The sequence below is a fragment of the Hyunsoonleella sp. 2307UL5-6 genome (genome assembly GCF_047345485.1).
GTDB lineage: Bacteria > Bacteroidota > Bacteroidia > Flavobacteriales > Flavobacteriaceae > Jejuia.
In genome coordinates this window covers 1-57,671 of sequence record NZ_JBLFEN010000005.1, presented here as the reverse complement: position 1 = coordinate 57,671, position 57,671 = coordinate 1, and the positions used below count along the sequence as shown (strand labels likewise).

Annotated in this window: 48 protein-coding genes and 1 tRNA gene (1 of these 49 running past the window's edge); 24 read left to right on the top strand and 25 right to left on the bottom strand. The window is 32.9% G+C overall.

The features are described 5' to 3' along the window. Together ACKGJY_RS10300 and ACKGJY_RS10295 are read right to left on the bottom strand one after the other, a co-directional pair. A protein-coding gene (locus ACKGJY_RS10300) for a YceI family protein (protein ID WP_413973806.1) crosses the window boundary here: on the bottom strand, positions 1 to 195 show its beginning. Its footprint begins 333 nt before the window's first position; the window shows 195 of its 528 coding nt (coding positions 1-195); the start codon lies at positions 193 to 195; the stop codon falls past the left edge of the window. A 48-nt stretch (positions 196 to 243) separates the two neighbouring features. Then, a complete protein-coding gene (locus tag ACKGJY_RS10295; protein WP_413973805.1) occupies positions 244 to 693 on the bottom strand; it encodes a 3-oxoacyl-ACP synthase in 450 nt (149 codons plus the stop codon). A gap of 233 nt (positions 694 to 926) precedes the next feature. Here ACKGJY_RS10295 and ACKGJY_RS10290 point away from each other — a divergent pair, with 233 nt between their 5' ends. Beyond that, on the top strand, positions 927 to 1,322 hold the full coding sequence (locus ACKGJY_RS10290) for a hypothetical protein (RefSeq protein ID WP_411768938.1): 396 nt from the start codon (positions 927 to 929) through the stop codon (positions 1,320 to 1,322). 433 nt (positions 1,323 to 1,755) lie between these two features. On the opposite strand, the gene accC is transcribed toward ACKGJY_RS10290, so the two are convergent. The 6 genes from accC to pdxA form a co-directional block, all read right to left on the bottom strand. Continuing rightward, on the bottom strand, positions 1,756 to 3,099 hold the full coding sequence (gene accC / locus ACKGJY_RS10285; RefSeq protein ID WP_413973804.1) for an acetyl-CoA carboxylase biotin carboxylase subunit: 1,344 nt from the start codon (positions 3,097 to 3,099) through the stop codon (positions 1,756 to 1,758). Positions 3,100 to 3,181: 82 nt separating this feature from the next. After that, the gene (accB, locus tag ACKGJY_RS10280) at positions 3,182 to 3,673 is read right to left on the bottom strand and encodes an acetyl-CoA carboxylase biotin carboxyl carrier protein (RefSeq protein ID WP_413973803.1); all 492 of its coding nucleotides are present in this window, start codon (positions 3,671 to 3,673) and stop codon (positions 3,182 to 3,184) included. A 24-nt stretch (positions 3,674 to 3,697) separates the two neighbouring features. Further along, entirely contained in the window at positions 3,698 to 4,702 is a 1,005-nt protein-coding gene (locus ACKGJY_RS10275) for a beta-ketoacyl-ACP synthase III (protein ID WP_413973802.1), read from the bottom strand. Positions 4,703 to 4,882: 180 nt separating this feature from the next. Further along, on the bottom strand, positions 4,883 to 5,086 hold the full coding sequence (rpmF, locus tag ACKGJY_RS10270; RefSeq protein WP_413973801.1) for a 50S ribosomal protein L32: 204 nt from the start codon (positions 5,084 to 5,086) through the stop codon (positions 4,883 to 4,885). A gap of 8 nt (positions 5,087 to 5,094) precedes the next feature. After that, on the bottom strand, positions 5,095 to 5,631 hold the full coding sequence (locus ACKGJY_RS10265; protein WP_413973800.1) for a YceD family protein: 537 nt from the start codon (positions 5,629 to 5,631) through the stop codon (positions 5,095 to 5,097). 63 nt (positions 5,632 to 5,694) lie between these two features. Further along, a complete protein-coding gene (pdxA, locus tag ACKGJY_RS10260; protein ID WP_413973799.1) occupies positions 5,695 to 6,753 on the bottom strand; it encodes a 4-hydroxythreonine-4-phosphate dehydrogenase PdxA in 1,059 nt (352 codons plus the stop codon). Between the two features lie 189 nt (positions 6,754 to 6,942). Between pdxA and ACKGJY_RS10255 the strand changes: the two genes are divergently transcribed. Next, positions 6,943 to 7,530 carry a riboflavin synthase gene (locus ACKGJY_RS10255; RefSeq protein ID WP_413973798.1) on the top strand — a complete coding sequence of 196 codons (588 nt, stop codon included), beginning with the start codon at positions 6,943 to 6,945 and terminating at the stop codon, positions 7,528 to 7,530. A 16-nt stretch (positions 7,531 to 7,546) separates the two neighbouring features. On the opposite strand, the gene ACKGJY_RS10250 is transcribed toward ACKGJY_RS10255, so the two are convergent. Beyond that, positions 7,547 to 7,744, bottom strand: coding sequence for a PID-CTERM protein-sorting domain-containing protein (locus tag ACKGJY_RS10250; RefSeq protein ID WP_413973797.1), 198 nt, complete (start codon positions 7,742 to 7,744; stop codon positions 7,547 to 7,549). Between the two features lie 282 nt (positions 7,745 to 8,026). Beyond that, positions 8,027 to 9,412, bottom strand: coding sequence for a tetratricopeptide repeat protein (locus ACKGJY_RS10245; RefSeq protein WP_413973796.1), 1,386 nt, complete (start codon positions 9,410 to 9,412; stop codon positions 8,027 to 8,029). A 312-nt stretch (positions 9,413 to 9,724) separates the two neighbouring features. Here ACKGJY_RS10245 and ACKGJY_RS10240 point away from each other — a divergent pair, with 312 nt between their 5' ends. The 3 genes from ACKGJY_RS10240 (at position 9,725) to ACKGJY_RS10230 (ending at position 18,015) form a co-directional block, all read left to right on the top strand. Continuing rightward, entirely contained in the window at positions 9,725 to 10,465 is a 741-nt protein-coding gene (locus ACKGJY_RS10240) for a hypothetical protein (protein WP_413973795.1), read from the top strand. Between the two features lie 31 nt (positions 10,466 to 10,496). Next, complete coding sequence (locus tag ACKGJY_RS10235; protein WP_413973794.1) at positions 10,497 to 12,563, top strand: flotillin family protein; 2,067 nt, start codon at positions 10,497 to 10,499, stop codon at positions 12,561 to 12,563. A gap of 559 nt (positions 12,564 to 13,122) precedes the next feature. Then, positions 13,123 to 18,015, top strand: coding sequence for a DNA repair ATPase (locus ACKGJY_RS10230; RefSeq protein ID WP_413973793.1), 4,893 nt, complete (start codon positions 13,123 to 13,125; stop codon positions 18,013 to 18,015). A gap of 113 nt (positions 18,016 to 18,128) precedes the next feature. On the opposite strand, the gene ACKGJY_RS10225 is transcribed toward ACKGJY_RS10230, so the two are convergent. The 6 genes from ACKGJY_RS10225 to mce form a co-directional block, all read right to left on the bottom strand. Beyond that, positions 18,129 to 18,572: a hypothetical protein gene (locus ACKGJY_RS10225; RefSeq protein ID WP_413973792.1), complete on the bottom strand. Its 444-nt coding sequence runs from the start codon at positions 18,570 to 18,572 to the stop codon at positions 18,129 to 18,131. Positions 18,573 to 18,906: 334 nt separating this feature from the next. Beyond that, positions 18,907 to 19,629, bottom strand: a complete 723-nt coding sequence (locus ACKGJY_RS10220; protein ID WP_413973791.1) for a DNA/RNA non-specific endonuclease — start codon at positions 19,627 to 19,629, stop codon at positions 18,907 to 18,909. Positions 19,630 to 19,872: 243 nt separating this feature from the next. Then, a complete protein-coding gene (locus tag ACKGJY_RS10215; RefSeq protein WP_413973790.1) occupies positions 19,873 to 20,298 on the bottom strand; it encodes a hypothetical protein in 426 nt (141 codons plus the stop codon). Between the two features lie 76 nt (positions 20,299 to 20,374). Next, positions 20,375 to 20,448, bottom strand: a tRNA-Ile gene (locus ACKGJY_RS10210). Beyond that, complete coding sequence (locus ACKGJY_RS10205; RefSeq protein ID WP_413973789.1) at positions 20,426 to 20,683, bottom strand: GIY-YIG nuclease family protein; 258 nt, start codon at positions 20,681 to 20,683, stop codon at positions 20,426 to 20,428. Before ACKGJY_RS10205 ends, ACKGJY_RS10210 begins: the two co-directional genes overlap by 23 nt. A gap of 208 nt (positions 20,684 to 20,891) precedes the next feature. Beyond that, positions 20,892 to 21,305: a methylmalonyl-CoA epimerase gene (mce, locus tag ACKGJY_RS10200; protein WP_413973788.1), complete on the bottom strand. Its 414-nt coding sequence runs from the start codon at positions 21,303 to 21,305 to the stop codon at positions 20,892 to 20,894. A 62-nt stretch (positions 21,306 to 21,367) separates the two neighbouring features. Between mce and rbfA the strand changes: the two genes are divergently transcribed. The 5 genes from rbfA (at position 21,368) to ACKGJY_RS10175 (ending at position 26,934) form a co-directional block, all read left to right on the top strand. Beyond that, the gene (gene rbfA, locus ACKGJY_RS10195; RefSeq protein WP_413973787.1) at positions 21,368 to 21,772 is read left to right on the top strand and encodes a 30S ribosome-binding factor RbfA; all 405 of its coding nucleotides are present in this window, start codon (positions 21,368 to 21,370) and stop codon (positions 21,770 to 21,772) included. Then, on the top strand, positions 21,773 to 22,978 hold the full coding sequence (locus ACKGJY_RS10190) for an ABC transporter permease (RefSeq protein WP_413973786.1): 1,206 nt from the start codon (positions 21,773 to 21,775) through the stop codon (positions 22,976 to 22,978). It begins immediately after the preceding gene. Positions 22,979 to 23,181: 203 nt separating this feature from the next. Beyond that, on the top strand, positions 23,182 to 25,905 hold the full coding sequence (locus tag ACKGJY_RS10185) for a DNA methyltransferase (protein WP_413973785.1): 2,724 nt from the start codon (positions 23,182 to 23,184) through the stop codon (positions 25,903 to 25,905). Between the two features lie 32 nt (positions 25,906 to 25,937). Further along, positions 25,938 to 26,324: a DUF6915 family protein gene (locus ACKGJY_RS10180; RefSeq protein ID WP_413973784.1), complete on the top strand. Its 387-nt coding sequence runs from the start codon at positions 25,938 to 25,940 to the stop codon at positions 26,322 to 26,324. Continuing rightward, positions 26,317 to 26,934 (top strand): hypothetical protein, encoded by a 618-nt coding sequence (locus tag ACKGJY_RS10175; RefSeq protein WP_413973783.1) that lies wholly within the window; start codon positions 26,317 to 26,319, stop codon positions 26,932 to 26,934. The genes ACKGJY_RS10180 and ACKGJY_RS10175 overlap by 8 nt, the downstream gene beginning before the upstream one ends. A 530-nt stretch (positions 26,935 to 27,464) precedes the next feature. Here ACKGJY_RS10175 and ACKGJY_RS10170 read toward each other — a convergent pair. The 4 genes from ACKGJY_RS10170 to ACKGJY_RS10155 all read right to left on the bottom strand — a co-directional run bounded on the left by ACKGJY_RS10170 (position 27,465) and on the right by ACKGJY_RS10155 (position 30,907). Then, entirely contained in the window at positions 27,465 to 27,743 is a 279-nt protein-coding gene (locus tag ACKGJY_RS10170; RefSeq protein ID WP_413973782.1) for a SelT/SelW/SelH family protein, read from the bottom strand. Positions 27,744 to 27,758: 15 nt separating this feature from the next. Next, positions 27,759 to 28,754 carry a tRNA dihydrouridine synthase DusB gene (gene dusB, locus ACKGJY_RS10165; RefSeq protein WP_413973781.1) on the bottom strand — a complete coding sequence of 332 codons (996 nt, stop codon included), beginning with the start codon at positions 28,752 to 28,754 and terminating at the stop codon, positions 27,759 to 27,761. Between the two features lie 274 nt (positions 28,755 to 29,028). Continuing rightward, positions 29,029 to 29,679: a hypothetical protein gene (locus ACKGJY_RS10160; protein WP_413973780.1), complete on the bottom strand. Its 651-nt coding sequence runs from the start codon at positions 29,677 to 29,679 to the stop codon at positions 29,029 to 29,031. 94 nt (positions 29,680 to 29,773) lie between these two features. Continuing rightward, a complete protein-coding gene (locus ACKGJY_RS10155) occupies positions 29,774 to 30,907 on the bottom strand; it encodes a T9SS type A sorting domain-containing protein (RefSeq protein WP_413973779.1) in 1,134 nt (377 codons plus the stop codon). Between the two features lie 194 nt (positions 30,908 to 31,101). On the opposite strand from ACKGJY_RS10155, the gene ACKGJY_RS10150 reads away from it, so the two are divergent. The 4 genes from ACKGJY_RS10150 (at position 31,102) to ACKGJY_RS10135 (ending at position 34,067) form a co-directional block, all read left to right on the top strand. Then, on the top strand, positions 31,102 to 31,842 hold the full coding sequence (locus ACKGJY_RS10150) for a prolipoprotein diacylglyceryl transferase (RefSeq protein ID WP_413973778.1): 741 nt from the start codon (positions 31,102 to 31,104) through the stop codon (positions 31,840 to 31,842). 70 nt (positions 31,843 to 31,912) lie between these two features. Beyond that, entirely contained in the window at positions 31,913 to 33,304 is a 1,392-nt protein-coding gene (locus ACKGJY_RS10145; protein WP_413973777.1) for a radical SAM protein, read from the top strand. A gap of 30 nt (positions 33,305 to 33,334) precedes the next feature. Beyond that, entirely contained in the window at positions 33,335 to 33,586 is a 252-nt protein-coding gene (locus ACKGJY_RS10140) for a hypothetical protein (protein WP_413973776.1), read from the top strand. 277 nt (positions 33,587 to 33,863) lie between these two features. Next, entirely contained in the window at positions 33,864 to 34,067 is a 204-nt protein-coding gene (locus ACKGJY_RS10135) for a hypothetical protein (protein ID WP_413973775.1), read from the top strand. Here the strand turns inward: ACKGJY_RS10135 and ACKGJY_RS10130 are convergent. The 3 genes from ACKGJY_RS10130 to ACKGJY_RS10120 all read right to left on the bottom strand — a co-directional run bounded on the left by ACKGJY_RS10130 (position 34,038) and on the right by ACKGJY_RS10120 (position 37,267). Then, complete coding sequence (locus ACKGJY_RS10130; protein ID WP_413973774.1) at positions 34,038 to 34,439, bottom strand: DUF4345 domain-containing protein; 402 nt, start codon at positions 34,437 to 34,439, stop codon at positions 34,038 to 34,040. The two genes, ACKGJY_RS10135 and ACKGJY_RS10130, sit on opposite strands and share 30 nt — an antisense overlap. Before the next feature lie 202 nt (positions 34,440 to 34,641). After that, complete coding sequence (locus ACKGJY_RS10125; protein WP_413973773.1) at positions 34,642 to 35,403, bottom strand: LytR/AlgR family response regulator transcription factor; 762 nt, start codon at positions 35,401 to 35,403, stop codon at positions 34,642 to 34,644. Between the two features lies 1 nt (position 35,404). Further along, positions 35,405 to 37,267 carry a sensor histidine kinase gene (locus tag ACKGJY_RS10120; protein WP_413973772.1) on the bottom strand — a complete coding sequence of 621 codons (1,863 nt, stop codon included), beginning with the start codon at positions 37,265 to 37,267 and terminating at the stop codon, positions 35,405 to 35,407. Positions 37,268 to 37,449: 182 nt separating this feature from the next. Here ACKGJY_RS10120 and lepA point away from each other — a divergent pair, with 182 nt between their 5' ends. The 6 genes from lepA to ACKGJY_RS10090 all read left to right on the top strand — a co-directional run bounded on the left by lepA (position 37,450) and on the right by ACKGJY_RS10090 (position 48,987). Beyond that, complete coding sequence (lepA, locus tag ACKGJY_RS10115) at positions 37,450 to 39,246, top strand: translation elongation factor 4 (RefSeq protein WP_413973771.1); 1,797 nt, start codon at positions 37,450 to 37,452, stop codon at positions 39,244 to 39,246. A 625-nt stretch (positions 39,247 to 39,871) separates the two neighbouring features. Continuing rightward, positions 39,872 to 41,074, top strand: a complete 1,203-nt coding sequence (gene glgA, locus ACKGJY_RS10110; RefSeq protein WP_413973770.1) for a glycogen synthase — start codon at positions 39,872 to 39,874, stop codon at positions 41,072 to 41,074. Positions 41,075 to 41,100: 26 nt separating this feature from the next. Continuing rightward, positions 41,101 to 42,366: a glucose-1-phosphate adenylyltransferase gene (locus ACKGJY_RS10105; protein WP_413973769.1), complete on the top strand. Its 1,266-nt coding sequence runs from the start codon at positions 41,101 to 41,103 to the stop codon at positions 42,364 to 42,366. Between the two features lie 32 nt (positions 42,367 to 42,398). After that, complete coding sequence (locus ACKGJY_RS10100; protein WP_413973768.1) at positions 42,399 to 44,339, top strand: alpha-1,4-glucan--maltose-1-phosphate maltosyltransferase; 1,941 nt, start codon at positions 42,399 to 42,401, stop codon at positions 44,337 to 44,339. A 63-nt stretch (positions 44,340 to 44,402) separates the two neighbouring features. After that, on the top strand, positions 44,403 to 46,310 hold the full coding sequence (gene glgB / locus ACKGJY_RS10095) for a 1,4-alpha-glucan branching protein GlgB (RefSeq protein WP_413973767.1): 1,908 nt from the start codon (positions 44,403 to 44,405) through the stop codon (positions 46,308 to 46,310). A gap of 274 nt (positions 46,311 to 46,584) precedes the next feature. Continuing rightward, on the top strand, positions 46,585 to 48,987 hold the full coding sequence (locus tag ACKGJY_RS10090) for a glycoside hydrolase family 31 protein (protein WP_413973766.1): 2,403 nt from the start codon (positions 46,585 to 46,587) through the stop codon (positions 48,985 to 48,987). A gap of 264 nt (positions 48,988 to 49,251) precedes the next feature. Here the strand turns inward: ACKGJY_RS10090 and dinB are convergent, their stop codons facing one another. After that, a complete protein-coding gene (gene dinB / locus ACKGJY_RS10085) occupies positions 49,252 to 50,352 on the bottom strand; it encodes a DNA polymerase IV (protein ID WP_413973765.1) in 1,101 nt (366 codons plus the stop codon). 79 nt (positions 50,353 to 50,431) lie between these two features. On the opposite strand from dinB, the gene ACKGJY_RS10080 reads away from it, so the two are divergent. The 4 genes from ACKGJY_RS10080 to ACKGJY_RS10065 all read left to right on the top strand — a co-directional run bounded on the left by ACKGJY_RS10080 (position 50,432) and on the right by ACKGJY_RS10065 (position 54,239). Next, positions 50,432 to 50,905, top strand: a complete 474-nt coding sequence (locus ACKGJY_RS10080) for a CYTH domain-containing protein (protein ID WP_413973764.1) — start codon at positions 50,432 to 50,434, stop codon at positions 50,903 to 50,905. Continuing rightward, positions 50,902 to 51,468: a YciI family protein gene (locus ACKGJY_RS10075; protein WP_413973763.1), complete on the top strand. Its 567-nt coding sequence runs from the start codon at positions 50,902 to 50,904 to the stop codon at positions 51,466 to 51,468. The genes ACKGJY_RS10080 and ACKGJY_RS10075 overlap by 4 nt, the downstream gene beginning before the upstream one ends. 236 nt (positions 51,469 to 51,704) lie before the next feature. Then, positions 51,705 to 52,334, top strand: coding sequence for an endonuclease/exonuclease/phosphatase family protein (locus ACKGJY_RS10070; RefSeq protein ID WP_413973762.1), 630 nt, complete (start codon positions 51,705 to 51,707; stop codon positions 52,332 to 52,334). 180 nt (positions 52,335 to 52,514) lie between these two features. Beyond that, on the top strand, positions 52,515 to 54,239 hold the full coding sequence (locus tag ACKGJY_RS10065) for a T9SS type B sorting domain-containing protein (protein ID WP_413973761.1): 1,725 nt from the start codon (positions 52,515 to 52,517) through the stop codon (positions 54,237 to 54,239). Here the strand turns inward: ACKGJY_RS10065 and pbpC are convergent. Beyond that, on the bottom strand, positions 54,236 to 56,587 hold the full coding sequence (gene pbpC / locus ACKGJY_RS10060) for a penicillin-binding protein 1C (RefSeq protein ID WP_413973760.1): 2,352 nt from the start codon (positions 56,585 to 56,587) through the stop codon (positions 54,236 to 54,238). The genes ACKGJY_RS10065 and pbpC overlap by 4 nt on opposite strands. Between the last annotated feature and the right edge of the window lie 1,084 nt (positions 56,588 to 57,671).

Below are 57,671 nucleotides of genomic sequence, written 5' to 3'. Positions count from 1 at the left end.
TTTTACTGTTACATTACCGCTTATATCTATTAATTTATTTGCTGTATCAAATTTTGAAGAAACATTAAATGCATTAAAATATCCATCTACACTTATCCCTACGTTTTTAATCACAAAATCGATACTAGATGTTTGTTGCGCCATAACAAATGGCATACAACATACCATAATGACAAGAAAAATGTAGTACTTCATGTTTTTGTGGTTTAAGTTACACAAAAAGTATCAAGTAATTCTACTTTTTTATTCAATTTCTAGAATTGTGAAGTTTTGCGACCTAAAGGTAATAGTGTCGCCTATGCGTTTAGACAAAAGGAGTTTGCCGATAGGTGTTGCTGCCGAAATTCCATAAAACGATTGATTATTTGCTTTAATTTCTCCAACACTAACGGAGATAAAATAGTTGGATACAGAGGTTTTTACAACACTTCCCAGTGCTACATTTTGATGCGATTGTTCTGGGTTTACTTTTTGTAAAATTTTTATTTGAGTTTGTAATTCAGCTAATTGTTGTCCTGCCTTTTCGCGTTCTAGTTGTAACATAGCACGACCCGTTTCATGCTTATCGCCAGCACTACTTTTAGTTTCAGACAATAATGAATGTTGAATATCTGCAATGGTGTGCTGTATGGTTTTTAAACGTTGGTTTAAAATAGCTTCGCATTGTTGGTATAACTCTTGTTTTACAGACATCTACTTTTTTAGGATTGTTACATCATTAATTAATGCTGATTATTCTTTAAAATATATAGCTAAATAACTGATTTATTTTGAGATTAGGTGTAACTATATATTTTTGTGTGATTTTAGTGAAAGTATAGTTATTACTTGACTTTGTCAGAAAAAAAATATAACTTCGTTTAACTTCAGATATAAGTCATTGAAACGGACGTATATCCGATAAACCGTTGTGTGTAATTTGAGGAATGAGACAAACGATAACCAAAAGTGATAAAAATTTAAGGATTCTGAACAAGTTAATTGTGAACGGATTCTATAATGGATATATCGGAACTGAAAAGTTTGAATTAATGCGGAATCGATTCCCGAACAATCACAGACTAATCGGAATTGTGAATGACACAGGTAATTATGATTTGAAATTTGACTTTAAGTCACCAATGAACATTTTAGCGAAAGTTTTACTCGGACTCGGAATTCTGATTTCAATAATTTCCCTGATTAAAGGAAATTGGATTTTGCCGATTGTGTTTGTTGTTTTCGGACTGATTATGTTTGCGGATTTTAAACTAAAAGAGAAAAAAGAAATAAATATTTTCACGGATAAACTATTGGAATTCCACAAAACGGAATTTGACTAAAATAAAAAACTACACACAACACAGTGTATAAAAAATTGCTGTTTTGTGCTTAATCAATGTTAGTTGCTTTGTTTGCTAGCTTCTGATTTTCCTTCGGAAAATCCTCGCACTCAAACACGCAACTTTCCATATACATAAACGTTAAACGAAACTCTCCAAAAATAAAGTCACTTAGATTTCAAACCGATAATCTAGCAGATAATTGTGTTAGGGATTGCAGCGGCATCTTTTTTGCGAAGCTTTAAATATCAGAATTTTATGTTTAAGGATAATTGTTAATGACTTACTGAGATCCCGAAACAAGTTCGAGACTGCTTCGTAAAAAGATATAGCGGAAAGCCCGACCCTTGGGTAACCTGCCTGCTATACCGCAGGTAGGCAGGCGCCAAAAAAAACTCCGAAAAAAATTTCCGGAGTTTATAATTTATGCGTTTTATGCTTTTGGCATTTCGAAATCTTCCATAAATTTGGTGGTATAATTTCCAGCAATATAATCTGGATGATCCATTAATGCTCTATGGAACGGTATGGTTGTTTTTATACCTTCGATAACGAACTCATCTAAAGCGCGTTTCATCTTATTTATAGCTTCTTCTCTTGTTTGCGCTGTGGTTATTAACTTTGCAATCATAGAGTCGTAATTTGGTGGTATGGTATAACCTGCGTATACGTGGGTATCTAAACGTACACCATGGCCACCTGGAGCATGTAATGTGGTGATTTTTCCTGGTGATGGTCTAAACCCATTATAAGGGTCTTCAGCATTGATACGACATTCTATAGAGTGTAATTTTGGATCGTAATTTTTACCTGAAATTGGTACACCTGCTGCTACTAGAATTTGTTCTCTAATTAAATCGAAATCAATAACTTGTTCTGTAATTGGGTGCTCTACTTGGATACGTGTATTCATCTCCATGAAGTAGAAATTACGGTGTTTATCTACCAAAAATTCTACGGTGCCTGCACCTTCGTATTTTATAAATTCTGCAGCTTTAACTGCTGCTTTTCCCATTTTTTTGCGCAACTGAGGCGTCATGAATGGCGATGGCACCTCTTCGGTTAATTTTTGATGACGACGTTGCACTGAGCAATCTCTTTCTGATAAATGACATGCTTTACCGTTAGAATCGCCAACTACTTGTATTTCAATATGTCTTGGCTCTTCTATGAGTTTTTCCATATACATATCGTCGTTACCAAAGGCTGCTTTACTTTCTTGTCTGGCAGAATCCCAAGCATCTTTTAAGTCTTCTTCTTTAAAAACACCTCGCATACCTTTTCCGCCACCACCAGCACTGGCTTTAAGCATTACTGGGTAGCCAGCTTTTTTAGCTAATTTTTCACATTCTTCAAAGGTTTCAATGATACCTTCGCTTCCTGGTACACATGGTACACCGGCAGCTTTCATGGTAGCCTTAGCATTTGCTTTATCTCCCATGCGCTCAATCATTTCAGCTGAAGCACCAATAAATTTTATGCCATGTTCTTCACAAATTTCTGAAAATTTAGCATTTTCTGATAGGAAACCATATCCTGGGTGAATAGCATCGGCATTAGTAATTTCTGCTGCAGATATCACGTTAGACATTTTTAAATAAGATTCGCTACTTGGTGCTGGACCAATACATACCGCTTCATCAGCAAACTTAACGTGTAGACTATCTGCATCAGCAGTAGAATATACCGCTACCGTTTTAATGCCCATTTCTTTACAGGTTCTAATAACGCGTAGCGCGATCTCTCCTCTATTGGCAATCAATATTTTTTTAAACATAAACTCTTAAAATTTTCAAAATTCAAAAGAACAAAACCAAAAAAATATTTGGAGTTAGAAATTTGAAGATTGTGATTTTACATTAAGACGGATCTACTAAAAATAATGGTTGATCGAACTCTACTGGAGATGCATCATCAACTAAAACTTTAACTATTTTTCCAGAAACTTCAGACTCTATTTCATTGAAAAGCTTCATAGCTTCAATGACACATAGTACATCGCCTTCGGCAATGGTTTGTCCTACCTCAACAAACAATGGTTTGTCTGGTGATGGCTTTCTGTAAAATGTTCCTATAATAGGTGATTTAATTGTAATGTATTTTGAAGTATCATCTGCTGCTGCAGGAGTTTCTGCTTTAGCAGGTTCTGCCGCGGCAGGTGTTTCTGCAACTGGAGCTACAGGTGCTTGTGCCATTTGTGGAGCAGCAATCGGTGCATATTGTACAGCTGGTGCATCGTTATCTGATCCTGTTCTGATGGTGATTTTTACATCATCCATTTCTAATTTAACCTCGCTTGCTCCAGATTTAGCAACAAACTTGATTAAGTTTTGAATCTCTTTTAAATCCATAAATTCAGCTATTGGTTTTAATGGTTAGTTTTTATTAGAATTATAGGCCCATTTTAAATAAATGGCACCCCAATTAAAGCCACCACCAAAGGCAGCAAATATAATGTTATCGCCTTTTTTAAGTTGCGATTCGTAATCGTTTATAAGTAACGGTAAAGTAGCTGATGTTGTATTTCCATATTTATGAATATTTATCATCACTTTACTTTCGTCTAAATCTATGCGTTGCGCAGTAGCATCAATAATACGTTTATTAGCTTGATGTGCTGCTAACCAATCTACAGAGTCTTTATCAAGGTTATTTCTTTCTAAAACTTTAGCAGCTGCATCTGCCATATTAAATACGGCATTTTTAAATACGGTTCTACCTTCTTGAAATGCGTAATGCCCACCTTTATCTAAAACTTCAGGTGTTAAGGCAAATGAAGAACCACCATACGTAGCTTGTAAAAAATCACGACCAGTACCATCGCTTCTTAAATATTCGTCTTTAAGACCTAAATCTTCAGTAGTAGGCTCGAACAAAACAGCACCAGCACCATCTCCAAAAATAATGCATGTGGCTCTATCTTTATAGTTGATGATAGACGACATTTTATCTGCTCCTATTAATAGTACATTTTTATAACGGCCAGATTCTATATAAGTTGATGCTACAGACATGCCATATAAAAAGCTAGAACATGCAGCATCCATATCAAAAGAAAATGCATTTGTTGCACCAATCTCAGAAGCTGTATAAGATGCTGTAGAAGCGGCTTTCATATCTGGTGTTGCGGTAGCTACAATTACAAGTTCTATATCCTTTGGGTCTAGTCCGTTTTTTTCAATAAGATTTTGTGCAGCTTTTATAGCAAGGTACGATGTGCCTTTACCGTCTTCTTTGAGAATGCGACGTTCTTTTATGCCAGTACGTGATGTAATCCATTCATCATTAGTATCAACCATAGTTTCAAGAATTTGATTGGTTAATACGTATTCTGGAACATAAGCTCCCACTGCGGTGATTGCTGCTGAGATTTTACTCATACTTTTTTAACAAATTTGAACGAAAAACGCTCTTATTGAATCAATAATTGACCAATTTTGGTGAAAAATAGGGAATTTTGAACAAATACAGAGCAAATTAAGGCTTTTTTGCAATTTATAAATGCATATCACAAAAAAAACGCCCACAAGGGAGCGTTTTGTTATATGCATGCATAATACTTATGCTAAGTTTTCAGCTTCTTCAGAGTTGTCTACAAGCACCTGACCTCTGTAGTATAATTTTCCTTCATGCCAATGTGCTCTGTGGTATAAATGCGCTTCTCCTGTAGTAGGGCATGTAGCAATCTGTGGCGCAGTTGCTTTGTAATGTGTTCTTCTTTTATCTCTTCTTGTTTTAGAGATTTTTCTTTTAGGATGTGCCATTTTTTATATTATTTATCCGTTAATAATTTCTTTAATGTATTCCAACGCGGATCTATATCCTTGTCTGTTTTTTCTTTTTTTTCTTTAGGACTTAATTCTTCAAGTTTTTCAAGTATTTCAGAATTTAATGTGCCATCTTCAACGCCTGGATGAATACGTTTAGCAGGAATTGCAAGCACAATAAGCTCGTAAATATATTGCTGGATATTAACTTCATACTCTCCATGTGGTAGGATGAGAATATCTATATTTTCGTCGTTATATTCTTGTCCAAATTTTACCACTAAATCAAAACTATTTTCGAGGTTTTGATTGTAAGGCTCATTTGTTACATCGCAATTAATGTTTACGTGTCCAGTAATTTCAAAATGTAATTCAAGTAATGTTGCTTTTTTATTCAAAAGAACATCAACTTTGATAGCTACATTATTAAAATCTTCATACTCAAAATAATCAAAGAACGTTTGGTCTATCTTATACTCAAAATTGTGATTTCCAACCTTTAACCCCACGAATGAGATAGCATATTCTTTCATTGGCTTCATGATCACATCTATTTTGAGCCTGCAAATATATAAATTTTTTAGCTTAGGGCAACAGTGATAATATTATTTTTTCACTCCTACTTTTCTAGGTTGTTTTTTTAAAGGGTTTGCTGTAAGTTCTTCAAAATCAATTCGGTTTCTATAAATTTGAATTCCCGTAAATAAGGCTTCTTTAAAGGATCCTGCATCTGCTACTCCTTTTCCTGCTATTTCAAAAGCTGTACCATGGTCTGGAGATGTTCTAACTCGTGTTAATCCTGCTGTAAAATTAACGCCTTGACCAAAGGATAATGTTTTAAATGGAATTAAACCTTGGTCATGATATGTGGCAATTATCGCATCAAAATTTTTATAATTATTAGATCCAAAAAAACTATCTGCAGCATATGGGCCATAAACTAACTTGCCGGCTTCTTTTATTTTTTTTAAAGTTGGTCGCATTATAGCATCATCTTCGCTACCAATAACTCCGTTATCTCCTGTGTGTGGATTGATCCCTAAAACGGCAATTTTAGGCTTTATAATTTTAAAATCCTTTTTTAGAGTATTGTATACGGTATTTATTTTTTCTGTAATAAGCGCTTCTGTTATATGTTGTGTTACTTCTTTAACAGGAACATGATCTGTTAAAAGCCCAACTTTTAAAGTATCTGTTACCATAAACATTAAACTATTACCACCCAACTCTTTTGCTAAATAATCTGTATGCCCAGGAAATGTAAATGCCTCAGACTGTATATTGTGTTTATTAATTGGCGCTGTCACCAAAACATCAATTTGTTCTTGTTTTAGAGCGCTTGTAGCAGCTTCTAAAGATTTTAAAGCATATTCGCCTATTTTAGTGTCTTCTTTACCAAAGGTAATAGTTACAGGCTCTTTCCAACAATTAAGCACATTTACTTTACCTTCTTTTATACTTTTTATATCGTGAATGCTATTAAAGTCTATAGATGATTTAAAGTGATTTTTAAAAAAACTCATCACCTTAATTGATGCAAAAATTACTGGCGTACACAATTCTAAAATTCTAGAATCTTCAAAGGTTTTTAAAATAATTTCTCCGCTTATACCATTTAAATCTCCAACTGATATTCCTACTACAATTTTTTCTTGATGCTTCATCAATAGTCTAACTTTTGTTTGTAATTTTATTGTACTGACAGTAAATTTTTTCATTTAAGAATAGCATACTTCACCATTCACTTTTTTAACGAATATTATTTATTTCATTTCATATTTTAAAAATATAAAAATGAAAAAATTTCATGTACTTTTGGTTGTGCAAATTTAACCAAATAAACACATAATACTATGTTTACGGGAATTATTGAGTCTCTTGCGACTGTAACGCATTTAGAAAAAGAACAAGATAATCTTCATATATCTATAAAAAGCAATATTACAAGCGAATTAAAAATAGACCAAAGTGTTGCGCATAATGGGGTTTGTTTAACCGTGGTAAAGATAAATGGTGATGAGTATACTGTTACGGCGATTAACGAAACCTTGGCTAAAACGAGTTTAAACACACTACAGGTTGGAGATGAAGTAAATATAGAACGCGCCATGAAGTTAGGCGATAGACTAGATGGACATATTGTACAGGGGCATGTGGACCAAACGGCTATATGTACAGATATTAAAAATGCTGAAGGCAGTTGGTATTTTTCTTTTGAATATGATGCTAGTTTAAACAACCTAACTATAGAGAAAGGTTCTATTACTGTAAATGGTACAAGTTTAACAGTAATTAATTCTGGAAAAAATACTTTTAGTGTAGCAATAATACCTTATACATATGAAAATACTAACTTTAAAAACTTTAAAAAAGGAACAAAAGTTAATTTAGAGTTTGATGTTTTAGGTAAGTATGTTGCTAAATTGATGCAAAAGGATTAAAAACTCTATAAAGGATTTATTTTTTCATCAATTTTTTTCCACCATAAAATACTGCAACTAAAAGGCCAATAAAAATACCACCATCTATGGGTAAACCTACTGGAGGCGGAGGTTGTGGAGGCGGAGGTATATTTCCACCACCTTGGGCAATACACACAAAACTTATTAATATGAATAAGATTGAGGCTAATGTTCTTTTATTTTGTATCATCATTGGGACGCAAATGTATAAAAAAAAGGGAGTTAGCAAAAGAATTAACAGAAAAAACATCTATAAAGCGACATAAAACATCGACAAAATGCATATTTGTTTTATAAATCCTTTACTTTTTAACGTCATGAGAGTTCAAAAAGTATAGTAATGTACTAAAATTAATCCCTTAAAAATACATATTATATTTACAAATATATAAAACATTTAAAGATTTGTGTGTAGCCTTTTGTTAGTTATTAACAAATGTTAAGTTAATAACTACTAAACAGTAAAATATAGTAGTTACAGTTTGGGAACTGTAATTTTGTCGTTAATCCAGCAACCTATAGTGATAATTTTACCAGAACACGCACATTTAAAAATATCTTGTTTTGATGGTGCTAAAGCCATATATCTAGATACATATTTACTCACTTCTTCTTTTATAGACGGATTAATTTTTAACGCTTTTCTTGCTTCTTTAGCAGCTAACCAATATACTGCTCTTTTATTAAAATTACTCTCGCCACAATTTTTAGCACTAGCTGCATACATAGATGCTATAGCTATATGTGGTTTACCGTTTGAAGGATTATGTTGTAACGATTTTTTAAAATATTGGCGTGCCTTAGAGTAGTTGTTTAATGTTTTAAGTATTAAACCAATACTGTAAGCTCTTTTAGATTTTTTAAAGCTGTCCGTTTCTAAATCATATGATGCTTTTAAATATTTTTCTGCTTCTTTAAGTTTTTCTTTTTTTATTAATATGGTGGCTACAAAATATTTGGTATCTGCTGAGGGTGCCACTGCGTCGTAAGCTTTTACAAGTTTTTCGTATAACGGTGCTTCTGTACACTTTTTTTGATACATTCTATTTACAGCACGCTTTAACCAAACAGCATCTTCTTTATAGTTATCAAACTCCTTATGGTATAGTGGAATTAAATTTTTACAATCTGCAATTACACCTAGTTTAGCATCAATATTTTTAGAAATAAGCGTGTAGTTTTTTAAGTAGTTTTGATATACACTTTTAAGTTTTAATTCTTTTTTAGATAATACAATACCAGAATCTTCTCTAGTACTTAAAGTATTTAACTTTTCAGAATAATTTTTTACTTCTTCTTCTATTTTTTCAACAATAATATCATAATTAGTAAATACCTTTTTTATTGTTTTTTTTCCATCATTATATAAATCTACAGTTAACGAAAAATAAGTGTATAAACTTTTAGGATTAGTAAATGTATCATTATCAGTTTTATAGGCTGTATTAAAACATTTAAATAATTCAGTATTCTTTTTTTGAAGTAGCTTTTTTTGATCAAACATTAATTGACAACCTTTGGATCCATATAATCCTCTTGGTGTTTTGCTAGGAAAATATTCAATGCGTTTTTGCCATAAGTTTAGCAATGTATTTATAAACTCTTTCTGTTCAGAATCTTTAGATGTTTTTATTTTATGCTTTAGTATTTTTTCGCCATCACTATAAACTGCAATACTTAATTTAGGGCAATTTTTTGTTACATAATACCAAGATTCGTAGGCTGCATCATAATTTTTTGATTTTACCAACTCATGAAAAATAGATAACTTAGTATTACACGAACTTATATGTTCTTGACTAAAAGAGAAACTAGCAGTAAAATATAAAATGTATATTGATATAAATTGAAAAACTTTCATAGTTATTTAGTTTTAAGAATTAACGTTTAGCTGTTTTTAAAAACCACAAAATATATGCCAGAAAAAACAGTAATCAATTGCTTTTCAATTATATAACACAAAGTGCGATATGTAGTATTATTATATTGTATTATAATTTGTTCCAAATACTTGTAACATTTTAATCTAATACTATACATATAAATGTATTTTGGTGAGTTTAATTTACTAAAATCAAATCAGAAAACACTGATGAGAATTAGAGCAAAATTCCTTATTATTGTTTATGATTATTTCCTTATTACAAAACTCAAAATCTAAAACACATAGTTATTGAATTCAGTTATTGACATTGCATTTTCGTCTGTAAATATTATACTTAGTCTTTTAGTTATTTTACTAATTCTATATTGGATATTTAATATGATATCTGGTATTGATTTTGATTTGGATATAGATGTAGATATTGATGCCGATGTGGATGTAAACGCCACAATAGACAGCAGTACCAACTTACCAGACCTTGCAAATGCTGAAATTAATAAAGAAGATGTAGTTAAAAACCCCAACAAAAAATTAGAATGGTGGCAAATGGTGCTCATCTATTTTAATTTTGTGGGCTTACCATTTATGTTCACGTTTACCTGTTGGATTTTTATTTGGTGGTTGTGTACCGTTATTTCAACAAGTATCACAATGTCTTATAATACTAATTTTGGTTACACATTACTTTTAGCAGGTATTCTGCCGTCTTTAATTTTAACTAAAATTTTTACAACACCATTTAAAGGATTTTTTAAAAACTTGAATCCAGATGGGGATTTGCCAACAGATTTAGCGGGTATGGAAGGCATAATGCTTTCAAAAATTTCAGAACAAAAAATGGGGTCTGCAGAGGTAGTCGCAAATGGTAATCCCATGTCTATTTATGCAAAATCATTTGATGGTCAGCTTATAAATTACAAACAACATATACTAGTTATTAAAAAATCTGACGACGGAAATTTTTATTGGGTACTCCCTTATGAAGATGTGGAGGAAGATGCATTTAATATGAATAACGTCGAATTTTAAAATTTAATCTAAAACCAAAACCAAATTAACAATGGAAAACATTTCACAGTTTATCGGAATAGGTATCGGGCTTATTCTATTCTTAATTATCGTTTATTTTGCAATTATTGCACTGTTTTACAAAAAAGTACCACAAGGGGAAGCTTTAGTTAGAACAGGTTTTAAAGGCACTAAGGTTGCTACAGACAAAGGTTTGTACGTCGTTCCCGTATTTCATAGAGTTGAAATAATGGATATTTCAGTAAAGAAAATTCAAATAGAACGTATTGCAGATAATGGTTTGTTGTGTAAAGATAATATGAGAGCTGATATTAAAGTAGCCTTTTTTGTAAGAGTTAATAATGAAGTAGATTTTATTAAAAAAGTAGCACAAACTGTGGGTTGTGAGAGAGCTTCTGATATTTCAACATTAGAGGAGCTTTTTGAGGCTAAGTTTTCAGAAGCTTTAAAAACTGTAGGTAAAAAATTCAACTTTGTAGAATTATATGAAGCACGTAGAGAGTTTCGTGATGAAATTGTAGACATTATAGGTACTGACCTTAATGGCTATACTTTAGAAGATTGTGCCATAGATTATTTAGAGCAAACCTCAGTACAGTTTTTAAAATCTGATAATATTTTGGATGCCGAGGGTATCAAAAAAATTACAGAGCTTACAGCTGCACAAAATATGAAAGCTAACCTTATTAAGCGTGACGAAGAAAAAGTAATACGCAAGCAAGATGTAGAGGCGCGAGAAGCAATTTTAGAGCTAGATAAACAACTCGCTGAAAAAGAAGAGCAACAAAAGCGTGAAATTGCAAATATAAAAGCACGTGAGGAAGCAGAAACCCTAAAAGTGGCAGAAGAGGAACGTTTAAAATCTGAAAGTGCTAGAATTTCTACACAGGAAAAGGTAAAAGTAGCCGAAGAAAACATGGAACGCCAAATTATAGTGGCAGCCAAAAATAAGCAACGTACAGATGCTGTTGAGACAGAGCGTGTTGAAAAAGACAGAATGTTGGAGGCTACCGAAAGAGAACGCATTGTTACACTTGCTCAAATTGAAAAAGAGAAAGTTGTTGAGGTTGAAAAGAAAAACATTCAAGATGTTATCCGCGATCGTGTAATGCTAGAAAAAGGTGTGGTTGAGGAGCAGGAAAACATGAAAGATATTGAGGCTTTTAAAACTGCTGATAGAGAAAAGCAAGTAAAAATAACTATAGCTGAAGCTAACGCGCAAGAAAGTTTAATTAAAACCATTAAAGCTGCAGAGGCGGAAAAAGAAGCATCTAAACAAAAAGCAGAAGAAATAAATATTGAAGCAGAAGCTAAGAAACAAGCTAGCCAAAAAGAAGCAGAAGCAAGAAAAACCCTAGCGGAAGCAAAAGCTAAAGAAGAGGCAACCATAGGAATGTCTGAAGCGCAAGTAATGCATGCAAAAGCTGATGCTAATGAACGCCAAGGTTTGGTTGAAGCTAATATTATTGAAGAAAAAGCAAAAGCAGAAGCAGCTGGTATTTTAGCAAAAGCAGGTGCTGTTAAAGAAGAGGGTATTGCAGCGGCAGAAGTGATTAAAGAAAAAGCTTTAGCAGAAGCTGTTGGTATTGAAGAAAAAGCCGAAGCTATGAAAAAACTGGACGGTGTTGGTAAAGAACACGAAGAGTTTAAACTACGCTTAGATAAAGAACTTCAAGTTGATTTAGCTGAAATTAATATACAGAAAGAAATTGCAGATGCACAAGCTAATGTAATTGGTGAAGCTTTAAAAGCTGCTAATATTGATATTGTTGGTGGAGAAACTATGTTCTTCGATCAAATTGTCGGTCAAATTACAAAGTCTAAAGGTGTAGATAGATTAATTAATCATTCTGATAATATTACTGAGGTTAAAGATGCTATTTTAGGAAGTGATGATGTAAAGGGTAATCTTTTAGAAAAAGTTAAAGAGTTTGCTACTAAATACGGCATTTCTTCTGAAGATATTAAAAACCTAACCATTGCTAATTTGTTAATAGATTTAAAATCTAAAACAACAGATTCTAGTGAAGCTAGCTTATTTGAAAACCTATCAAATTTGGCTAAAGGTTTAGGTTTATCTAATAAAAAGTTAGGATAGTTAAATTAGAAATAAATATTTGAAATCTTAGACGTTTAGTGACAAAAGTAAAAATTATTTTAATAATAATATTATCTCTAACACTAATATATTTTGTAGATAATAAGTTGTCTCAAGATGAATATATAAGTGGAGTTTTAATAAAAAAAGATTATGTAAATAAAGTCGTTTTTACCGTAGCAAGTAATAATAGCAGAAGAGGGCATAATGTAGTAAATTCACCTAAGTATGATCCTAACGGATATTTATTCTTTATCAGGATAAGATTAACAACGAAATTATTATTAGAAGTAACCACGATAATTACACAATTGCCCATAAAGGTGATTCTATAAAATATCGTTTAACAAAAGGTTTTTTTTCTAATATCACATACAATTCTACTATTATTGAAGTAATCCCTGATATTGAAAATTGAAAAAGGTTTTTTGACTTAAATAAAACGTCTTTTGATAAATTGTTTAAAACCAACAAATAAGCTATAGTTCTACTATTATGAAGAGATAAAAAAAGATTGAAAATTTATTTAATATAATTAGAGCCATAATTGCATAAAACTATGGAACAACCCAACTCAGAAAATAATATACAACTAGACGGTGGCACCTATGAAATTATTCAAGGGCGTTTACAAAAGCAAAAAAGCGAGCTTCTTTCCAGATTATCTCAATTAAACGATGCCCGTAAAACGGTATTTGGTAATGTTGAAACTAAACTTATAGCGAATAATCGTATTAATACAGAGCATAACTGTATTGCTAGAGATATTGTAACCATAGGCGACGTTTGTTTATTTGGGTATAATGTACATTTCGGACTTAGAACTGGTATTACACTTACCGATGTGTTTAGTGTATATACCTATGCTAACAACCATTTTACAATTCAGCCTCTAACGCTTATAGAAAACGATGTTTTTCAGCAGGATTTTACAAATCTTTACAAATACTACAGAAATACCATTTTTTCAAAATTTGCTATAGTTGGTAATTATCTGCATATGGTATTTCAATTAAGTGAGAGTATTACTGATATTAAAACATTTAAATGGTTAATTAATGATGGTAAGCTTGAATATGTGGACAACCGTAGTGAACATGAATTTAAATTTCCAAATCAATACGAATTTAATTGGGTAGAGCCTACTAGAGATCATCATGTATATGGCACACATCCACACATATCTATATTAGATAAAGTATTTGTAGAAACTGTTGGAGGGGATTTAACCATTAAAATTGAAGACAATACAGATGATGGTAAAGGTATTTACGATGAACCTGTAAAACATATAGACCAAACTTTAGACGACGGTCAATACAAATATGCAGATCTAGGTAATTTAATTGCTTTAGAAATCAAACCTTTTCAAGAACCTCCAAGGTATTTTGTATATAATCATAAAATACAAGAGGTAAAAAAGATACCAAGTATTGCTGATGCATGCGTGCTATTACCTGACGATCAGGGAATTATTTTTGCTGATGGTTACTATTTACAATCCGGTGATTTTAAGCTATTCGATAGCGGAATTTCAAATGTTAAGTTTCAAAAGAAAGTAAGTTCACCCAATGGTGAGGATTACCTGTACGTATTTTATGAAAGTGAAAAGGGGCTTTACATTTTAATGTCCTATAACGTTATAGAGCAAGAGGTTAAAACACCTATAGTTTGTAATGGGTATACTATTTTAAACGATGGAGAACTTTGTTATTTTAAAACCGAGGACGAGCAAACCAAACACCATGTTATCCAAATATGGCAAACCCCTTTTGTAAAAGGAGATATTATACCTTCTGAACATACAGATACGCTACTTTATAAAATAGGAAATAAAGATATTGTTAAAGCAATGGCAGAGTGTCAAGCACTTATTACATTGCTTAACAAAGAGGATAATTATGATGGGTTGTATGATGATATTGCCAAAGCCTCAACTGATGTTTTAAACAGTTATTATTGGATAACCGAACCGGATACTTTTTTAATTAATGAACCTTTAACAGCGGTAAATGAAGCTGCTAATGCTGCCATTGATGAGTTTGAAAAAGTGGTACAACTGCGTAAAACAGCAGCTAATATTACCAAAGAAACCCAAAACAAAGCAAATGATGTTTTTGGTAAAATAAAAAGTAGTAGCTTTAAATCTATTGAAGATTTTGTAGCAGTTTTATCGCAATTGCGCACGCTTCGTGGCGAAGTTATTGGTTTAAACGATGTCCGTTATATAGATACTTCTTTTATCACTGCACTAGAGGATGATATTATCGTCTATAACGATAAAATTTCCGAGCGTTGTGTACAATTTTTAATTAACGACAAAGCACTTGTACCTTACCACAATCGTGTTTCGGAAAAAGAAACGGAACTTGATAAGATTAAAAAAGTTATAGAGGCTAAAAAGTTAGAAGAAGAGATTAATCACATTGCTACAGATTTAGAAATGCTAATCGATATTGTATCTAATCTAGAGATTGAAGATGCATCGCATTCCACAAAAATCATTGATAATATTTCCCTGATTTTTGCCACTATTAATCAGTTAAAAGCAGGATTAAAAAACAAACTAAACACCTTAGGCGAAAAAGAGGCGACTGCAGAATTTGCTGCACAACTTAAATTAGTAGATCAAAGTATTATTAATTACTTAGATATTGCTACTACTCCAGAGAAAACAGACGAACTTTTAAATAAAGTTTCTGTTCAGTTAGAAGATTTAGAAGGTAGATTTGCAGATTTTGAGGACTTTATAGCTCAAATTATAGAAAAAAGAGAAGAAGTTTATAATGCGTTTGAAGCAAGAAAAAACGGCCTTGTTGAGGCAAGAAACAGAAAGGCAGTAACCTTAGAAGCTGCTGCTAAACGTATTTTAAAAGGCGTATCTAAAAAAGCACAATCGTTTAAAACTACGGTAGAGATTAACGGTTATTTTGCGTCAGACTTAATGATTACTAAGCTTCGAGATATCGTAAATAATCTAAAAGATTTAGACGATGCTGGAAAAGCCGAAGCTATTGAAACTGGACTAAAAGTAGCCAAGGAAGATGCTGTTAGAAAGCTAAAAGATACTCAGGATTTATATGAAGATGGTGAAAATATTATAAAACTTGGCAAGCATAAATTTGGCGTAAATAAGCAACCTTTGGACTTAACGATTGTTTATAAAGATAATACGCTTAAATACCACCTTACAGGTACCGATTTTTATCAAACTATTGTAAACGAAACGTTAACACAATCTAAAAAGTATTGGAATCAGGAATTAGTATCAGAAAACGATACCGTATACCGTTCCTCGTACTTAGCCTATAAACTATTTATAGATACATCGCTAAACATAGATACTCTCAGTAATACTAAACTATTAGATCTTGTTAAGGCAGAAAGCAGTAAAAACTATTCAGAAGGGTATATTAAGGGTGTTCATGATGAAGATGCTGCTAAAATACTTACGGCATTACGCGATAAGCATCAAGATTTAGGTCTATTACGATATGAACCTATAGTGAGAGCTTACGCGCAGTTTTTTTGGAATGCACTAGATAGTACTACTAAAGCAGATTGGAATCAAAAGATAAAAGCTTCAGGAGAGGTACTAACTGCTTTTCCAGAAAGTAAGGCGCATAATGTACTTATTAAGCAGTTATGTAATGCATTAAAATCAACGGTATTTAAAGCAAGTATAGCTAAATATTATAAAGGTGAAGCAGATAAGCTAGATGTGCAAGCGGCGCATTACTTATTTGATGAATTGCAAAGCGACAATACGTTTTGTGTTAGTAAAACAGCTCAAGATGTTTATGATAGTTTTATAAAAACATTAAAAAGTAAAAAAGTAATTACTGCATTTAAAGCTTCATTAAAAAAAGCACTTGGTGATAACAAAATCTCAATAGATGCTGTACAATTAACAACGCAATGGGTAAGTTCATTTGTAAAATCAGAATTAAAAGAACACAGAGCATATATATACGAAGTTGTTGCACTTATTTTATTTAAAACTGAGGCAAACTCAAATAGTATTCAAGTAAATCCTTCTTTAGTTATATCGAATTTAAAAGGGAGTCATGATACCATTCAAAACGGCAATTTTGAATTTAACTATCATAATTTCATACATCAGTCAGAAGTGTTTTATACCGTTGAAGTGCCTGCATATCTTGCATATCGTAATGCAAAACACTCGGTTACAGAGGCTTTAAAAGACAGTTTAAAACTAGAGGAATTTAAACCGAGAGTACTATCCTCTTTTGTAAGAAATAAATTGATAGACCAAGTGTATTTACCATTATTTGGCGATAATTTATCTAAACAGTTAGGTAGTGTTGGTGATAATAAGCGCACCGATAGAATGGGGATGTTACTATTAATATCGCCTCCTGGTTATGGTAAAACAACATTAATGGAATATATGGCAAACCGTTTAGGGTTAGTATTTATGAAAATAAATGGACCAGCCATTGGGCACGAGGTTACTTCTGTAGACCCATTAACTGCAAATAACGCAGCGGCAAGAGAAGAACTCAAAAAACTGAATTTAGCTTTTGAAATGGGTAACAATGTGATGTTGTATTTAGACGATATACAACATTGCAACCCTGAGTTTTTGCAAAAATTTATATCCCTTGCAGATGGCACACGAAAAATAGAGGGTGTGTATAACGGCAAGCCAAAAACATACGATTTACGAAGTAAAAAGTTTTGTGTTATTATGGCAGGAAACCCTTATACTGAAAGTGGTGAAAAATTTCAAATACCAGATATGCTTGCCAATAGAGCAGATATTTACAATTTAGGAGATGTTATTGGCGATACTGTAGATTTATTCAAACTAAGTTTAATTGAAAACGCACTTACTTCAAATCCTATTTTACACCAATTAAGTAGTAAATATTTTGATGATATTTATCAATTGATAACAGCTGTAGAGACGGGTAGTCGAGATAGTTTAAACTTAACTGGAAACCATACAAAACAAGAAATTCAAGATTATTTAGATGTGTTAGATAAGGTGGTTAGTATAAGAGATACTGTTTTGAAAGTTAATGCTACATATATTACATCTGCAGCTATGGATGATAGCTACCGTACAGAACCGTCATTTAAATTGCAAGGGTCTTATAGAGATATGAATAAGCTAGTTGCTAAAGTAGTACCTATAATGAATGATAAAGAGTTGCAAACACTTTTATTATCACATTATGAAAACGAATCGCAAACATTAACCACTGCAGCTGAAGCCAATTTACTAAAATATAAGGAGCTTACAAATACAATAGATGTGACAGAAAGCAAACGTTGGGAAACTATTAAAACTACATTTATAAAAAACAACAAACTCAAAGGTTTTGGTAATCAAAACGACATGGTACAAGTACTAAACCAAATGATGACTTTTAGTGAGCATTTGGAAGGCATAAAAGAGGTTTTGAAGAAGGGGTTGGATAAATAATAATTCAAAACATATAAGCTGACAAAACTACTAAAGCCTCCACATCTTTTTAATTCATAATCTTTAGATTATTACAATACAAGAGTGGGAGTTCAGTATTATGAATTACCTCTTTATTTTATTTGATACTTTTTATACTTATTTATTAATTTTTTGGCACCAGTTAGCATTATGTTATGAGAACTTGTAGCGAGTCTAGGGATATCATTGTTACGAAATTCTGAACCTCTTTCTTCTACTTTGCCAAAAATTTCAGAAGCAGATAATAATTCTCCATTTTTAAGATTATAGATTGCTAATGAAACTTTAGCCTCGTTAGTGGCATAATGGTTAAAAGGGTCAGAATTAAAGGAAATACCAGCATTTTGAGTTAGTATTTTTCCAGAAATATTTATTAAATAATCGCATCCTGAGTCTTCATGTAATGTAATTAACTCTTTTTTAGACAGATTAAAAGGTATATCAGGAGTAATAATATTTGTAAGTCTAACGTCATCAATTTCTAACAAAGAAGTTCCTATAATTTCTTTGAATTGTTTTAACGATTGATAATACAATTCGGTATCATAAATTTTAGAGTTTGACTGAGATTGATTGAGTAGCCACTTACCTTTATTGAAGTTTACATACTTACCCTCATGAAAAAAATAACTGTACTTTGGCGAATTACAAGAACTGTAAGTGAGGGATAATAATAAAATTATAAAGATTGATCTTAAATAATAAATAGATTTTTTGATGACTTATATAGTTTTAATATTAGAATTAAGTAAATATAATATTTGAAATTATTTTATTGTGATTTATAAACTTTATTATAGGCAAAACCCTCCACTAATAGTAATAATTTTACTAAACACACACATTTAAAAATATCTTGTTTTGATGGAGCTAAAGCCTCCACATCTTTTTAATTCTATTCTTTTTATTCATAATTTTTGTGCCTTTTAATGTATCCCATAAAAACAAACCAGAAATTTTCTCAACTTTAGAGGTTTCTACTAAAAAGTCGTCTAAAGGCGCACTCGTTTTTTTATTAGGAATTATAAAAGACCACATATTAAAAGTGCCAGTATTTCTTTCAGTAAGTACAGATTTAAAAAAAGCATGTGGTATTGGTAAAGACACTTTTATATTAGGATTATCGTCTCCTATCATTACAACATCTTGATCAAAATAAAACAACGGCCCTGAAATAACATAAGTTTCAAATACTTTTTTATCACTGTCTAAATGTCTCACGGCATCTTCTAGTCGTTTCCATATACCACTATTAAATTCTGGAACTTGGGGGCACATATTAGATAATAAAAACGTCTCACTATTCTGTATTTCGGTTTCAATTTGGTTAGCGCTAGCCACAAGATGTCCTCTATTGTACCCAGAATTAGCATACACGTCTTTATCTGCTCTAAACTCTTCAGGTATGCGATAATCTGATCTAAAATAATCTTTCCTTACTACTTGAGTCATATCTGGGTCTACTATTTCAAGTGCCCATTTGGCTTGCCTAAAATAGTAGGAATACCCTAATGCGTAATGCCTGTTGTAAAGAATTTGATCTGCTTCAGGCACACCATATCTAGCTTCTCTATTTAAATTTTGATGCTTCATGTAATAGTTTTAATGTTAATTGTTAAGCTTTTGTAATTTAAATATTTTATCGAGACAATAAAATACGCAACACTACTTATTTTATAATAAGCTGATAAAAGTAAAAAGCTTCAATTAAAAATAATTATGGCTTTACTATAATTAAAATTTGGTAATTATTGGCGAATAAAACGAGTACTGTATCATCAAAATTAGGCTGAGGTAACTGTTAAGTTTATTACTTTAAGGTATTTTTTTTAACTTCTACTGCTGTTTCTTATTAAGCCATTTCTTCAAGACGAAAGAAAAGAAACAAAGTACATTTGCTGAAACCCACATCCAATACCCTAGTAAGTAACCTGTTATTTTACCTACATATCCCGATTCGTCTCTTAGCACCTCCGTTACATTCAAAAAATAAATTGCTAAAATTGAAGCAATACCACTTAATATCAAACCCAAATTCAACTTTTTTGAAAAAACAAATAACAGTAAACTTACTACAAACAAAGGGTTAGCTAACCAAACTAGTGCTACAGTATCAAACTGCATCCATCCTAAAAGCAATGCAAAAACGCCAAACGAACCAATAGAAGAATGACCATCTACCAAATAACATTCTTGTAGTAATGCGCCTAAATATAAGATACAGATTATAATAGTTAAAGTAGTTTTTAGCTTTTTAATCATAACTATAATTAACTTTACTTGTTTTTTGATGTAAGAATTAAAAAACCCCAAACTAAAAAAGTTTAGGGTTTTAAAGTGGGCCCACCTGGGCTCGAACCAGGGACTTTCTGATTATGAGTCAGATACTCTAACCAACTGAGTTATAGGCCCTATTATATTTTTCTTTTATCCATTGTTTTCCATATCCAGTTTTTAAATACTTTTCTCGCTTTCTAGCTTCTTGTCTTGTATCAAAACTTTCAAAGAAAAACAATTTCCAAGGACGATATCCTTTAGTACTTTTTGTTTTTCCAGCATTATGTTCTTTTAACCGCTTTTCAATAGTTGCGGTAATACCAACATAAAACCTTCCATCTTTATCACTTCTAAGAACGTAAACAAACATCTTTATATGTTTCGTCAGATACTCCCTGCCTGCCTAACCGGCAGGTAGGCAGGTAACCAACTGAGTTATAGGCCCTATTACGCGAAATGTAATGCTCTTATAAATAAGAGTGTGCAATATTACTATATTTCTTAAAACTCTACAAGAAATTTTGTTTAAAAGAAACGTCAAAACCCACTGTATTTAACTTTATACTTAAACCGTACTATTATTTTGATGGCAATGGTAATTCTTGGCATAATTCAATTAAAACACCATTTGTAGATTTTGGGTGTAAAAACGCCACCAATTTATTATCTGCGCCTTTTTTTGGAGTTTTATGTATTACCGTAAACCCTTCTTTGGTTAATCGCTCTATTTCAGCCTCTATATCATCAACATCAAAAGCAATATGGTGAATACCTTCTCCCTTCTTTTTAATAAATTTTGCAATAGGGCTATCATCATCGGTTGCCTCTAACAATTCAATTTTAGTGTCTCCAACTTTAAAAAACGAGGTATTCACGCCTTCGCTTTCCACTTCCTCAACTTTATAATTTGGTATGCCAAATAGCTTTTCAAATAAGGTATTAGCATCTTTTAAATGTTTTACCGCAATGCCAATATGTTCTATTTTGTTCATTAAACGTTACTTTTACAGAAAGATACAAAATATCCATTATTTTTGCAGTATAAAACTTAAGAATGAGTAACGTAGAGGAAAGTCAAAGACAAAAAAAAATAGGATCGGTATTACAGCACGATTTGGTTGATGTATTACAAGGTGCAGCCACTCAAGGTGGTATGCGCGGTGTTATCATATCGGTATCTAAAGTAAAAGTGACGGTAGATTTATCGGTTGCAAAAGTATATTTAAGTATTTTTCCAAATAACAAAGCAAAAGCGCTAGTAGAAGGTATTAGGAGCAACACGCCTTTAATTCGTCATGAAATGGCACAACGCACCAAAAACCAACTACGCCGTATGCCTAATTTAGAGTTTTTTATAGACGATTCTTTAGAGTATATAGACCGTATAGAACAGTCTTTAAAAGGAAAAGAAAACCCGCTAGACAATCCAGACTTATTAGAAAAACGAAAGAAATCGTAATTGAATATTTCTTTATATATCGCCAAACGTTACTTACGCTCTAAGAGCAGCAATAATGCTATTAATTTTATTACCATAATTGCTTTAGTTGGCGTAGTTTTAGGTGCTGCATCTCTTTTTGTAGTACTTTCTGGCTTTGCAGGTTTAAAAGATTTTACCCTTCAATTCTCCACCATTGTAGATCCAGATTTAAAAGCCGAAACCGTTATTGGTAAATCTTTTAACATTACAGATACCCAACGAGACGCATTAACAGCTATTGAAGATATCGCATTGTATTCCGAAATTATAGAAGAACGCGTTATTGTATATGCTGATGGTAAAAATTACCTAGCCAGCATAAAAGGTGTAGACGCCAACTACGATAAAGTAAGCAGTATTACATCGGTAATACCCTATGGCAGTTGGTTAGCGCCAAATACCAACCAAATTGTAGCAGGTTGGGGCGTGTCTCAAAACCTGTCTTTTGGTGTTTTAGACTACGGTAAACAGGTAAATATTTATGTGCCAAAACCAGGAAAAGGCCAAATAACATCAACAAAAAATGCATTTAATAGTGTTAAAGCATTAAACGTTGGTATTTTCGATATTAACGAAAAACTAAACGATAACTACGTATACGCGTCTCTTAGTTTAGCTCAACGCTTATTAAATTACAAGCCCAATCAAATTTCTGCAATAGAATTTAAGTTAAACGAAGGTGCAAACGAGGCTGCTGTAACAGCACAAATTCAAACCATTTTAGGGAATACCGTTGCGGTAAAAAACCGCATGCAGTTAAACGATGCACTCTATAAAATGCTAAATAGCGAAAACCTATTGATTTACTTGTTACTCACACTAGTATCGGCACTATTAATTTTTAACGTAATAGGCTCTATTATCATGATGATTTTAGAAAAAAAACCATCACTAAACACACTATTTAATTTAGGAGTTCCCGTAAAGCACATGCGTAACATTTTCTTTATACAAGGGTCTGTAATCACGCTTGTAGGTTGCATTGTAGGGTTGCTTTTAGGCATATTAGTCGTGGTATTTCAACAAACATTTGGTTTAGTGCCAATAACGCCAACATTAGCGTATCCCGTAAGTATAAAGCTAGAAAATTTAGCGCTTGTTTTCATTACCATTTCGGTTTTAGGCATTGTATCTTCCAAAATAAGTGCCACACGCGTTACCGAAAAACTAGTAACGGACAATTAATTTTTCTTTTGGGCGAGTTGCCATAAAAAATGGCAAACAGGCTTTCACTACTCAATCCCTCCTGCGTCGGGGATTTCAAACATGCCGTTCAATCCTTCTCGCGGGGCGTGCTTGCTAACGTTGGTAATCAATATAATAGTCAGTTTTATATCTTACAGTAATCACTTACATTTGTGTAAATACAACATAACTCCCTTTTTTATATGGCATTAAGCTGGAACGAGATTAAAGACAGAGCCTTAAAATTCTCTAACGAATGGGCAGACGAAACCAGAGAACGTGCCGAAAAAGATAGCTTCTGGAACGACTTTTTTAACGTGTTTGGCATTTCCAGAAGGCGCGTTGCAACGTTTGAAGCACCAGTAAAAAAATTAAGCGGTCATCAAGGATTTATAGATTTATTCTGGAAAGGCACGCTGCTAGTAGAACACAAATCGAAAGATAAAGATTTAGAAAAAGCATACACACAAGCCACCGATTATTTTCCCGGACTTAAAGAGCACGAATTACCAAAATATATTTTAGTATCAGATTTTGCCAGATTAAAACTATACAATTTAGACGACGCCACAGAACACGAGTTTCCAGTAGCCGAACTCTACAAAAACGTCAAACTATTTGGTTTTATAGCAGGCTACCAAAAACGCACGTTTCAAGAAGAAGACCCTGTAAATATAAAAGCTGCCGAATTAATGGGTAAGTTGCACGACCAACTCGAAACCTTTGGCTACCAAGGGCATCATCTAGAAGTATATTTAGTGCGTTTATTATTTATACTTTTTGCCGATGATACTAGTATTTTTGAGCGCAACACCTTTAAAGAATTTGTAGAACTTAAAACCAACGAAGATGGTAGCGATTTAGGCGCACTCATGGCGCAATTTTTTCAAGTACTAAACACGCCAAAAGACACCCGACTTACAAACTTAGATGAACACCTCAACCAATTTCCGTATGTAAATGGCAAACTGTTTGAAGAGCCATTACCCATTGCAGCCTTTAATGCAAATATGCGTAGTATTTTGCTAGAAGCCTCGGCACTGGATTGGGGAAAAATATCACCAGCCATTTTCGGCTCCTTGTTTCAAAGTGTGATGAATCCTGAGGAACGCCGCAATTTAGGCGCCCATTACACCTCAGAGAAAAATATTTTTAAACTTATAAAACCGTTGTTTCTGGACGAATTGCGGGCAGAATTCGAGAAAATAAAATCGAACACCAAAAAACTAAAGGAATTTCATTATAAACTTTCCACCTTAAAATTTTTAGATCCTGCCTGTGGTAGCGGTAATTTTTTAATTATTACCTACCGCGAATTGCGCCTTTTAGAAATTGATATTTTACGCGAACTGTTTAAAAGCCAAATAGCCACAAATATTGAAAGCATTTTATGGCTAGACGTAGACCAATTTTATGGCATTGAGTACGACGAGTTTGCCAGCAAAATAGCCGAAGTAGCCATGTGGTTGATAGACCACCAAATGAATATGCGCGTAAGTGAAGAGTTTGGGCAATATTTTGCGCGTTTACCGCTTAAAAAAGCTGCTAAAATTGTACACGGAAATTCCTTAAGAATAGATTGGGAAACCGTAGTGGCTAAAAACGAACTGTCTTATATTATTGGGAATCCGCCGTTTATAGGGGCTGCGATGAAGACCAAAACACAAGTTGAAGATATGAATATGGCTTTTGATGAGAATATTAATCATGGCAAACTTGATTACGTAGCAGCTTGGTATTATTTAGCAGCTAAATTCATGATGAAAACCAAAATTGATACAGCTTTTGTTTCTACAAACTCGATAAGTCAAGGAGAACAAGTGTCAATTTTATGGTCTCAAATCATAAACAAAATGGGCTTAAAAATTAATTTTGCCCATAGAACATTTAATTGGACAAATGATGCAAAAGGTAAAGCTGCGGTTCATTGTGTGATTATTGGTTTTTCCACAATAAATAAAGAAAAAAGATTATATGATTATCAAGACATAAATGGAGAGCCATTTGAAATTAAGGCAAAAAATATTAATCCTTATCTCGTCAATGGAAAAAACATCTTTATTGAAAAGACTAGAAATCCGATTTGTCAAACCCAAAAAATGATAAGAGGAAATATACCTTATGATGACGGAAATTTACTTTTAAGTCTAGACGAGAAAAAGAATCTATTAAAAAATGAACCTGAATTAAAAAATTACATCAAAAAATATGGTGGATCTTACGAAATGCTAAATAACAAATGGAGATATTGCTTTTGGCTCTTAAATGTTAGCCCTAAGATCATTAGGGAATCACCATATTTAATAGAAAGAATTAACCGTTGTAAACAATTTCGTGAAAATGCTAAAAGCAAATCAGTAAATTCTAAATCTAAAACACCATACTTATTTGGAGATTTAAGACAACCTACAAGTAATTATCTTTTAATACCAAGGGTTTCATCACATAAAAGAAATTATCTTCCAATAGGTTATATTTCTAAAGAAACTATTCTAGCAGATAGTGCTTATGGTTTGCCAGATGCAACAAAATATCAATTTGGAATTCTGCAATCACTGATGCATAATAATTGGATACGAACTGTTGCAGGTAAACTTAAAAGTGATTTTAGATATTCAAACAATCTAGTTTACAACAACTACCCATGGCCCAAAGACCCAAGCGACAAAAACAAGAAAAACGTAGCAACCAAAGCGCAACAGGTTTTAGATGTGCGTTTAGAGTTTCCTGAGAGTAGTTTGGCAGATTTGTACCATCCGCTCACTATGCCACCAAAACTGGTAAAAGCGCACCAAGCACTAGATAAAGCTGTAGATTTATGCTACCGCCCACAAGCTTTTACTAACGAAAATACCAGAATTGAATTTTTGTTTGAGTTGTATAACCAATACACCGCACCGTTATTGAACAGTAAAAAGAAAACGTAACATTTAATACCGAAAAAACCATGTCCAAACCCATGATTCACGCCTTTAGTAGCGTTAAAACCTTTGGCGGCATTTTTGAAGATTATATAGACATCCATAACTTTCTAGACGATAGCAAATCTGTTTTTGCCGATAACCGTCACAGAGCCTTAACCCACAACAGTTGGTTTGTAAACCATGTTATAGAGCGCGTTTTTGGTGTTTTTATTATTAATGCCGATGGCAAAAAAGTATCGACAAAAGCCATTGCAGAACAGCATATTCTAGAAGATTTTGGCGGAAAATTTATTCCTACCGCACAAGATTATCTTCAGGAAATAGACTATAAATCCTGGATGAATGGCAACGGTTTTCCGGCATCTCGATTAAAAATTGAGGAAAAAACAAATTCTAAATTTATCCCTTTTAACAATGACTGAAAGCGCTTATGATGTGGCTTGTAAAAGTAACGACCCACAACAAATTCTTGAAGATTTAAAAGCTTATTATTATCATTTTGGTGGTTATGGCGACCAACACCAAGAATTGGAATTTATAAAACGGTTTTTCCAGCAAGTGTTTAAAAATTATCCGCAATTAGAGGCTTTAGAATGGCATCAATACCAAGATTATAACGATAATTACATGTGTTTTGATTTACATTCTTTTTTGGTAAACAAAAAGTTTTACTTTATGCTTGGTGGCCTAGATTGGTTTGATATTGAAGACTGGAAGTTTTCTTTTATGGGCCTACAAGAAGATAATCATAAATTTTGGGAAGGTAAAGATAACACCTCTGTTAAAGATTGGGAAACATGGAAGGAAAAGGAGGCTGCCATACAACTAAAATGCACGCCTTTAATTGAGCCTTTAAACTTAATCATTGCCTTTTTAAAATCGCTTTACGATTTTTATAAGCCTTACTATTTTATTTACGTTTTTGGACGACGCGCCAAAGTAGAAATAACCAAAAAAGGTATACGTATTGACACTGAAAATATTTATTATGAAGATGATAAATCCACCGATTTTCGTATTAAACCACTTTAATTACTGCAACATTATAGGTGTTAAACACCGATTTTAAAACTGTTTTACAAAAATATAAAAGAGACCTCACAGGTTTTAGAAACCTGTGAGGTCTTTAGTTTTTGTAATATGTTATTCTCATTCAACTATATGTCTTAAATTATAAACCTTCGCAGGAAAACACAATTATATAATGGGCAATTTTTTAATTGTCTAAATGAAAACAGCTATCCAAGTAAAACAAGGCTTACAGGCATAAAACAAAACTAGCAGACACCCGCTAAAGCGATAGTAGCGGCATCCTTTTTAGAAAAAATTGGCACTATTTAATATGCTAGACACTACTTGGAGTAGATAGCCACGTTATTCGCACTGGCTATGACGTTCTAAAAAGATACAGCGGATAGCGCGGTGGCTTGCCATTTGCCCAAATAAAAATCTAGTACATGTTTTTTAAGAATTAAGCTAGCGTAGTCTGTAATGTGCTAAAACTGTTAGGTATGAGTTTCCCCTCTAAAAAGAGGGGAGTAAGGGGTGTGTGTCACAAAAAATTATTTTTTCCGATCTATATGACCTAAATCTCTCTCTGGAGCTATTACATCTCTAACGCGTTTTTTCAATTCGGTAATTTCAGGAAAGCCTTTCATTTCTTTTCGTGACCAAATTTGCTTATCATTTGCATAAATTTCAAAAATCCCGCCTGTACTAGGAACTAAGGTAAGTTCATCAACCTCATCATTAAATGTAGTTAATACTTCTTGAGACATCCAAGTGGCTCTTAGTAGCCATCTGCATTGAGTACAGTACACAATTTTAATGTGGTTGTTCATAAAAATATTGTTGTTTTAAACGATAAACTGATACCCAGAAAACTTCTCTAACACCTCATCAAAAGCTGCAAATACATCTTCAGAATGGTCTGATGTTACCATTTTCATGCGGTATTCTTTAAAATGCGGAATGCCTTTAAAGTAATTGGTATAATGGCGTCGGGTTTCAAAAACACCTAAAATTTCGCCTTTCCAATCTATAGACATTTGTAAGTGGCGGCGTGCAGCTTCTACACGTTCTTCTAAAGAAATAGGCGGTAAGTGTTCGCCTGTTTTAAAGTAGTGTTTTACCTGTTTGAAAAACCAAGGGTTACCAATACTGGCACGCCCAATCATAGCGCCATCTAATCCAAATTCATCACGCATTAATACTGCTTTTTCGGGTGTATTTACATCGCCATTTCCAAATACAGGAATGTGCATGCGTGGGTTATTTTTTACGGCAGCAATAGGTTTCCAATCGGCTTCACCCTTATACATTTGGGCGCGTGTACGTCCATGTATGGCAATGGCTTTACAGCCTACGTCCTGTAAACGTTCGGCCACCTCAACAATTTTTATAGAATCGTGATCCCAACCTAAACGCGTTTTTACGGTAATAGGTAAGTTGGTGCGTTTAACCATTTCTGCAGTGAGTTTTTCCATCATGCAGATGTCTTTTAAAATACCTGCACCTGCACCTTTACTTACTACTTTTTTTACGGGACATCCAAAATTAATATCGATGATATCTGGTTTAGATTTTTCAACAATATCAATGGTTTGCAGCATACTATCTAAGTTTGCTCCAAATATTTGAATGCCAACTGGTCGTTCTTTTTCGTAAATATCCAACTTCATCACGCTTTTAGCAGCGTTACGGATTAAACCTTCGCTAGATACAAATTCGGTGTACACCACATCGGCACCTTGCTCCTTACATAAGGCTCGAAATGGTGGATCGCTCACGTCTTCCATAGGTGCCAAAAGTAACGGAAATTCGCCAAGTTCTATGTTGTCTATTTTAACCAAAAAAAATATTTTGATGCAAAAATAAAATAATTTCTTGAAACGCACTATCCTCGAGGCAGAGCCATAGAGGTATTTCGCTCGTTTTATTTTTACTTTTTGGTCAAAAAACCGAAATTATGTTATTTAGATCCCGAAACAAGTTCGGGATGACAATTTCAATGGAAACCTCGACGCAGAGCGTCGAGGAATTCTTTTCGATTAAGTTTTTTAAAATAAAAAAGACCTCACAGGTTTTTAAAACCTGTGAGGTCTGTAAATTATTATAGAGTTATGTTTACTCTCCTAACTCTGTAATTTTTTTCTCGTAAAGTTTTTTGCTTTCTACAACGGCAACATTAAGTTCTGCCATAATACCATCAACGCGGTCTTCTATACTTTGCATTTGTCCGTTTATAGCATCAAACGAGTTTAAGGCAGCAGCAACTTCTAGCGCCTTCACCACTTCTACGGCATCACCATGTAATAATCTAAGTTTATCAATAGCTTGCGAGGTATTGGCCAATGTAGCATTGTACTTTGTTTTTGCCTTACTAATAGCACGAAGTAAGGTAGATTTACTTTTTTCATCACTTAAACTATTGGTTTGCGTTTCCATAGCTTTAAATAAATTTGTAGCCTTCGTTTTTAAATCTTCGTATTCTTTATTTAAGTTATTTACACGTTTGTTTACCTTTTCCCAATCGCCATAAACTTTTGCAAATTCCTTATCTTCATTTTTTGCATCTTCTAAAGCCGATTTTAAAGCACCTAAAGATGTTAATCCCTTACTTACAAACTTATTTGCAGATTCTTTTTTATTTTCAAACGTGGAGACTTGAGATTTAAATTTATCCTTTAACCGAATTAAATCTTCTGGACTTTTATCTTTCCAACAAGAGCTTAATACTAAACTTAGTATTACTAGCGAGATTATTTTTTTGAACATAAACGTTTAATTTGGCTGCAAATATACAAGGAAGAATATAAATATCAGGATTTTTAGATTAAAGTATAATCGGCTATTTAAAAGGTGTTTAGAGTTAAAGTTTTATTACTTTTTTTAAAGTATATGAGCCATCACTAAAATTTATTTTTACTATATAAATGCCAGAACTATACAAAGACATATCTATAGTTTTACCTGTATTTTTATAAAGTGGTGCAGATTGCATATTTAATAGTTGCACATAAGTTATATGATTACCTTTAATATGTAATAATTGCGAAACTGGATTTGGATATAATGAGATATTTTTGGAATTAGTTGGCGCAGTCTTTAAAGACAACGTCGTATCTGATGTTGAAAACGACACTAATTTTGCAGTATCTGAAAACGTAAAACCACCTACATTTCTATTAAAACGTTCTGAGGTGAGTAAATAATCCTTTTCGCTTGTATAGGTTATCGCTTCAGTTTGTTCTAATTGTAATGATGATAACATAGTTTGGGTATTATTACCAGAAAAAATATCAGTGCCAGAAAAATTATCGCTACTCCATATAAATGGCTGTAAAACGGTTGTATACCCTACCAAATATATTTTTCCACTTAGTGTATTAAAGGTTGCGCCAGTAATTAAACCGCCACTATTTAAGGTTGAAGATAGTGGAGCTAAACTGTAAGTACCAGGAGTTTTAGAAATAATGTATGCGCTAGATATACCGTTAACCCAATTTTTACTTATTAGTACCAAGTCTGTGGTGTTTAATGAGAGTATCGCCTCAGCATCCCAAGGCGTGTTTTGTGGATTTGATGTAAAATCAGATTGATTTGCATAACTAAAATTAATAATTTCGGCAGTTACTGATGTACTAATTAAGTAGTCAGTTTTCAAAATTTTATAAATTTTTAAATCGGTTCTATCACCATTATTGTTGCCAAAATCTCCAATATAAATATGGGTGTCGTCTTGCGTAATATCTTCCCAATCTATATGAGTTGCGTTTGTAATAGTTACTGTTCTTGTTACCGTTTGGGTATTTAAATCTAACTCATACAGTTCGTTTTGTCCGCCAGAATCGTTGTGGGTAATTAGTTTACCATTAATCATTATAGCTCCAGATGATTCACTTAAACTGGCAGGTAAAGGAAACTCTTCTTGTACGTTAGATATTTGTGCATTGGAGTTAACTATTCCAAAAAGAAAAAAAGTTAGCGTAAATAATCGTTTCATTATAGTATTTTTGGTGGTTGTACAGCAAAATTAGTATAAAATTTTAATAATAAGCCTGTTACGCATTTTAAATACATACTGTTAGAAGATGTCAATTAGAGTAATGCTTGAGGTATGAGATGTTATATTGATACTCTTTTTTAAAGACTAATTTTGTTAAAATACAACGCGTTAATCAACACCTTTATAATTTAGTGCAAATACCTTTTGAGCCAGAACTTTTTGGATACCCTGTAAATATTCATTTAATATTAGAGTATTTGGCATTTTTTGTGGGATTTCGGTATTATGTGATGTTAAGGCGAAAACAGAAAGATGTTATCTCCTTAAATAATCGCTTATCCATAATTTTGGGTGCTGCTTTGGGAGCGCTTATTGGCTCCAGATTGATAGGCTTTCTGGAAAACCCGATGATTGAATTTTCGCAAGATAACCTTATTAAATTATTAAACACCAAAACCATTATGGGCGGTTTATTTGGAGGTTTATTGGGGGTTGAGTTTGCTAAAAAACGCATTGGTGAAACCAAATCTTCGGGCGATTTGTTTGTATTCCCAATTATCTTAGGCATTTTTATTGGGCGTATCGGTTGCTTTTTATCTGGAATAAAAGAGTTTACCTACGGAAAAGAAACGTCGTTTTTTATGGGAATAGATTTGGGAGACGGTGTATTACGACATCCAACATCTTTATACGAATTGGTGTTTTTAATTCTACTTTTTTTTAGTTTGAAACAGCTACAAAAGCATCATGATTTAAAAAATGGCGATCTGTTTAAATGGTTTATGATTTTATATTTCGGGTTTCGCTTTTGTATAGAATTTTTAAAACCAAATGTTTTTTATATGTTTGGGTTAAGTACGATTCAAATATTGTGCATAGTTTGTTGGGTGTATTATAAGTCCCTACTAACCTCCCCGAAGAGAAGAAAATAATAACCAAATAATACCCAATTTGACTTTCCTCTTTTAGAGGGATTAAAGGAATCTTTAAAATAAAAAATTTATGCCAGTTAGAAAATACACCTATTACGATTTTACATTAAGTCTCTGCCACGAGTGTTTAAAGCGTGTAGATGCCAAAATTGTTTTTGAAAATGGCAATGTGTACATGCTGAAACGTTGCAACGAGCACGGAAACTCAAAGGTGTTAATTGCGGATGATATTGAGTATTACAAAAATATTAGAAACTACAACAAACCAAGTGAAACGCCATATAAATTTAACACGCAAACCCATTATGGTTGTCCTTATGATTGCGGATTGTGCCCCGACCATGAGCAGCATTCTTGTTTAACGGTTGTGGAGGTTACAGACCGTTGTAATTTAACCTGCCCAACCTGTTACGCGGGCTCATCGCCAACCTATGGCAGGCACCGCACTTTAGACGAGGTAAAAGCAATGTTAGACACAATTGTTAGGAACGAAAAAGAGCCTGATGTGGTACAAATTTCGGGTGGCGAACCCACCATTCATCCGCAGTTTTGGGAGATTATGGATTATGCAAAATCGCTCCCAATTAGGCATTTAATGTTGAACACCAACGGCATTAAAATTGCAAAGGATAGCGCTTTCGCGGAACGACTAAAAACCTACGCGCCAGATTTTGAAATTTATTTGCAGTTTGACTCGTTTGAAAATAGCGTGTTGCGCGAACTTCGTGGTGCGGATTTGAATGATATTCGTGAGCAAGCCATTGCTAATTTGAATGCTGTAAACCTATCAACGACGTTGGTGGTAACGCTTCAAAAAGGTTTGAACGACCATGAAATAGGGAAAATTATTGATTATGCTTTAAAACAAAAATGTTTGCGTGGTGTAACGCTGCAACCTACGCAAATTGCGGGTCGTTTAGAGCATTTTAATCCTGAAACCGATAGAATGACACTTACCGAAGTGCGCCGAAAAATAATGGAACAAACCGATATTTTTAATCCAGATGATTTACTACCCGTACCTTGCAATCCTGATGCCTTGGTGATGGGTTATGCTTTGAAATTGGATGATGAGGTGTTCCCTTTAACGCGTTATATTAACCCAAATGATTTGCTAGATAATAGTAAAAATACCATTATTTACGAACAAGACTCACAATTACAGGACAAAATGATTGAGTTATTTAGCACAGGAAATTCGGTTGAGGTTGCCGAAGAAAATCTGAAAAGCATTATGTGCTGCTTGCCAAATATTGATGCGCCAAACTTGGGTTACGATAATTTATTTCGTATCATTATTATGCAATTTATTGATGCTTATAACTTTGATGTACGCGCCATAAAAAAATCCTGTGTGCATATTGTGGATAAAGACAATAAAATTATCCCTTTTGAAACCATGAATTTGTTTTATCGAGATGATAAAAAAACACGTTTGGAGGAACTTAGAAATGAGATATAATAGATTTCAAGACTTTTAAAAATAACTAATATGAGCAATTTAGCAGAAATTAAAGCAGCTATTGAAACGTATGCAAATGATTCTAACTTATCAGCCTTAGAAATTGTTGAGAAATTAGAAAAACACTTTTTTAATAAAAAAGTAAACGAGAATTTAAAACTCTATAAAAAAGGAAAGAAAAAAGTAAGTGATATTACCAAAGACTTAAAAATATCACCACGAAAATTTTATGCTATTTTAGCCAAAAAGAAGATAGCACATAAAACATACAATAAAGCTTAATTTGTAATTAAGCCTTCTTATATGGTACTATTTTTAAATATTTGAATATGGGGATGATGAATTACTTATTGATTGATGGGCCAAATAATAATTATTTTTTCTTGATATTGCTATATATTTTTATAGCCTTTGGAGTGCCCATTTTATTGTTAATCATTGGAATTGCAGTCCGTTCTAAAAATAAAAAATTATCCAATATATTACTCATTATAACAGTTGTTTACGCTATTGTTGGTTTGGGCTTATGTGGCGTATTAATGTATTAAAATAGAAAATTATGACAGCGCTTTTAAATCCAAATATGAATTTAGATGGTTTGGTGTATTTTTTTGCAGCCATTATGTTAGGGCCAGCAATCCTACTTGCAATAATAGGAGCGTTATTATTAAAGAAAAACAAAAAAGCAGCAAAAGTCTTCTTTATTTTAGCTGCAGTATATCTTATAGTAAGTTTAGGAATTTGTGGTGCTTTGTTGGCTTAATTTTAATATCCAAATACCATAAAACCCTAGCACTAATTCGCCAATAGTACCAAATATATATCCAGACGTGGGCGTACCATCTATAGCTAAACTAAGTATGCGTCCAAAACCCAATCCTAGCATAAAAATCATGTTGCTTAGTAATGCAAGTTTTAAGTAACTTGCTTTAAAAATTCCTAAAACCCAAAGTGTAGAAAAGCCTAAATACAAACCCATAATGGCTTTAAAAAAGTTATGCTCATCAATGGTATTTAAATGAATATCAAATTGTGAATCGGGATCAAAACCATATACGAAAGATACTGGCACCACAATTAAAACCGAAATTATTAAGTGTATTTTATTGATGATGTCTTGTTTGGTTTTTAACATTTTATATAACTGCTGTTAGTCAAAAATAATAAAGTTCTAGCCAAGAACTGAAAAGACCTCATAGGTTTTTAAAACCTGTGAGGTTTGAATATCATATTTTTAAGCGAGATTTATTTTAAAGTATTGCATAACTCAGTTCCTTTAAATAATAATATATACATCTCAAAACTTTATAAGTTCAAACAATTAAGATAGTATGAGACTAATCACGTATCCATTTTTTTATAACCTCATTATAACTTCTACCCGAAGTAACTTGGTTTTCCTTTTTGTTATTCAATGAAATTATAAATCGACTATTAAAATATTTTTGAATATTATTTACGTAATCTTTATTAATAATGATCCCACGGTGAATCCTCAAAAAATTATCAGGTAGTTTTTGGTCTAAAGCAGAAATAGATTCTGTACTTAGGTAGTTTTCAGCGTCGCAGTGTATGGTGGTATAATTATTATCGGCTTCAAAAAAAGCGATGTCTTCTAGTTTTATAAAAATGAGTTTGTCGTTTTTCTTTACGGTTATCGAGGTCATTTTTTTAACCGCTTTTTTATTCGAAATATCCTTTAAAATAGATAGAATTTCTTCTGAAGATTTACTCTTAGTAAAGGTTTTTAATTTTTCTACTGTTTTTTGCAGACGCTCTACCTTTACAGGTTTTACTAAATAATCGATACTATTAGTTTCAAAAGCTTCTAAAGCATATTGATTATAAGCGGTACAAAACACCACAATAGGTATTGTTTTTAATTGTGCTAATAAATCAAACCCCGTTTGCGCGGGCATTTCAATATCTAAAAAAATAATATCTGGGTTTAAGCGTTCTATTTTTTCTTTGGCTTCGGTTACATTTTGGGCTGTATCAATAACCTGAAACGTTTCAGGGAATGCTTTAAGCAAGTTTTCTAAACCCAATCTTGCTGGCGCTTCATCGTCTATAATTATGGTTGTATAGGTCGTAGTCATATTAAACGGTATCAGGTATGGTGATACTAATTACTTTTTCTGGGATATTCGTCCAGTTTATAGCGGCTTTATCGCCGTAACTTAAACGTAATAAATCATAAACGGTTTGTAAGCCATGACCGCTGACTAAACCTTCTGGAAAATCGGGTCCATTATCGCTTACAGAAATGACTAACTGATTTGCTTCTTTTTCAATATTTAAACTAATGTTACCCTCGCCTTCATTTTGAGACACACCATGTTTTACGGCGTTTTCTACTAAGGGCTGAATTAAAAATAAAGGGATTTCATGATTTAAGAGCGTTTCATCAACGTTGATATTAAACTGTAAACGGTTTCCAAAACGTATTTTTTCAATATTTAAATACGATGTTACCATCTCTATTTCATCTTTAACCGTACTCATTTCTTTGCCTTTTCGGTTTATGGAATACTTAAACAAATCGGATAAAGAATGTGCCATTTTTTGGGTTTTAACAGCATCTATTGGCGCTAAACTTGCAATAGAATTTAAAGAGTTGTATAGGAAATGTGGGTTTATTTGGGATTGTAAAGATTTTAATTCTGCTTTAGATTTTAGCTCTCTTAGTTTTGAGAGTTTGGTTTCGTTTTCTACGATTAAATTTCGTTCTTTGAAGATGAAATAACTTATTAAGGCTCTCAATGAAGCGACAACCATTCCAACTAAAAAAATATATGATAAAATAGTGTAATCTTCCTGATCACTTTGAATTTCTTTCTTTGCCAAAATGATAAAGACTAAACCTGAAATCAGTAGAAACGGTAAAAATCCTGTGGATAAAAAGATCCATCCCGTTTTTAAAAGGATGTTTTGTGAAGATTCCCTTATTTTTAGTTCCATAAATCTGAAAAAAATTAGATAGCTAAACAAAGTTAACATTGCCACTAATGTAAATTGTATAGTTTCCCCTCTTACATAAGGTACTTTAGAATAATCATTTGGAATTGTTAAATAACCAAATAATGAAATCGCGAAGATCATCAATATTCCTAAAAAAAAGAAACTTATAAAAGCTATTATAAAGAGTTTTAAAAAAGGTGTTTTAATGATTGAAGTTATGAGATTATTTATTTTTATAGTTATGATTAAAAAAAATAAGCCTAAAATTAAAGCTGGTAAAAAGATAACGGCTATTGGATTTTTTACCCACCATAACGACCTGTCTCTTATCCTAATTTTATTATTTTCTATATCATCTATAATATACGAAAATTGCAGATTTGCTTGCTGCAAACGTTTTTTAAAACCCTCTTTATAGACCTCTTTTATGATAGACATATCTCCAGAGTTTAAAGCTCCTGTTTTTAAAGAACTTGGCGTGATGGGATTAAAAATACTTTCTCTTTTCTTTATTCGAGATGGATAAACAAGATATCCTTCAACCAACATTCCTGCAATTTTATTTTCTAGTTCATTTTTAATTTCTAAATCTGTCTTTTCTATGATGTAGATGTAAAGTTCAGCTCTATAAATTTCTCTGTTTGCGTTGTACCAATTTTTTGAATGGGTAGTGCTGATAGGGTTATATTTATCTTTAATATAGGTATCTAAAAACTTAATTTTTAAATTAGATTTATTCATGTTTGTCAACTGAATACTTGCAGTTTTAGTTATACTATCTAGTTTTTTAACTATTTTAGATATTAACAAAGAATCTGAAGTTTTATAAAGCCCCTCGATGCCTACATGAATACTATCTCCCCATTTACGGATTGGATTTTTTTTATTTGAATTCATTTCAACCAACCTCTCCCAAGGTTGCGCTGGTAATACCTCAATATCTTGGGCATAACAATAAACTCCTAAAAACAGAAATACTAATAAATAAGATACTATCTTCATCCGTGGTAAATTTAAAAATTCCTACCACAAAAAAACACCCATAAAATTCTTTTTAAAACCACTTTCTTGTAAACTGCAAATTTGGAGTGCCAACTGCAAGAATTAAGATGCTTTTAGTTATTCCATACACAAACATATTTAACTATCTTTGCAATCGCTGTTTAAACGGCAATATTTTGACTATGAAGAACATCAGGAATTTTTGCATTATTGCACATATTGATCACGGAAAAAGTACACTTGCAGACCGTTTGTTGGATTACACAGGTTCGGTAACCGCCAGAGAGCAACAAGCGCAACTGTTAGATAGTATGGATTTGGAGCGCGAACGTGGTATTACCATCAAGTCGCACGCCATCCAGATGGATTACGAGTTTGAAGGTGAAAAGTATGTTTTAAACTTAATTGATACACCAGGACACGTAGATTTCTCTTATGAAGTATCCCGTTCTATTGCGGCTTGTGAAGGGGCGCTGTTGATTGTAGATGCTGCACAAAGTATACAAGCGCAAACGATTTCAAACTTATATTTAGCTTTAGAAAACGATTTGGAAATAATTCCTGTATTGAATAAAGTAGATTTACCAAGTGCCAACCCTGAAGAGGTTACCGATGATATTGTAGATTTATTAGGTTGTGATCCCGAAGAAGTGATTCACGCAAGTGGAAAAACAGGTTTTGGTGTGGATAATATTTTAAAAGCCATTATAGAACGTGTGCCGGCACCAGAAGGCGATCCAAATGCGCCATTACAAGCTTTAATTTTTGATTCGGTTTACAATACCTTTCGTGGTATAGAAACCTATTTTAGAGTATTTAATGGTGAAATTAAAAAAGGACAAAAAATTAAATTTGTTGCTACAGATAAAGAATATTACGCAGATGAGGTTGGTACTTTAAAATTAAACCAAGTTGCAAAACAAAGCGTAAAAACTGGTGATGTAGGCTATTTAATTACAGGTATAAAAACGGCTAAAGAAGTAAAAGTTGGAGATACTATTACCGATTTTGAAAAACCAACCACTAATATTGTTGAAGGTTTTGAGGATGTAAAACCCATGGTTTTTGCTGGAATTTATCCCGTGGATACTGAGGATTACGAAGAGCTTCGTGCCTCTATGGAGAAGTTACAATTAAATGATGCCTCTTTAGTGTTTCAACCAGAAAGTTCTGCAGCGTTAGGCTTTGGGTTTCGTTGTGGATTCTTGGGGATGCTTCATATGGAAATTATCCAAGAACGTTTAGAACGCGAGTTTGATATGACGGTGATTACTACGGTGCCTAACGTTTCCTATCACGCGTTTACCAATAAAACTCCAGACGAAATCATCATTGTAAATAACCCATCTGATTTACCAGAACCTTCAACCTTAAACCGGGTAGAAGAGCCTTTTATTAAAGCGACTATTATTACAAAATCAGACTTTGTGGGTAATGTGATGTCACTTTGTATTGAAAAACGAGGTCTTATTATCAATCAAACCTATTTAACTACTGAGCGTGTAGAATTAACATTTGAAATGCCACTAGCCGAAATTGTTTTTGATTTTTATGACAGATTAAAAACGGTTTCTAAAGGCTACGCTTCTTTTGATTACCATCCAATCGGGATGAAACCATCAAAATTAGTACGTTTAGATATTTTACTAAATGCACAATCTGTGGATGCGCTTTCGGCATTAATACACGCCGATAACGCGCAGTATATAGGTAAAAAGATGTGTGAAAAGTTGAAAGAGTTAATTCCGCGTCAGCAATTTGATATTCCTATTCAAGCGGCTATTGGGGCAAAAATTATTTCTAGAGAAACAGTAAAAGCCTTACGTAAAGACGTAACAGCTAAATGTTATGGTGGTGATATTTCGCGTAAGCGTAAGCTTCTTGAAAAGCAGAAAAAAGGTAAAAAACGTATGCGTCAAGTGGGTAATGTAGAGATACCTCAACAGGCGTTTATGGCGGTTTTGAAGTTGAATGATTAATTCAATACTACTAAGACTGCAATTTCATAGCGTTTTGTATATAATTTAAGCGATATTAAACATTACTGCCTTCGCAGGAGTACGAAAAATTATTTCTACAGAAGCAGTAAAAGCTTTAAGAAACGACGTTATAGCTACACGTTATATGGCTATATTTTGGATAAGTCTTAGCATTTATCAAATCTGTTTTCATTTTATTCATCAATTTGAAATAAACCGCTAATAATCTGTAATACTTTTAACTTTTGTATCAAAATTTTTATTAATAATTTCTTTTTAATTTAAAAACACTCTTTTTTCTGTAAAAATAATTAGCCTTCTAATTGTTAATAATTTATTTTGTAATTTACATTTCTGTCTTTACAGTATTTGTAAGAAACAGTTGTATGCCCTAAAAATACTAAGTTTAATTTTCCTTTTAGTTTTAAGTTTTGGTTTAAATACGTAAAAATTGTTATTAACAATTTCGCATTTTTTAAGCGATACTTTGTTATATCTCAAATGATTACAATATTCTAAAAATGAATTAATAATTTTTAAAAGTAATGTTGAAAAAAGGTGTTATACGTATTTTAAATGCCTTTTTTTATGTGAATTTTAATTAGAAATAGACAGATAATTTTATATGAAAGCACTTTTTTATACAAGAGAATTTCCGCCTTATGTTTATGGTGGTGCTGGTGTACATGTTGAATATTTAGCAGATGAGCTATCAAAATTGATGGATTTAGATGTAAGATGTTTTGGAGATCAAGATTCAAAAAACGCTAGTTTAAGTGTAAAAGGATTTCCTTTTGAAGATGGTGTTTTTGAAAATGCAGATGATAAATTAAAGTCAGTATTTAAAACACTAACTACTGGCTTGCATATGAATGCAGATGCTGTTGATGCAGATGTAGTACATTGCCACACTTGGTATGCTCATTTTGCAGGAATTATATCAAAACTATGTTATGGTACACCTCTAGTAATAACAACACATTCTTTAGAGCCTTTAAGACCTTGGAAACGAGAACAGTTAGGTAGAGGTTATGATGCATCTTCTTGGGTAGAAAAAACAGCAATTGAAATGGCTGATGCTTTAATTGCGGTGTCTAAAGAAACAAAAGAGGATGTTATAAAACATTTTAATGTAGACGAGGATAAGGTTAAGGTAATTTATAATGGTATAAACCTTCAGCAGTACATACAAACCTCAGAAACTGCAACTTTAGATACATATGGTATTGATAAAGCTAAACCCTATGTACTTTTTGTTGGTAGAATTACAAGGCAAAAAGGTATTATACATTTAGTAAATGCTATAAAATATATAGACCAAGACACACAAATAGTACTTTGTGCTGGTGCGCCAGACACAAAAGAAATTGGTGAAGAAATGAAAGCTGCCGTAACCGAAGTTCAGAAAACAAGAGATAATGTAATTTGGATTGATAAAATGGTAACTAAAGAAGAAATCATTCAACTGTATTCTCATGCTGATGTGTTTTGTTGCCCTTCTATTTATGAACCTTTTGGAATTATAAATATTGAAGCCATGGCATGTAATACAGCCGTTGTAGCTAGTGCTGTAGGAGGTATAAAGGAGGTTGTTGTAGATGGTGAAACAGGTGTTTTGGTGCCGCTAGAACAACAAAATGAAGCGCCTTTTGAACCTATAGATCCTGATAAATTTTCTAGAGATTTAGCAAACGGTGTTAATACAGTAATTGCTGATAAAGTTTTAAGAACATCTATGGCTACAAAAGGAAGAAAACGTGTGGAAGATTATTTTGATTGGATAGCCATTGCTAAACAAACAGAAGCGCTTTACAAATCACTACTATAAAAATTCAACTAAATAACTAATGTAATATGATTAATAACAAAGTTTTATCTATTGTACTCGGTGGAGGTCAAGGGTCTAGACTATATCCTTTAACAGACCGACGCTCTAAGCCAGCAGTATCCATAGCAGGAAAATACAGATTGGTAGATATTCCTATTTCAAACTGTATAAATGCAGACATCAAACGTATTTTTGTATTAACACAATTTAATTCTGCAGGTTTAAATAAACATATTAAAAACACCTATCATTTTAGTTTTTTTAGTAGTGCCTTTGTTGATGTATTAGCTGCAGAACAAACTCCAGAAAGTAAAACTTGGTTTCAAGGAACAGCAGATGCAGTAAGGCAAAGTATGCACCATTTTTTACAACATGATTTTGAATATGCACTGATATTATCTGGAGACCAATTGTATCAAATGGACTATGATAAAATGATTGAAGCACATGAAGAAAGTGGTGCTGAAATTTCTATTGCAACTATTCCTGTTAATGCCAAAGATGCTACTGGTTTTGGAATATTAAAAGCCAATGACGAAAATATTATTACCTCGTTTGTAGAAAAACCAGATTCTAGCTTATTACCAGATTGGACATCTGAGGTAAGTAGTGAAATGAAGTCTCAAGGACGTAATTATCTAGCTTCTATGGGTATTTATGTATTTAATAGAGAGTTATTGGTAGAATTAATGAAAAATCCTGATACCATTGATTTTGGAAAAGAAATTATCCCACAATCTATTGATTCTCACAAAACACTGAGTTATCAGTATGAAGGGTATTGGACAGATATAGGAACTATAGAATCCTTTTTTGAAGCCAATTTAGGATTGACTGATGATATTCCTAAATTTGATTTATACAATAGAGATAAGCGAATTTACACACATGCTAGAATGCTACCCACCACAAAAATAGCTGGAACTGCTTTAGATAGAGCTGTAGTCTCAGAAGGCTGTATTATTAGTGCCTCAAAAATTGAAAAATCAGTTATTGGTATTCGTTCTAGAATAGGAAAAGAATCTACCGTAATTAATACATATATGATGGGAGCAGATTACTACGAATCCCTAGAAGATATGCAAAACAACAAAATTGAAAATTTAATGGGTATTGGAGAGCGCTGTTTTATAAAAAACTGTATTCTAGATAAAAACTGTCGTATTGGTGATGATGTTAGAATAAAAGGTGGTGCGCATTTAGAAGACTCTGAAACGGATACGTATTGTGTAAGAGATGGTATTGTTGTTGTTAAAAACGGAGCAACTATTCCTAAAGGCACTATAATTTAAAACATAACCTTATTTTTTTATAATTAATAGAAATGCAAAACCAAAAACGAGTTGTAATAGATCATGTGTCGCCAAGTGTAAATTGTGGTGAATTTTATATAAAACGAGTAGTAAACGAAGTTGTTAATATTAGAGCTTTTATTTTATCCGACGGACATGATGTTTTAAGTGCCTCTGTTTTATGTAAGCACGACAATGAAAAAAAATGGACTGAGACTAGAATGTCATTAGATTTTAATAACGAATGGCAAGCCGTTTTTACAGTAAAAAAACAAGGATTTTACACTTATAAAGTTGAAGCTTGGGTAGATTATGCATTAAATTGGCAGCATGGAACCATAAGAAAAATTGAAGATGGACAATATGTACGTTCTGAATTACTTGAGGGTGCAGAGTATATTAGTCAATTACTAAAAAAAGGTATTTCAAAAGAAGATAAAGCATATTTAAAACATCTTGAAATCATTTTTAAAAATGAAGATGCGTATGGTGAAGCTATAAACGAAGCAGTTTCAGACAAACTTCATGATATTTTTTATAATAATCCCGTAAAAATTCTCGAAAATACTTCAAATGCATACAAGGTATACGTAGATAGAAAAAAAGCGAGATTTAGCACGTGGTATGAGTTTTTTCCACGATCTGCTTCAAAAGAACAAGGAGTTCACGGTACTTTTAAAGACTGTATAACACTTTTGCCTCGTATTAAAAACATGGGGTTCGATGTAGTGTATCTGCCCCCTATTCATCCTATCGGAGAAGTAAATCGTAAAGGAAAAAATAATACAACCGAAGCTAAAGATGGTGATGTTGGCTCTACATGGGGCGTAGGTTCGCAACACGGTGGCCATAAAGCCATTCATCCACAATTGGGAAGTCTTGAAGATTTTAAAGATTTGGTAAATGAGGCCAAAGTGCAGGGTATGGAAATTGCTATGGATTATGCGTTACAAGCAGCACCAGACCATCCGTGGGTAAAAACACATCCTAAATGGTTTAAATGGCGACCAGATGGTACGGTACAATATGCTGAAAATCCGCCTAAAAAATACCAAGATATTTTACCTATATATTGGGAAAGCGAAGATTACAAAGCACTGTGGAATGAATGTTTAGATGTATTATTGCACTGGATAGATTGTGGTATCGAAATATTTAGAGTAGATAATCCGCATACCAAACCTTTTTATTTTTGGAGTTGGATTATTTCAAAAGTAAAAGAAAAGCACCCAAACGTAATCTTTTTAGCAGAAGCGTTTACGGCGCCTAAGGTAATGCAACAACTAGCAAAACAGGGTTATACACAATCCTATACATATTTTACGTGGCGTAATAATAAACACGAATTAATTGAGTATGTAGAGGAATTAACTAAAACCGAACTAAAAGAGTATATGCAACCTAATTTTTGGCCAAATACTCCAGATATTAATCCGTTTCATTTACAAAATACAGGAGAATCTAAACACATACAGCGTTATGTATTAGCAGCAACTTTAAGCTCAAGTATTGGTATTTACGGGCCTGTTTTTGAGTATATGCTCTCAGACTCTTTATTGGGTAAAGAGGAGTATTTAAATTCCGAAAAGTTTCAAATTGTAAATTATGATTGGGATATCAAAAATAAACTCATCACAGTAATTAGTAAAATTAATTATATAAGACATCATAATGAAGCGCTTCAGCAAACAAATAATATTAAATTTTGTTATGTTGAAAATGATAATTTAATTGCGTTTTATAAATGGAACGATGCCAAAACCAATCATATTTTTGTAGTGATAAGTTTAGATCATCACAATTCTCAACAAGGCTCAGTACAACTGCCTTTAAATGAGTTAAGTGTTCATGCAGGACACCACTTAGAAATGCATGATTTAATTACTGATAATCGTTACAATTGGGATAAGGAGTGGAATTTTGTAGAGTTACACCCAACATTACCATTTCATATTTTTAACATAAATAAATAACAAGTATTGTCTGCAAAAGACGATAATTTCTTTAAAAAGGAAAGTAAATAACTAACACTAACTATGGCACACGTTAAACCGCACAGTTTATTCACAGAATTCGATATTAATTTATTTAAAGCTGGAAAACATTTTAGACTTTATGAAAAATTCGGATCACACCTTGTTACCGTTGATGGTATAGATGGTGTATATTTTGCTGTTTGGGCACCTACTGCTAAACAAGTTTCTGTAATAGGAGATTTTAATTATTGGATGGAAGGTGAGCACCAACTTAATGTGCGTTGGGATTCTAGTGGTATTTGGGAAGGCTTTATACCTATGGTTGAAAAAGGTGCTGTTTACAAATATAAAATACAAAGTAATAATAATGATATAAAAACAGAAAAGGCAGACCCTTACGCAAGACGTTGCGAGCATCCACCAAAAACCGCGTCCATTGTTTGGGATGATACTTACAAATGGAAGGACACCAAGTGGATGAAAAAACGGAAGAAAAATAATGCTATAGATGCACCGTATTCTGTTTACGAAGTGCACTTAGGGTCTTGGAAAAAAAATGTTGAGGAAAACAGATTTATGTCTTATTATGAGTTGGCCGATGATTTGGTGACTTATGTAAAAGAGATGAACTTTACCCATGTTGAGTTAATGCCTATTATGGAGTTTCCGTATGATCCTTCTTGGGGATATCAACTAACAGGCTATTTTGCGCCAACATCACGTTATGGCTATCCAGAAGAGTTTAAATATTTAGTGGATAAATTACACCAAAATGATATAGGAATTATTTTAGATTGGGTACCGTCTCACTTTCCTGAAGATGCTCATGGACTTGGGTTTTTTGATGGTTCAAATCTTTACGAGCACCCTGATAAACGAAAAGGTTATCATCAAGATTGGAAAAGTTTAATTTTTAATTATGAACGTAATGAAGTACGCTCATTTTTAATAAGTAATGCCGTGTTTTGGATGGATCAATATCATGCCGATGGCTTACGAGTTGATGCTGTTGCCTCAATGTTATTTTTAGATTATTCTAGAGAAGATGGAGAGTGGGAACCAAATATGTATGGAGGTAGAGAAAACCTTGCTGTAATTAGTTTTTTAAAAGAATTAAACGAAGAAATTTATGCCTCTTTTCCAGATGTGCAAACTATAGCAGAAGAATCTACAGCTTTTCCAATGGTATCAAAGCCAACCTTTTTAGGAGGCTTAGGTTTTGGTATGAAATGGATGATGGGTTGGATGCACGATACCTTAGAATATTTTGCAAAAGATCCAGTATACAGAAAATACCACCATAATGAAATTACCTTTAGTTTAGCATATGCATTCACCGAAAACTTTATGTTACCTCTATCACACGATGAGGTTGTATATGGTAAAAATTCTATTTTAGGAAGAATGCCAGGAGATGAATGGCAACGTTTTGCAAACTTGAGATTATTATATGGATATATGTTTACACATCCAGGAACTAAACTATTGTTTATGGGAAGTGAATTTGGACAATATAATGAATGGGATTTCCAAGGGAGTTTAGACTGGAATCTGTTAGAATTTAAGCCTCATCAAGATGCTCAAAATTACTTCAAACATTTAAATAAACTTTATACATCTACACCTGCACTTTACGAAAAAGGGTTTAGTAACGATGGTTTTGAGTGGATTAGTCACGACGATCATGAAAATTGTGTAATTTCATATATACGAAAAGGTTACAATGAAGAAGAAAGTGTTGTTGTTGTATGTAATTTAACGCCTTCCATTAGAAAAAATTATAAAATTGGTGTACCATTTAAAGGTAAACTAGTTGAAATTTTTAATGGAGATGCTAAAGAATTTGGTGGTAGCGGTATTGCAAATAAAAAGCAAATTACTATCAAAAAAGAAATCTGGAATGGCAAAGCATATTCAGCAGAAATTATACTGCCGCCATTGGCAATTACAGTTTTTAAATTTAAATAGAAATAATATTATTTTAATAGAAATGCGCAATAAATTAGTACTGCGCATTTTTTATTAAATACTCTGAAAGTCAGTAAATTCTACTTAATATTTTGAAAGTTTTTTTGCTTAAAATCAAAAAACACTGCTGTTTTACACATTCTTAACAACTTGGTAATTTAAAGGAGCCATTATTAAGTTATGTCCAAGTAATTAACCCTTTTTTTATAAAAAAGAAAGTACCTAAACATTTAAAATTTAGTAATTTCGTTCATTAATTTTAATACCTGTTTACATGATATTAAATACCGAATTAGAATATAAAGGGAACTTATTTCCTTCCAAAATAGTTAAATACGAAAAAAACCTTAACGTTCTCTCTTTTACTGCTGAAAACGGTGTTGTACTAGAAGTTACAGTTCGTAGAGATAGCATCCTACGATTTAGATTTACAACAACTGGTATTTTTGAAAATGATTTTTCTTATGCCATAACAAAATATGCAAGTAGAGGTTACAACCATTTAGATGTAACAGAAGATAAAAAAGATTACATTATTACAACATCTAAGCTAATCTGCAAGATTTCAAAGTTAGATTTAAGAACATCTATATATGATGCTGTGGACAAAACATTGATCTGTGAAGACGAACTTGGTTTCCACTGGGAAGAAAGTTACGAGCATGGTGGTAATGTTGTAAAAATGTCTAAAACAGCTCAACCAGGTGAAAGTTACTACGGCCTTGGTGATAAACCTGTAGACAACAATTTAAAAGGAAAGCGTTTTGAAAATTGGGTAACCGATTCTTACGCTTATGGTAGAGATACAGATCCTATCTATAAAGCTATTCCTTTTTATACGGCATTGCATCATAAAAAATCATACGGTATCTTTTTTGATAACACGTTTCGTTCTGCTTTTGATTTTTGTGGAGAACGCAGAAATATCACCAGTTTTTGGGCACACGGTGGCGAAATGAACTATTACTTTATTTATGGGCCTGATATGCCTGAAGTAGTAGCAAATTATACCGATTTAACGGGTAAACCACATGAAATGCCAGCACTTTGGACATTAGGTTACCACCAGTGTAAGTGGAGTTACTATCCAGAATCAAACGTTAAAGAAATTACAGCTAAGTTTAGAGAGTTGCAAATACCCTGTGATGCTATTTACTTAGACATTGATTATATGGATGGGTTTAGATGCTTTACATGGAATAAGGAACACTTTCCTAACCCTAAACGTATGGTTAAGGAGCTAGCTGATGATGGTTTTAAAACTATTGTTATAATAGATCCAGGAATAAAAATAGATATGGATTATTCCGTATTTAAAGAAGGCTTAGATAAAGACTACTTCTGTAAACGTGCTGATGGCCCATACATGAAAGGAAAAGTTTGGCCTGGGGAATGTTATTTTCCGGATTTTACAAATCCTGAAGTAAGAGACTGGTGGTCGGATTTATTTAAGGAATTAGTAGAAGATATTGGCGTTAAAGGTGTTTGGAATGATATGAACGAGCCAGCAGTAATGGATGTTCCAGGAAAAACATTTCCAAATGATGTAAGACACGATTATGATGGAAACCCCTGTAGCCATAGAAAAGCACATAATGTTTACGGTATGCAAATGGCACGTGCCACGTATCAAGGTTTAAAAAAATTCTCATATCCTAAACGTCCTTTTGTAATTACAAGAGCAGCTTATTCTGGTACACAACGTTATACCTCTAGTTGGACAGGAGATAATATTGCAACTTGGGATCATTTAAATATTGCAAACCTTCAAGCACAACGTATGTGCATGTCTGGATTCTCATTTATTGGGTCCGATATCGGTGGATTTGCAGAACAACCTAATGGCGAATTATATGCACGTTGGATACAACTAGGTATTTTTCACCCATTTTGTAGAACGCACTCCTCTGGAGATCATGGCGATCAAGAGCCTTGGGCTTTTGATGATACTATCACTAATGTAGTTCGTAAGTTTATCGAAATACGATACCAATTATTACCGTATTTGTACACTGCATTTTGGAGATATGCTGAAGAAGGTATTCCAATCTTAAAGTCACTAGTACTTTATGATCAAGAAGACTCTCAAACGCATTATAGAAACGATGAGTTTATATTTGGCGAAAAAATATTAGTATGTCCCGTAAATGGTCCTAACCAAAAAGGGAGACGTATGTACGTTCCTAGAGGAAATTGGTATAACTTTTGGACAGACGAATTAATAACTGGAAAACAAGAAATTTGGGTTGATGCAGATTTAGATAGTATGCCAATTTTTGTTAAAGAAGGCGCTATTATACCTAAATATCCTATACAGCAATATGTTGGAGAAAAAGTTATTAATGAGCTAATACTAGATGTGTATTACACTGAAGGTAACGAACAATCTACTGTTTATGAAGATGCTACTGATGGGTACGACTACATGAAAGGAAGATATAGTTTACGTAACTTTAATTTGTTAGGTAAGAAAAACGAATTAATTATCCAGCAGCATAAAACAGGTAAATTTGTAACTACTTATAAAACCTTTAAATTAAATTTACATGGTTTACCATTTAAAATTAAAAAGGTGCAAGTTGATAATGTAGATATCCCATTAACAGATTTAAAAATTAATGGTGATAATTCTCTAGTTCTTAAAAAAGAATTTACAGAACTACATATTGTTGGTTAATACATAAGAATAGATATTTTAAAACCCCTGTATCATTATAAGACACAGGGGTTTTTTAGTATAATAACCTGTTGTGCATTTTTAAAAAATTTTGTCAATTCGAGTGAATTTCACGATTGAAATGAGTGAAATTTGTATCGAGAATTAGAGTTTTTAATATGAATTGGTTCTCGATACGATTTTTGTCAAAAAATCATTCGAACTGACATTACACTGTTTATTTCACCTCAAAATGCACAACGGGTTATAATAGTTAACATATAATTAAAACTCGAACTTTAATTGTACACTAACACTTTTTTTTGCTATAGGTTTAATTTTCTTTCCAGTATTTAAATTAGACATAGAAATTCCTAACAAGCGAACAGAATTATTTAGTTTTTCTTGGTATAATAAGTCCTTCGCCGTTTCTAAAATTACGCTTTTGTCTCCTATATAATATGGTAACGTTTTACTTCTGGTTTGTAATGTAAAATCACTATACTTTATTTTTAGTGTTACAGTTTTTCCTGCTACGTTGCTTTTTAAAAGTCTTCGGGATACTTCTTCAGCAATACGCTCTAGTTTTTCTAACATAAACACTTCCGAAGATAAATTTTCACTAAACGTACGTTCTGCAGCTAAACTTTTTCTTGTGCGGTGCGGTTTTACTTCACTATGATGAATACCTCTAACCACGTAGTAATAGTACGTGCCAGATTTTCCAAAGTTTGCATCAAGATATTCTAAAGATTTTTGTTTTAAGTCAGCCCCAGTAAAAATGCCTTTTTGGTACATTTTTTCAGCAGTAACTTTTCCAACACCATAAAATTTTCTGATGTCTAATTGTTCTAAAAATTCTAAAACATCTTCAGGATTTACAGTTTTTTGTCCGTTAGGTTTGTTATAATCACTTGCAACCTTTGCTATAAATTTATTGATTGAAATGCCAGCAGAAGCTGTTAAACCTACTTCGTTTAGAATACGAGCTCTAATTTCCTCAGCTATTAATGAGGCGCTTGGGTTTCCCTTTTTGTTTTTAGTAACATCAAGATAGGCTTCATCTAGAGATAGTGGTTCTACTAAATCGGTATAATCATAAAATATTTTTCTAATTTTTTCAGAAATTTCACGATAGCGCTCAAAGTTCGTTTTTACAAAAATAAGATGCGGACAAAGTTTTATAGCTAAACGTCCTGCCATGGCACTTTTTACACCAAATTTTCGTGCCTCATAACTTGCAGCACTAACAACACCACGTGTTCCACCGCCACCAACCGCAATAGCTTTTCCTTGTAATTCAGGGTTATCCATTTGCTCTACCGATGCATAAAACGCATCCATATCAACATGAATAATTTTTCGTATTGGTAAATTGGTAGACATAATGTAAATTTATGAATTCCTGCGGAGGCAGGAATCTTAAAAAAGTAAAAAAGCAGTATTTGTTTCCACGAATAATATTATGATTGAAATAGAACGAAAATTTTTAGTAAAGACGGAAGCATTTAAAACAGAAGCATTTAAAAAAACAAGAATTAGTCAAGGCTATTTAAATTCTGATAAAGAGCGTGCTGTGAGAGTAAGACTAAAGGATAATTGTGGGTATTTAACAATTAAAGGTGCATCATCAAAAAATGGATTGTCTCGTTTTGAATGGGAAAAGGAAATATCAAAAACCGATGCAGAAGCATTATTAAAACTTTGTGAACCGTCACTAATTGATAAAATACGTTTTGAAGTTAAAGTGGGACATCATATTTTTGAAGTGGACGAATTTTTTGGAGATAACCAAGGTTTAGTAGTTGCTGAGGTAGAGCTAGCATCAGAAGATGAAGACTTTACCAAACCTGAGTGGCTTGGAGAAGAGGTTACTGGAACCATCAAATATTACAATTCGCAATTAAGTAAACATCCTTATAATACTTGGACATCATGAAAAAAGTACGCGTTGTATTTATAAGTTTAGCTGCTATTTGTTTTAATTGTAACGATGTATCAAAATCAGAAACCTCAAAAGATAAACATAGTATAGCTATTGAAAAAACTAAAGAAACCCCTGTAATAGAACGAATTGATGATATAAGTATTACTAAAGAACAGGAAAAATCATTAACAGTAAAACAAATTAAAAAGAAGCTGTTAGACAAAGGGTTTAAAATATTTGACTATGTAGATAAAGAAACGAAAGACACCATTATAATGCAGCAATATTTTATGGCTTTTTTAAAAACAGGACCAATTAGAGGTCAAAATGAAGAAGAAGCTATAGAACTACAAAAAGAGCATGTAGCTCATTTATCTAAAATGTATCGATTAGGATATGCTGATATTTCTGGTCCTTTTGGAGACGATGGCAATATTCGTGGCATTACCATATACAATGTGCCAACGTTAAAAATGGCCGATAGTTTAGCAAGTTCTGATCCAATGGTAAAAGCAGGAAGATTAGAAATTGAAATCCATCCGTGGTGGGCTGCTAAGGGGTTTTCGTTACGATGAGCAGTTTAAAATCAGTTTTTAAAAACATTAAATATATAGTGATTCTCGGATTGTTAATTCACTTTACAATCAAAGATACGTTTTATTGGTCGTCTTTATTTTTTTATGGTTTACCGCTTCCTGTTTTAAGTTGTCTTGCACTTATTGTTGTGGTTTGTTCAAAAAAAATACCTCGAAAATCGATGTTTATAATTTCACTTTTATGCTTAGTTATTTGGATAAGCAGGAGTTTTAAAATGAATAATGAACCTAAAGTTAATGAAGGTTTTGAAGTTGTATTTTGGAATGCAAGACATAATAAACAGTTTTTGGATGCATTAAATGAAAGTAATGGAATACCTGATGTGCTTGTAATGGTTGAATATGATAGTGATAATATCAATAATGCTAAAGATAAGCATCCAGAATACCATTATTTTTTATCTGATAGCACTGGTTTTGGTATTTTATCAAAAACACCTCTCTTGATGCATGAAGAAATAACACATGATGATGATTCAACTATTTTAAGTTTTCAAACTAATGGGTTTAATTTTTATGCTGTAGATATTTCAGCGAGTTATCTTAATTTTAGAAAGACATCGTTACACTTTGTAAATTCTAATATTGATAAGCAAAATAAAACTATTATTCTAGGAGATTTCAATACACCTCTTGAGTCTATTCATTTTAGTTTTTTTGAAACCTATTTTTTAAATGCCTTTAATGACAAGGGAAATGGTTTTAGAGAAACCTGGTTATGGAATATGCCACTTTTATCTTTAGATCATGTTTGGGTGTCTAAGGATTTAAATATTTTAAACGCAGATAAAATTGCCACATTTAAGTCAGACCATAGCATGATTAAAACTGTTATTAAAAGATAATATTTGTTTTTCAAGTCACTTGTATAGTTTTTGTATAGGTTTCTTAGTCTTTTAGATACTTCTTATTGAATAACTTTTTCTTAATATAGCTTATTTGTATTGGGTTAATTTAGAACGCTCATTTTTCTGAATCGAAACGCATACTTTTTTATGTTTACAATCTTTAGAAAAATAAATTAAATGTTTAGATACTTTACAGTATTGTTTTTAATCTTATTAACTGATTTTTCTTTTGGTCAAATTGTATTGACTCAAACCCATAATGATGCTACAATAGGGATTGATAGAAAAGCTTGGAATGGTTTAGGTAACACCTCTTCACACAGTGATGGTTATGCTCATGATTTTACATTACTAGGTAGTACTACAAATTCTTGTCAACAAATTACAAGTATAGCAATCGATATAAATCTTACCAATTATACCAATAACAATGCTTGCCCGCATTTTGAAACTTATTACAATCTGTTTTATGGATGTACTTCATATACTGGAGGCGCAACGTGTTTACCAGCTACTAATTTGATTGCTGAACCTAATTACCCAGTAAATGTAAGTCCTCCACCATTTAATTTTGGAAACCCTTTAGGAAGTCCCGTTAACCCTAATATTGTACCAGGTTTTGGAGATAATTTAGGTATAGATATAATAACTGTTTCTAATCCTGGTTGCAATCCAGTGACTAATGGACATATAAGTTATCAATACACCATTACGGTTACTATTACTGTTACAGATACAACGCCAACTGAACCAACTACACCTCTAGAGTGTTGGGAAAACAGAAGTTTTGATAATTCAGTATGTGATTGGAATGTATCAGGAGCACAACCTATGCAGCCTGTTATTGAATGCTGGGAAACAGCAATATTTAATAATACTTCCTGTACGTGGGAGGTTACAGGAACGCAACCTGTACAGCCTATTATTGAATGCTGGCAAACAGCGAGTTTTAACACTACCAGTTGTATATGGGAAGTCTCTGGGTCGCAACCCGTTCAACCCAATCTTGAGTGTTGGCAAACTGCAACATTTAATAGCACTACCTGTATGTGGGAAGTATCAGGAACGCAGCCAATAGCACCCAATACAGAATGTTGGCAAACCGCAATATTTAATACCACCTCTTGTATTTGGGAGATATCAGGAACGCAACCTGTTGAGCCAGCAACAGCATGCTGGCAAACCGCAACATTTAACCCAGATACATGTGCTTGGGAAATTACAGGAACCCAACCAGGTAACACAACTGAAGACGCTAGAGTATTTTGTCCTGAAGAAATAAAAACGTTAAATGCACAAACTGCAATTCCTAATCCAATATTTTTATGGAATACTGGAGAAATGACTAAAGGTATAGATATAGTCAATCAAGGCACTTATACTGTAGAAATAACTGGTGATATTTGTGCTTTTGAAACTAGAATTTTTAATGTGAGTTTTATAGATACTCCAATAATTGAAGATATTATTTCTGATGGAAGAGATATTGTGGTAAACATATCAAACACAGGCGATTTTCTTTACTCTTTAGATGGTGGTGATACATTTCAAAATAGTAATACTTTTTTTAATATTGAGGGTGGTAGTTATACCATAGTTGTTAAAGATAGAAATTGTGAAGACACTGTAACCATGCAGCATTTACACTTTTATATTCCAAAGTTTTTTACGCCTAATAATGATGGAGTAAACGATACATTCAATTTAGGCGGTATTGAATTTTATAAATCATCCGAAGTTTCTATCTTCAATAGGTATGGAAAATTAATGAAGTTTTCTAGAAACAGTCCGTTTAGCTGGAATGGTATGTTTAGTGGACGAATGTTACCTTCAGGTGATTATTGGTATGTTATCATTATTAATGGGCAAAAATTCACTGGGCATTTTACCTTAAAGCGTTAATTAGAAACCTCAAACCAACGTTTCGCCTCATGCCCAAATTCATCAACTACAGTCAATACATGTTTTCCTGGTTTTGATTGAATCCCCAACTCATGAATATCTTTGGTACTACCTACAAACGTGGCATCAATATACCAAAACACCATGCTTTCAGGTTTTGAATGTGCAATTTTTAAAATAAGGTCGTTGGTTTTGCCATCAAAATCTTTAGGTAGAAAAATAGATTGATTTGCTTTAGGATAAATAAAGTCGATAGTCACATCATATTCTCCTAAACAATCTGTTCTAAATTTTGGTAGTGTTTTGTAAAACGGATTTTTAGTTTTGTAATAATGCGCCATAAGGGGTGGCAATACAAACCAAGATTTGTGTGTCATGTTAGAGAGGTCTTCACAAGATGAATTCACCTGATATAATTCCTCTTTATCCAAATGCACGAGTTTATGATATGGGCAAGGTTTTGTTTTCAATCCGCTAACTTGTACATAATTATTTATTACAACATCACAATTAGGAGACGCACGATAACCACTTAATTCACAGATAGAAACCTCCTGCATTTCATCAAAAGGTTCGGTAAACCAATCGCTGTTAGGTAATACATCAAACACATCAAAAAGAATAGGCGCAGCGGCTTGGACACCAACCAATCCTGGTCTGCCTTCGCCATCGGCATTTCCCACCCAAACCCCAACTACATAATCTTTGGTAGAGCCAATAGCCCAAGCATCGCGAAACCCAAAGCTCGTGCCTGTTTTCCATGCTATTTGTTTAGAGCCATCAAAAAAGGCCCAACTCTCATCACTTTCTGGTCGGTTTACTTTTTTTAAGTTCTCGTAAGTCAGGTAAATCGAAGCGGCATCAAATACCGTTTTATCAGCTGTTTTTTTACCAAAATTAACCGTTTCAGATGCCAGGAATGAAGGTTCGCAAAATTCATTGGAGAAATACTCACTAGAGGTTTCAGAAAAATGATTTAAGGTAGAGGATAGTGCCGCATAACTTTTACTCAAATCCCAAAGGTTACTTTCCGCACCGCCAAGTGCAAGCGATAACCCATAATGGTTTGCCGAATATTTTAAATCCTTTAATTCTAATTGTTTTAAATAATGATGAAATCTGTCTAAACCAAACTGCTGTAACATTCTAACAGCAGGCACATTTAAAGAACGCGATAAGGCTCTACTAGCAGGTACTGCACCATCGTAGCTATTATTAAAATTTTCAGGCGTATAGCTACCAAATTGTGTAGGCACATCGGCCACCAAAGTGTTCGGTAATAAATCACCACTATCCAACATCGCTGCATATAAAAAAGGTTTTAAAATACTACCCGTACTTCGGGATTTATCAATAATATCTACTTGGTTTTGGTGCGCTTTATCTGTTGGTGTGTTACCAATATAAGCCAAAACTTTTCGGGTTTTTACATCCAAAACAAGTACAGCTGCATTATAAATTTCATTTTGACTTAATTGATTGTAATGTGTTTTTACAATACGGTTAGCCTGCTTTTGCAAATGCTTATCAATACTCGTTTTTACAAATTTTCCACGATGGTTTTGTGCTACTTTTTGCAACAAATGTGGTGCAATTTGTGGTAACGGATACGGTTTTTGAGGTAAACCTTCAGCCACCGATAAATCGTATGTTAAAGTATCAATTATGCTATTTGTCAAAAGTTTTTTTAGTAGTCTATTACGCTTTTCTAGTAAACGGTTTTGGCGTTTCCCAGGGTAAATTAAACTCGGGGCATTGGGTAATACCGCCAAAGTTGCACTTTCTGCCCAAGACAATTCATAAGGATTCCTATTAAAATAACGCCACGAAGCAGCATCGAGTCCTACAACATTACCACCAAAGGGCGCATTACTCGCATAATACCCCAAAATTTCCGCTTTACTAGCACGCCATTCCAGTCGAGTTGACAAAATTAACTCTTTCAACTTTTCAAAATACGTCCGTTTTTGCCCTTTTCGCGACAACCTTATAACTTGCTGCGTTAGCGTGCTACCACCACGTTTTATATCATCAGATTTTAAATTCTCACGCAACGCCTTAAATATCGAAACCGGATTAAACCCAGGATGCTTATAAAAGTAGGCGTCTTCAAACTGAATAATACAAGTTTTAAATTTCTCAGGTACCGAATCGTTATGCGGAAATCGCCATTGCCCATCCTTGGCAATTTGTGCGCCTAATAAATCCTCAGTTACGCTTGTGATAACAGTAGCCGTCGGATCTTTAAAAAGCGGATTTGGCAAGCAAAAATAGTAGGCTACTACAATCAATACTAGAGTGATTGATTTAGCTTTATGCCTCTTTATGTAATTAAAAAGTGTATTCACCTTAAATTATATACTGTAAAGTAATGCTATTAGATGTTGTTTAAGATAAGTTTATGATAAATATACCTCATAAAATTACTCACAACAAAGTTTAGTTAGATGATGGCGAAGGTAAGTTTGTTAAAACCGAAGAAAAAATAATAATAAAATAAGATACCAATGCAGGCATGTTTCTAAGTAAAAAATTAAAAGTATATTTTATTTTCCATGGCGTTCCCCCAAGGGGTCGGGCTATCCGCTATATCTTTTTTGTATTGAATTTATTTTAGTATCTTAATAAACCACAGTTAAACCACAGTTAAACCACCCAAAATAGTCTTTTTATATACAATTTATTCTGAGCACAAAAAAGGATGCCGCTACTATCCCTAACGCGGGTGTACCAGCTAGTGTTAGTATAAACACAATGGTCAAGTTAATACCCAAAGCCACTATCTACCAATAAATCAAACAAAATCCACAGTGATAAAAAAACACCCAATACCTTATTAATATACCATCTGTAAAGTTTCAGGACACATTTATAATATTCATACAGTTCTCATTTAAAAACAAAAACAAACAAAAGCCTTCCCTTACAAGTAAAAAGCAGCTATTTATGCGACACTGCAAGTCATAATTAGTAAAAAGAAATAGGTGTAACCAGTTGTAAATAATGGATTTAAAGTGTAATTAAAAAAAAAGCAAAAAAAAGGATAAAAAAGTCATTGTGTAATTAAAAATAGGTAGTATGTTTGCACCCGCAAAAACGGTTAAGTCAGTTAAGCGATAAGTTCATTCACAGAGGTATATTTTAAGATAATAATTTGGAAATTTTTTTCAAAAAAAAATCAAAAAGTATTGTGAGAGAATAAAAAGGGTTTTATATTTGCACCCGCTTAACAAGGAAACGAGTTAAGAAGAGAAAAAGAAAGTTCATAAACATATTGAATTGACAGCGTAAGATTGATATTGGAAACGGTATTAATCAACAAAGAGAATAGACCATTTTGAGTATTAGAGATTCTAAATTAGTTGTTAAGCAAACAAGTCATACAAGACTTAAAAATTTAACGATGAAGAGTTTGATCCTGGCTCAGGATGA

Excerpts from the sequence above, each read along its gene's own strand:
- ACKGJY_RS10090 (WP_413973766.1), top strand. The coding sequence starts at position 46,585 with ATGATATTAAATACCGAATTAGAATATAAAGGGAACTTATTTCCTTCC.
- ACKGJY_RS10250 (WP_413973797.1), bottom strand. The coding sequence starts at position 7,744 with ATGATGATACAAAATAAAAGAACATTAGCCTCAATCTTATTCATATTA.
- ACKGJY_RS10290 (WP_411768938.1), top strand. The coding sequence starts at position 927 with ATGAGACAAACGATAACCAAAAGTGATAAAAATTTAAGGATTCTGAAC.
- pdxA (WP_413973799.1), bottom strand. The coding sequence starts at position 6,753 with ATGAAGCATCAAGAAAAAATTGTAGTAGGAATATCAGTTGGAGATTTA.
- ACKGJY_RS10235 (WP_413973794.1), top strand. The coding sequence starts at position 10,497 with ATGGAAAACATTTCACAGTTTATCGGAATAGGTATCGGGCTTATTCTA.
- glgB (WP_413973767.1), top strand. The coding sequence starts at position 44,403 with ATGGCACACGTTAAACCGCACAGTTTATTCACAGAATTCGATATTAAT.
- ACKGJY_RS10180 (WP_413973784.1), top strand. The coding sequence starts at position 25,938 with ATGATTCACGCCTTTAGTAGCGTTAAAACCTTTGGCGGCATTTTTGAA.
- ACKGJY_RS10295 (WP_413973805.1), bottom strand. The coding sequence starts at position 693 with ATGTCTGTAAAACAAGAGTTATACCAACAATGCGAAGCTATTTTAAAC.
- glgA (WP_413973770.1), top strand. The coding sequence starts at position 39,872 with ATGAAAGCACTTTTTTATACAAGAGAATTTCCGCCTTATGTTTATGGT.
- ACKGJY_RS10275 (WP_413973802.1), bottom strand. The coding sequence starts at position 4,702 with ATGAGTAAAATCTCAGCAGCAATCACCGCAGTGGGAGCTTATGTTCCA.
- ACKGJY_RS10135 (WP_413973775.1), top strand. The coding sequence starts at position 33,864 with ATGACAGCGCTTTTAAATCCAAATATGAATTTAGATGGTTTGGTGTAT.
- ACKGJY_RS10100 (WP_413973768.1), top strand. The coding sequence starts at position 42,399 with ATGCAAAACCAAAAACGAGTTGTAATAGATCATGTGTCGCCAAGTGTA.
- ACKGJY_RS10160 (WP_413973780.1), bottom strand. The coding sequence starts at position 29,679 with ATGTTCAAAAAAATAATCTCGCTAGTAATACTAAGTTTAGTATTAAGC.
- ACKGJY_RS10170 (WP_413973782.1), bottom strand. The coding sequence starts at position 27,743 with ATGAACAACCACATTAAAATTGTGTACTGTACTCAATGCAGATGGCTA.
- ACKGJY_RS10075 (WP_413973763.1), top strand. The coding sequence starts at position 50,902 with ATGAAAAAAGTACGCGTTGTATTTATAAGTTTAGCTGCTATTTGTTTT.
- ACKGJY_RS10255 (WP_413973798.1), top strand. The coding sequence starts at position 6,943 with ATGTTTACGGGAATTATTGAGTCTCTTGCGACTGTAACGCATTTAGAA.
- accB (WP_413973803.1), bottom strand. The coding sequence starts at position 3,673 with ATGGATTTAAAAGAGATTCAAAACTTAATCAAGTTTGTTGCTAAATCT.
- ACKGJY_RS10230 (WP_413973793.1), top strand. The coding sequence starts at position 13,123 with ATGGAACAACCCAACTCAGAAAATAATATACAACTAGACGGTGGCACC.
- ACKGJY_RS10245 (WP_413973796.1), bottom strand. The coding sequence starts at position 9,412 with ATGAAAGTTTTTCAATTTATATCAATATACATTTTATATTTTACTGCT.
- rpmF (WP_413973801.1), bottom strand. The coding sequence starts at position 5,086 with ATGGCACATCCTAAAAGAAAAATCTCTAAAACAAGAAGAGATAAAAGA.
- ACKGJY_RS10070 (WP_413973762.1), top strand. The coding sequence starts at position 51,705 with ATGAATAATGAACCTAAAGTTAATGAAGGTTTTGAAGTTGTATTTTGG.
- ACKGJY_RS10080 (WP_413973764.1), top strand. The coding sequence starts at position 50,432 with ATGATTGAAATAGAACGAAAATTTTTAGTAAAGACGGAAGCATTTAAA.
- ACKGJY_RS10120 (WP_413973772.1), bottom strand. The coding sequence starts at position 37,267 with ATGAAGATAGTATCTTATTTATTAGTATTTCTGTTTTTAGGAGTTTAT.
- ACKGJY_RS10105 (WP_413973769.1), top strand. The coding sequence starts at position 41,101 with ATGATTAATAACAAAGTTTTATCTATTGTACTCGGTGGAGGTCAAGGG.
- accC (WP_413973804.1), bottom strand. The coding sequence starts at position 3,099 with ATGTTTAAAAAAATATTGATTGCCAATAGAGGAGAGATCGCGCTACGC.
- ACKGJY_RS10265 (WP_413973800.1), bottom strand. The coding sequence starts at position 5,631 with ATGAAGCCAATGAAAGAATATGCTATCTCATTCGTGGGGTTAAAGGTT.
- ACKGJY_RS10130 (WP_413973774.1), bottom strand. The coding sequence starts at position 34,439 with ATGTTAAAAACCAAACAAGACATCATCAATAAAATACACTTAATAATT.
- dinB (WP_413973765.1), bottom strand. The coding sequence starts at position 50,352 with ATGTCTACCAATTTACCAATACGAAAAATTATTCATGTTGATATGGAT.
- lepA (WP_413973771.1), top strand. The coding sequence starts at position 37,450 with ATGAAGAACATCAGGAATTTTTGCATTATTGCACATATTGATCACGGA.
- ACKGJY_RS10220 (WP_413973791.1), bottom strand. The coding sequence starts at position 19,629 with ATGAAGCATCAAAATTTAAATAGAGAAGCTAGATATGGTGTGCCTGAA.
- ACKGJY_RS10125 (WP_413973773.1), bottom strand. The coding sequence starts at position 35,403 with ATGACTACGACCTATACAACCATAATTATAGACGATGAAGCGCCAGCA.
- ACKGJY_RS10175 (WP_413973783.1), top strand. The coding sequence starts at position 26,317 with ATGACTGAAAGCGCTTATGATGTGGCTTGTAAAAGTAACGACCCACAA.
- ACKGJY_RS10140 (WP_413973776.1), top strand. The coding sequence starts at position 33,335 with ATGAGCAATTTAGCAGAAATTAAAGCAGCTATTGAAACGTATGCAAAT.
- ACKGJY_RS10155 (WP_413973779.1), bottom strand. The coding sequence starts at position 30,907 with ATGAAACGATTATTTACGCTAACTTTTTTTCTTTTTGGAATAGTTAAC.
- ACKGJY_RS10065 (WP_413973761.1), top strand. The coding sequence starts at position 52,515 with ATGTTTAGATACTTTACAGTATTGTTTTTAATCTTATTAACTGATTTT.
- ACKGJY_RS10215 (WP_413973790.1), bottom strand. The coding sequence starts at position 20,298 with ATGATTAAAAAGCTAAAAACTACTTTAACTATTATAATCTGTATCTTA.
- ACKGJY_RS10205 (WP_413973789.1), bottom strand. The coding sequence starts at position 20,683 with ATGTTTGTTTACGTTCTTAGAAGTGATAAAGATGGAAGGTTTTATGTT.
- rbfA (WP_413973787.1), top strand. The coding sequence starts at position 21,368 with ATGAGTAACGTAGAGGAAAGTCAAAGACAAAAAAAAATAGGATCGGTA.
- ACKGJY_RS10145 (WP_413973777.1), top strand. The coding sequence starts at position 31,913 with ATGCCAGTTAGAAAATACACCTATTACGATTTTACATTAAGTCTCTGC.
- mce (WP_413973788.1), bottom strand. The coding sequence starts at position 21,305 with ATGAACAAAATAGAACATATTGGCATTGCGGTAAAACATTTAAAAGAT.
- ACKGJY_RS10185 (WP_413973785.1), top strand. The coding sequence starts at position 23,182 with ATGGCATTAAGCTGGAACGAGATTAAAGACAGAGCCTTAAAATTCTCT.